The organism is Micromonospora humida, from assembly GCF_016901255.1.
GTDB lineage: Bacteria > Actinomycetota > Actinomycetes > Mycobacteriales > Micromonosporaceae > Micromonospora > Micromonospora wenchangensis.
On record NZ_JAFEUC010000006.1, the window covers coordinates 1 to 57,671 of the forward strand.

Here is a 57,671-nt window from a genome sequence, read left to right on the forward strand (position 1 = left end):
CCTTTCCGCTCGACTTGCATGTGTTAAGCACGCCGCCAGCGTTCGTCCTGAGCCAGGATCAAACTCTCCAACAAAAACCTGTTGAACAGCATCCTGACAACAAAAGTGTTGCCAAAGGAATCCGAAACCGAACAGACCAAAGCCTGCCCAGCCCGGGGTATAAAACAATTGGCACTGGCTTTACAAGCACCCTGTTGAGTTCTCAAAGAACAACCACACACCAGCCAAACCACCGCACCAACGGCAACCCGACCGGGGTATCTCGTTCGTCGCGCCCCGCGCTCTCGCGCCTGGCACTTTTACTACGTTACCTCACCGTCTTCCCCGTGTCAACCGGTGTGTCCCGGTGTGTCACGCTTCGTACGGCCTTGCTCCGCTGAGCGCACGCAGCGGCCAGCGCTGCGATTGATCATCGGATTTGGCAGAACCGGCCGCTGCGGTCTCCCGCATGCTCGCCCGGTGCTCTGCCGGTCGACAACCTTACCCGGTCGGTTCCGCCCGGCCAAATCCGCCCTGCGGCGTTCGGCTAGCCCCACCCGGACCGCGTCGTCCTGGAGACAGTGCCCCCGACGACCCGGTGCCACACATCGGATCCGAACCCGGGGCTTTTCACCCCGTTTGCCCGTTCCGCGCTGGCAGAGAGAAAGTTACGCGGCCTCAGGTTTGATCGTCAAATCCGCTGGTCATCGGCTTCCGCGCCGCCCGGCTGACTTCGGCGGGACAGGCGACGGGCCGCCCGCCACCCCCGGACGCCGAGCACGCCGGCCGTGGAGCCGATGGCCAACGAGGCGGCGATGAGCAGCGCGTGGATCCAGAGGAAGCCGGTCGGCGCGCCCATGCCGGCCGCATCTCCCGACCAGGCCCGCGTGTCGTTCCAGATGGCGAGCCCGAACCTCGGCCAGATCACCCAGGTCCACACCCCGACACCGACCAGGAACAACGACCAACCCCGCGACAACACCATGGTCGACGAGTATCCCAGCGCCCTGCCGCCTACCGGCCCACCCCCACTCCCGCCCCCGGCCGCGGTCCCCGGACCACACCGTGTTGATCAAGAGGTTTGCGTCACCCTCGGAGGGCGTCCGTGACGCAAACTTCTTGATCAACACGGTCAAGCGACGGGCCGAGCGACGGGCCGAGTGGCGGTCACCTGGCGGTCGGGGCGGGTCGGGTCCCGCCGGGCCGGATCTGATGGCCGGGTTTCCGCTGGTGGGGGTCGGGGCACCTGGCAGGGGTCGACGACGAGGTGGAGGTGGCCCGGATGCAGCCGTTCAACCCGTGGGCGTGGCGTGACCCGGCGGCGCTGGCCGGCGGATACGACCAGACCGAGCCGGGTGAGCGGCCCGACCGGGAGTCGCACGACGGACCGGACGCGCCCGGCCCGGGCACGCCGCTCGACCTGACCGGATACCGGGTGGAGGCGACCGACGGGCGGATCGGCGCGATCGACGAGGCGAGCGAGGACGCGGGTGCCCGCTGGCTGGTGGTGGACACCGGGCCGTGGATCTTCGGGCGGAAGGTCCTGCTGCCGGTCGGCACGGTCGCCCGGGTGGACCACGGGGACCGGGTGGTGCACGTCGACCGGAGCCGGGAACAGGTCAAGGACTCCCCGGCCTTCGATCCTGAGGACGGTGCCCGGCCGGACTACCGCGACCAGGTCGGCGACTACTACACGCAGAGCTACCGCCGGGGCTGACCGGCGGGGCCCCGGCGGCATCTCGGTGGGGGTCGAGACCCGCCGACGGGCACCGTGGTCGTTCCGGTGCCGGCATGCCCTGCAAAACGAGACCGATCGCCTCGCCGGCCGGGTCCGCCCGACGGGCACTCGCGGGCGGACCGGCCCAGGCCGTGACCAAGCCAGGCCAGGCCAGGCCAGGACCGGGCCAGGCCAGGACCAGCAGGGCCGACCGACCACGCCGGGACGGGACGCATCGGCAGGGCGACCGACCAGGCCGGCACGGGACGGAACGTGGCCAGCAGAGCCGACCGGCCACGCCGGGACCGGACGCGGCCGGCAGGGCCGGACCAGCCACGCCGACGTTCCGGTACGCTGCCGGCATGACCAGCGCGACCGCTCAGCACACCCGGACGTCGTACGACGTCGTGGTCGGTGCGGAGCGACGCCGGCGATCCGTCGCCCGCCCGCGCTGACCCATTCCCCTGCGACCGGCGGATCGAGCCGCCGGTCACCACCGCTGTCCTCGGTCCGTCCGCAGGCTCCCCCGTCCGGGGATCCGCCTGACTGACGGATCCGAGCAGATCGGCGTACCAATGGATCTTGAAAGGTTGCTCACCGACCGGCTGACGCCCGCGTTCGCCGCCGTGGCCGGCGAACCGGTCGCGCCCACCGTGCGGCGCTCGCCGCGGGCGGACTTCCAGTCCGACGCGGCACTGGCGCTGGCCCGGCGGCTCGGTCGGCCCCCACGCGAGATCGCCCGGGCGGTGCTGGACCACGCGGTCCTCGACGACGTCTGCGCGGTGGCGGAGGTCTCCGGCCCCGGCTTCGTCAACCTGACCCTCGCCGACGGGGCACTGGCCGGGATGGTCGCCGCGCTCGCCGGCGACGAGCGGCTCGGGGTGCCGGTGACCGGCGAGCCGGAGACCGTGGTGGTCGACTACTCGGGGCCGAACGTGGCGAAGGAGATGCACGTCGGGCACCTGCGCTCGACGGTCATCGGCGACGCGGCCGTCCGGGTGCTGGGCTGGCTCGGACACCGTGTCGTCCGGGTCAACCACCTGGGCGACTGGGGCACCCCGTTCGGGATGCTGATCGCGCACCTGGTGGACCTCGGTGAGGCGGAGGCGGCGCAGGAACTGTCCATCGGCGACCTGGACGGGTTCTACCGGGCGGCCCGGTCGAAGTTCGACGCCGACCCGGCGTTCCGGGAACGCGCCCGGCAGCGGGTGGTCGCGTTGCAGGGCGGCGACCCGGAGACCCGCCGGCTGTGGCGGCTGCTGGTCGGGCAGTCCCAGCGGTACTTCCTGACCGTGTACGAGCTGCTCGACGTCACGCTGACCGGGGAGGACTTCCGGGGCGAGAGCGCCTACAACGACCGGCTCGGAGCGGTGGTGACCGACCTCGACCGGCTCGGGTTGCTGACCGACAGCGCCGGGGCGACCTGCGTCTTCCCGCCCGGGTTCGTCGGACGCGACGGCGTCGGGTTGCCGTTGATCGTGCGCAAGGGCGACGGTGGGTACGGGTATCCGGCGACGGACCTGGCGGCGCTACGGCAGCGCGTCGACGAGCTGGGCGCGACCCGGCTGCTCTACGTGGTGGGCCTGCCGCAGCGGCAGCACTTCGCGATGGTGTTCGCGGTGGCCGGGCAGGCGGGGTGGCTGCGCCCGCCGGTCCGGGCCGAGCACCTGGGCTTCGGCTCCGTCCTCGGCCCGGACGGGCGGATGCTGCGCAGCCGGGCCGGTGGCTCGGTGAAGCTGGTCGACCTGCTGACCGAGGCGGTCACCCGGGCGACCGCGCTGGCCCGGACCCGCAACCCGGACCTGGACGAGGCGGCGGCGGCCGAGATCGGCCGGGCCGTCGGCATCGGCGCGGTCAAGTACGCCGACCTGGCCACCGACCGGACCCGCGACTACGTGCTCGACTGGGAGCGGATGCTCGCCCTCGACGGCAACACCGCCCCCTACCTCCAGTACGCGTACACCCGGACCCGGTCGGTGCTACGGCGGGCCGGTGCGGTGCCGGGGGCGGCGACCGTGGTGCTGCCCGGTACCCCGGCGGAGCGGGCGTTGGCAGTCGAGCTGCTCGGGTTCGCCGGTGTCGTCCACGAGGTGGCCCGGACGGCGCAGTTCCACCACCTCGCCGGCTACCTGCACCGGCTGGCCACCCGGTTCAGCACGTTCTACGAGCGGTGTCCGGTGCTGCGGGCAGACGGGGAGCTGCGGGCGAGCCGGCTGCTGCTGACCGACCTGACGGGACGGACCCTGCGGCAGGGACTGGACCTGCTCGGCATCCGGACGCTCGACCGGATGTGAGCGCGACGCCGGGGCCGCGCCGGGTCGACCGGATCGCGGCCCCGGCGGGCTCAGGCGGCCGGACCGCGCAGCCCCTCGTAGTACGGCTTCATCGCCGGGTAGTAGTCGTCGAACCCGGCCTTCGGGGCGTCCGTCCCGGCGGCCACCAGCAGGTCGAGGTAGTACTCCCAGCCGGGGCCGATCTCGCCGACGTGCTCCTCGCTGTCGAGGTGGTGGGTGAACCGCAGCTCGGTGCGGCCGGCCGTCTCGGTGAGCAGCAGCTCGATCCGCCAGCCGCCCGACCCGTCGGCCGCCGACACGGCCAGGTGCCGGGGCGGCTCGCAGGTCTCGATCCGCAACTCGGTCCACGGGGCGTCGTCCTCGAAGACCATCTGCAACCGGATCGTCCGGCCGGGGCCGGCGTCGCCCTCCCACGGGCCGAACCAGCGGGCGGTGCGCTCGGGTTCGGTGACGCTCGCCCAGACGTCCGCGACGGGGGCGCGGAAGGTGCGTACCAGCACCAGGTCGGTGCCGGTGGCGGTACGGAACAGCCGTCCGGTGGGGGTGCCGGTCACGCGGTTTCTCCTCTGGGTCGGTCCGCCTGGTTGTCGCGCGTGCGGCGCTCCCGGCGGGTGCGGTGGACCTCGGTCTCCAGCGCGTCGAGGTGCTGCGCCCAGCCGCGTGGGCGGCGGAACCGGGCGAGCCAGTCGGCGAGCTCGGTGAACCGGTCGGCGTCGAGCCGGTAGCGCCGTTGCCGGCCCACCAGCTCGCTGCGGACCAGGCCGCTGTCCCGCAGCACCCGCAGGTGGCGGCTGACCGCCGGCCTGCTGATCGGGAACCGGTCGGCGATCTCCCCGGCGGGAAGGTCGCCGTCGCGTAGCAGCTCGAGGATGTGGCGACGCACCGGATCGGATATCGCCGCCGCCACCTCGTCCACCGGAAAAGCGTAACCTATGGGTTACGCTTTACCGGTCGGCCCCCGCCGCTCAGCGCAGCGGGGCGGGCGTCAGGCGCACCCCGGTGATCTCTTCGGAGCGGGCCCAGAGGTCGGCGGCGAGCTGCCGGTCGGTGGCGCGACCCCGCAACGGCGCGAAGGTGGGCTCGGCGTTGCGGAAGCGTCGGCCGGGACCGATGTGCCGGCCGGTGGGCGCGGTCGGGACGGTGGCGGCGAAGAGCATCGGGGCGGCGGCCTCGTCGAGTGGGCGGCGCAGCGGGCCCGCGAGCACGGTCTCGATCCGACGGGCGAGTGGCGGCAGGTCCCGGGAGAGGTCGGTCCTGGTCATCCCGGGGTGGGTGAGCAGGCTGCGTACCGGGGAGCCGGCGGCCCGCAGCCGGCGGTCGAGTTCCAGCCCGAACAGCACGTTGGCCAGCTTCGACGTGGCGTAGGCACCGGCGGCGGAGTAACGGCGTCCGGCGGCCAGGTCGGTCAGGTCGAGCCGGCCGAGCCGGTAGAGACCGGAGGAGACGGTGACCACGACCGGGTTCCGGCCGACGGCCAGCATGGGCAGCAGCCGGACGGTGAGGGCGAAGTGCCCGAGGTGGTTGGTGGCGAACTGGCTCTCCACCCCCTGCGGGCTCAACCGTCGGGGGACGGTGCCGATCCCGGCGTTGTTGACCAGGGCGTCCACCGTGTCGACGTCGCGGTCGAGACCGTCGACGAAGGCGTGGACGGAATCCAGGTCGAGCAGGTCCAACCGGCGGACGACGAGATCGGCCCGGGGGTGGGCGTGGCGGAGTTCGGCCCGGACCCGGGCGCCCTTGGCGGTGTCCCGCACGGCCATCACCACCCGGCCGCCCCGGGCGGCCAGGTGGCGGGTGATCGCCGTGCCGAGGCCGCTGCTGGCGCCGGTGACCACGAAGGTCCGGCCGGACTGGTCGGTGAGATCGGCGGCGGTCCAACCGGGTGCGCGATGCATGGCGAGTGCCTTCCGACAGAGGAGTGGATTACCTATCCGATTCAAGCCCCGATTAAACGGATTGTCAATCCGATCGGATGGGCAATCCGCTGGGTTAGGCTGGCGCGGTGACGACGACACTGCGCGCGGACGCCGCGCGCAACCGCGACCGGGTGCTGGCCACCGCCCGCGCGCTGGTGGCGGAGGGCGACCTGTCGTTGCAGCTCAACGACATCGCCCGGCGGGCCGGGGTCGGGGTCGGCACCGTCTACCGACACTTCCCGACCCGGCGCGCACTGCTGGAGGCGCTCGCCGCCGACGCCTTCGCCGCCCTGCTCGACCAGGCACAGGCGGCGAGCCACGACGACGATCCGTGGGCGGGACTGCAACGGCTGCTGCGCAGCATCCTGCTCGGTCAGCTCACCGAGCCGACCCTCGCCGAAGTGCTCTCGACCAGCCCGGACGAGGACGCCACCGCACCGACCACGACCCGCCGGGCGGAGTTGGCCGCGCTGGCCGCGACCGTGCTGGAGCGGGCGACGCGGGCCGGTCAGCTACGTCCCGGACTCACCCTGGACGACCTGCAGCACCTGGTCTGCGGCACCGCGTTCGCCGCCCGGATCGCCGACGCGCCCGACGACCGGGTCGAGCTGTACCTGGCCGTGCTGCTCGCCGGTGTCCGCGCACCCGACCAGGGTTCACCCCCGCCCGCCTAGCCCGGCCGCACGCACGGATCGGCCACCGTGGACGACGGGCTCTGCGCGGTCCGGCCGTCGACGGCGGTCACCCGTACCGTCCAGGTCACGGCGGACGCCCGGAGCTGACCCACGGTCACCCGGGCGGACGAGCCGTCCACCGTCATCGCCCAGCTCGTCGGGACGCCCCCGGCGGGGGTGTACCGCACCTGCGCGCTGCTGAGCGCACCGCTGCCGGTGGCCCGGACGACCAGGGCGTAGGCGTCCGCGCCGCAGCGGACGTGCGCGTCGGCCGACACCGTGAAGGGCGCGGCGAGCTGCGCACCCGTCGTCGGGCGGGGAGCGGCCGGCGGCCGGGAGGGTGCCGGCGTCGGACCCGGGACGACCCCTGTCGCGGTGCCGGCCGGTGCACCGCCGGGCGCGGACGGCTCACCGGCACCGCTCGCGTCGGGCCCCGGGGTCGTCCGGGCCGAGGGAGCCACGGTGGCGGGGGCGGACGGCGTGACCGCCGCCGCACCGGTGGGGACGCCGGCCGTCACCGACACCTGTTCGGCGTCCCGCCCGGCCGCCGACACCGCCCAGGTGCCGGCCACCACCAGGAGCAGCAACAGCCCGGCGGTCACGGCCATCCGCCGCCGACGCCGCCGGTCGCGGTCCCGGGCCGCGACGCCCGCCGTCCGGGTCGCGGTGGATGTCGCCGCCGCGCCGGCCGGGGCCGCCGCGACGCCGGCCGGATCCGACCCGCCCCGCCCGGCGGCATCCGACCGACCGGCGACACCGGAGGACCCTTCCGTCGACATCGGACCGGCCGGGGGCGTCGGATCATCGGGCGACGACGGACCGGCGGCCGACGACGGATCGGGACCGGCCGGAGGGGTCGGCCCGGCGGGGCCGTGGGCTGCGGTGACGTCGGTGGCGTCGCTCCCGACGGTGGGTCCGGACGGGTCGACGGCGGACGGACCGCTGCCGGCCGGCAGCTCGGCGGTGGCCTGCACGGCGGTGGAGCCCGCCTCGGCGAGACGCGACCACACCGTCTCGGCCACCACCAGGAACCCCGGCGCGGTGTACGCGGTCAGCAGCGCCGCCGGGTTGCACTGTTCGCGCCGGAGCAGCCCGCACCGTGCGCAGTCGTCGATGTGCCGGGCGAGCCGCTTGCGCAGGACCGGGGTGAGCCGGCCCTGCCAGTCGCCGAGCAGCTCGGCCAGGGCCGGGCAGTCCCGTGCCCCGCTGCGGGCGACGAGCAGCGTGCCGAGCGCCCGTTCGAGCTGCGACCGGGCCCGGGACAGCCGGGCATGCGCGTGGTTCGTGGGCACCCCCAGGGCCGTACCGATGTCGGCGGAGGAGAGGTCGTGGCGGATCGCCAGGTGCACCACCTCACGGTCGCCGGGGTTGAGCGCGTCGACCGCCAGGTGCACCAGGGCGCGTACCTGGTCGGCGTTGACCCCGGCAGCCGGGTCACCGGTGTCGGCCACCGGCTCGGCCGCCTCCGAGAGCGGCGCGGACCGGGCCCGTTCCCGCAACTGCCGCAGGCATTCGCTGCGCACGATCGCGTACAGCCAGGAGCGCAGCCGGTCCGGGTCGCGGAGCTGGTCGATGCGCTGGCCGACGGTGAGGAACGCGTCGTGGACGGCGTCCGCGGCGGCTTCCGGCTCGTGCAGCATCGTCCGGGCGTACGTGTAGAGCCGGTCGGCGTAGCGCCGGTAGATGCCCTCCAGGCCGATCCGGTCACCTCGCCGGAGCGCCTCGACGAGCGCCCGGTCGTCCTGCGCCATCACGTTCATCCGTGCCCCCACCGCTCGTCGACCGGTTCCAGTACAGCGAAGAAAAAAATCCCCGGGAAGTTTCTGTTGGCATGCCGACCCCGGCGCGCTCCTACCGGTGTCATCGCACCGCCGACACCGGGAGACACCCATGACAACGACACGCTCCGCGACCCGCCGGACCCGCGTCCGCCGGTACCTGACCACCGTAGTGGCGGCGACGCTCGCCGCCGGACTCGTCGCGACCACGGACGCCGGCGCCGCACCCACACCGGGTGGCCCGACCGGGCCGACCGACGCCACCAGTGCCGAGCCGCTGGCCTTCCGGGTCGACCCGGGCCTGGTCGCGCCCCGGCTGCGGCTCGACCCGGTCGGTCGGACCGGCACCGACCGGGAGATCGGCGTGGTGGCCGGGCCGGACGGCAGGCCCGCCGGCCTGGTCCTCGACGAGGTGATGGTGCGGACCGCCGGCCAGGCCGAGTTGGACGCCTTCCTGGCCCGCTGGGGCGGCCAGGTGCTCGACTCGTTCGCACCCGACGCCGAGGGGCAGGACCACCTGGTCCGGGTGGACGTCGCCAAGGCCGACCCGGCCGGGCTGGTCGCCGACCTGCTCGCCGCCGAACCGCGCCAGTCCGGCGGGTTCCGGGTCGGCGACGAGCGGGCGTTGCGCCTGCTCGCGCTGGCCGCCGCCGAGTGGCGGACGGGCACCGAAGTGGTCCTCGACTGGCTGGTGGAGCCGTCCGGTATCGCCGACGGCCAGGTCTTCGAGGCCCCGGACATCGGCAAGAACGTCTTCGACTGGTCGTTCATGCGGGCCGGTGGCGCGCTGGACGTCGGGGTCGCGCCGGCCTGGCAGCTGCTGGAGAGCAAGAGCAGGCTGACCAAGCAGGTGAAGTACCTGGTGCAGGACGGCGGGTTCCAGTTCAACTCCGACTTCCCGAGCAAGGTCTCTCTGCACAAGGTGGAGTGGGGCGAGACCAACACCAACGACTGCACCGGCGGCACGCCCTGCCCGTGGCACGCCACCGACGTGGTGCTCGCCGCGATGGGGCGGGTCGACAACGACTACGGCACCGCCGGACCGGCCGGGCCGGTGGTGCAGGAACTGGTCGCCGTCCGCAACGGCATCGACTACTGGACGGTCCTGCGGCGGCTGGAGAAGGCCGCCGAGTCGACCCACCCGGACGTGGTCAACCTCAGCTTCACCCGGGACGTGAACCTCGGCGTCAGCCATGCCCGCACCTGGACCGACCGGCGGATGAAGCACGTCCGGGACACCGGCGCACTGATCGTCGCCGCCGCCGGGAACAACGGCACCAACGTCGACGGCGACACCCTCTGGGTGCCCTGCGAGAGCACCCACGTGATGTGCGTGGGTGGGATGAACACGAACGCGACCGTGGCCGGCGGGTCGAACTGGGGCACCAAGGACCTCACCACGTCGGTGGAGATCTACGGTCCGATGTGTGTGCCGGGGTTGACCGACCCGGGTACGCCGGCCGTCAACACCACGAAGACCACCTGCGGCACCAGTGTCGCCTCGCCGTTCGTGGGCGGGGTGGCCGCCCTGGTGATGGCCGCCGACCCGACGCTCACCTCCGAGCAGGTCCGGCAGATCCTCAACGACACCGCGCACGTCGGCGGGCTGGGCGGCAAGGTGACCGGCAGTCAGCGCCGGGTCGACGCGCTGGCCGCCGTCGCCGAGGCGCTGGGCGTGACCGTCGGCAAGCCGGCGGTGAGCATCAGCACCCCGAAGACCAAGCAGAAGTTCGCGGTGGGCCAGTCGGTCGACCTGTGGGGCACCGCGACCGACTTCCTGGGCAAGGAGATCCCGCTCACCTGGACCAGCAGCATCGACGGTGAGCTGGCGACCGGGTCGCAGACGTTCGTGCCGTCGCTGTCGGCCGGCACCCACGTCGTCACCGCCAGCGCCACCGACAGTCTGGGGCGTACCGGCTCGGCGTCGGTGACCGTCACGGTGGTGGACAGCCCGACGAAGGTGGCCATCATCTCGCCGCCGGCAGGGCTGACCCTCGTCGCGGGGCAGTCGGTCGGGCTGCTCGGCACCTCGAACGACCCGGACGAGTTCGGGCCGGTCCCCGACGCCCAGGTGACCTGGACGGTGCGCCGGGGCAACACGGTGGTCCTGGAGAAGACCGGCCACCAGGCGGTCCTGCCGGCGAACGCGGTCACGCCGGGGGCGTACACGGTGACGTTCGCGACGGCCGGGTCCAGCGTGCAGCGCGCCTTCTCGGTCACCTCGGCCCCGGCCGGGCAGTCCCGGCCGACCGCCACGATCACCAAGCCGGCCACGGCGCTGGACCTGACCACGGTGGAGGCCGGGCCGAAGTCGGTCGCGTTCGCCGGGACCGGCACCGACGCCGAGGACGGCACGGTCGCGGGGACCCGCTTCCGGTGGACCGCGTACGGCGACGGTGGCGTCAAGCAGGTGCTGTGCCAGGGCGGCGGGGTGCCCACCGGCGAGCCGGTCGACGACAAGGGCACGCCGAAGAACTGTGCCTCGTTCACCGCGGCGCTGGCCCAGTTGACCAGCGGGACCGCCACCACCACCTGGTCGGTGTGGCTGGAGGTCTTCGACGCGACGGGGTTGGTCGGCACGGATTCCGTGCCGGTCCGCATCCAGCACCTCGTCGGCTGACCGACCCGTACCGGCGGGGGCCGGGCACCGCCCGGCTCCCGCCCCGATCCGACCCTGACCGGGGACCGGCCGGTTCCCGGACCGTACGTACTCAAGGAGAGAACACCATGCGTGGACAAACGTGGACGCGGCGGACGGTCGCCCTGGGGGGTGCCCTGCTGAGCGCGGTCGTGCTCGGGCAGGTCGCGCTCAGCGGGCCGGTGGCGGCGGTGCCCGGCCTGCAGTTCCGCACGACGGTCGGGCCGAGCAACAGCGTCGCCAAGTCGCAGAACGCGGTCTGCCCGACCGGCACCTCGGTCATCGGCGGTGGCGGCGCGATCAGCGGGTCGGGTCTCGGCCAGGTGGGCATGGACATCGTGCAGCCGCTGGCCAACGCCGGGCTCTACTCGGTGACCGGCCGGGAGGACCCCAACGGTGTCGCCGGGAACTGGTCGCTCACCGCGAGTGCGATCTGCGCCCCGGCGCCGTCGGGGCTGGAGGTGGTGACCGGCCACTCGGCGGTCAATTCGGTCAACCCGAAGTTCCTGGAGTTGTTCTGCCCGGTGGGCAAGCGGGCGATCGGCGGCGGGGGCGCGGCCGTCGGCTCGGGGGCGAGTGACGTACTCCTGGAGGACCTGCGGATCGGTCAGAACAGCGTGACGGTGGCGGGGGTCGAGGCCGGCAACGCCTTCGCGGGCAACTGGTCGGTGGACGCCTCGGTGATCTGTGTCGACCCGCTCCCCGGCGAGCAGCGGGTGATCGTGGACAGTTCCGACAACTCCACGGCCAGCCGTGCGGTCACCGCCACCTGCCCGGCCGGGAAGAGCCTGCACGGGGTCGGCGGTGAGATCGTCGGTGGCGAGGGCCAGGTGCGGCTGACCGAGATGCGGCCCACCTCGTCGACCACGGCGACCGTCCGCGCCGCCGAGGACGAGAACGGTTTCAGCGGCAACTGGAAGGTGCGCGCGTACGCCGTCTGCGCGACCTGAGCCGTCGACCGTCGCCAGGCCCTGTCACCGGCTCCGCGACCCGTGCCGCCCGTCGGCGCGGGACCGCGGGGCCGGTGGCGTCGCCGGCCGTCGGATGGCCGAGGGTTGTGTCGACCCTGGTCGGTGAGTAACGTCACGAATCGATGTGACTACTCAGCGTCATGGCAGGAGATGTTCCACATGACCCAGTCCACGCAGACCGAACTGCCCCCCTGGCCGCCGACCACCTCCCCGAACAGCCCGTTCACCCTCCTCGACGACACCGAACGACAGCGGTACCCCGGCCCGGTGACCCGGGTGCTGCTGCCCACCGGCGCCACCGCCTGGCTGGTCAGCCGGCACACCGAGGTACGCCAACTGCTGCGCCACCCGGCGTTCAGTTCCGACCTGAACCGTCCCGGCTTCCCGCTGCTGCGCCCGCTGCCCCCCGAGACGGTGCGGAACTCCCGGGGCGCGTTCCTCCAGATGGACGGCGCGGCGCACACCCGCCTGCGGCGGATGCTGACCGCCGAATTCATGATCAAGAACGTCCGGCGGATCGAACCGCTGATCCACCGGACCGCCGACGAGGCCCTGGCCGACCTGGCCGCCGCCGGCCCGCCGGCCGACCTCGTGTCGACCGTCGCCCTGCCCCTGCCGTCCAAGGTGATCTGCCACCTGCTCGGCGTCCCCTACGCCGACCACGACTTCTTCCAGTCGCGCAGCCGTCTGCTGCTCGACCGCCGGGTGCCGCCGGAGCAGCTCCAGCACGCCGCCCAGGAGCTACGGGCGTTCCTCCGTTCGCTCGTCGACGCCAAGCGGGCCCGACCCGACGGCGGGGAGGACCTGCTGGGCCGGTTGGTCCGGGACCGGGTCGAGCCGGGTGAACTTGAGGTCGACGAGCTGGTCGGGATGGCCCTGCTGCTGCTCGTCGCCGGGCACGAGACCACCGCCAACATGCTCGGCCTGAGCGTCCTGCTGCTGACCCGCGACCCCGGGCGGTGGGCGCTCCTGCGCGACCGGCCGGAACTCGCGCCGGGGATGGTGGACGAGTTGCTGCGCTACCTCAGCATCGTCCGGACCGGCTTGTTCCGGGTCGCCACCGAGGACGTCGAGATCGGCGGCCAGACGATCCGGGCCGGCGACGGGGTGATCGCCCTGATCGCCCTGGCCAACCGGGACACCGAGGTCTTCGACGACCCCGACGAGTTCGACCCGTACCGGGAGGCCCACCAGCACGTCGCCTTCGGGTTCGGGGTGCACCAGTGCATCGGGCAACCCCTCGCCCGCGCCGAACTGCGCATCACGCTGGTGGAGCTGGCCCGCCGCTTCCCCGGCCTGCGGGTCACGGCGGACCCGCAGGAGCTGACCACCCGCAACGACTCCATCGTGTTCGGCCTCGACACCCTCCCGGTGACCTGGTGACGCCCGCCCCACGACAGCTACCGGCGGAGACGACGCCGCGGGTGGCCGTCGACCGGGAGCGGTGCTGCGGGGCGGGCAACTGCGTCCTGACCGCCCCGGAGGTCTTCGACCAGGACGACACCGACGGCCTGGTGCTGCTGCGCGACCCCGCACCGCGGGCCGCGTTGCGCGACCGCGTCCAGCGGGCCGTCGACCTCTGCCCGGCGGGGGCGATCCGGATCGGCTGACGGTACGGGGTGGGCGTCCGCCACCTCCATTCACGCCGCGCCGGTCGGGTGCCCGGCCCCGTGACCCGGGCACCCGACCGGCGGCCGCTCACGGGAGGAGTTCGACGTACCCGTCGGTGCCGTGCACGCGGATCCGCTGCCCGTCCGGGATCAGCCGGGTGGCGTCCACCACCCCGACGACGGCCGGCAGGCCGTACTCCCGGGCGATCACCGCGCCGTGGGTCATCAGGCCACCGACCTCGGTCACCAGCCCGGCGACGGTGACGAACAGCGGCGTCCAGCTGGGATCGGTGTACGGCGTGACGAGGATGTCCCCCGGTTCGAGATCGGCCTGTGCCACGTCCCGTACGACGCGCGCCCGACCCTCGACGGTCCCGGCGGAGACCGCCAGGCCGACCAGCGCCCCGACCGGCACGTCGTCCCGCCGGTACGTCCCGGCGACGATCTCGCCCTCCGAGGTGAGCACCCGGGGCGGGGTGAGCGCCCGGTACGACCGGTGGTCCGCCATCCGTCGGCGGATGAGCCCGTCGTCGACCCGGCGGGTGCGGACGACCTCGTCGAGTTCGGGGAACGTCAGGTACCAGATGTCCTCCCGGTCCCGCAGCACACCGTCGGCCACCAGGCGGTCGGCCTCGGCCAGCAGCGCCTGCTTGTACGCGAAGGTGCGGGTGACCATGCCGTACTTCGGGTACTCCCGGTAGCCGACGAACGTCCGGGCCCGGTCGATCATCCGTTTGGTCCGGTCGGCCTTGTCCGCGCCGCCGTCGGGCAGGGCCCGCAGCCGCTCCAGCACCTCCCGCTCCTTGTCCCGCGCCGTCCGCAGGCCCTGCTCGAAGTGCCGCCCGCCGGCCCCCGGTGCGAAGTTCCTGATGTTGCCCAGGATCAGCGGCACCAGCATGGCGGGACGTTCCCGCCAGCGGGGCCGGGTGATGTCGATCTCGCCGACCCCCCGCATGCCGTACCGGTCGAGCCAGGACACGATGGCCACCCGGGCCTCCCGGCCACCGGCGAGCTGGTCCAGCCCGGCCAGCAGGTCGTCCGGGCCACCGGGGCCGTCGTGCTCCCGGTCGGGCCCGCCGTCGTCCGCCACCCGGCTCAGGAAGGCCACGACCTCCGGGTACGGCCGGATCGCATCCGCGACGTCCAGCAGGGCCAGCCCCATCTCCGAGGTGACGTTGTGCGGGACGGACTGGGTGAGCAGGTCGGCGGCGTTGCGCTCACCGAGCCACTCCTGCAGGTGCTCGTTGAGCCACCAGACCGCCTCCATCCCGGCCATGATGACCGGGATGCTCCTCGGGTCGATCATCATCCGGGTCAGCCGGGGGAAGTCGGTCCGGATGACATCGAGCAGCGCCGGCCCGGACTTCGTCCGGATCTCGCGGCGCAGGGCGGCGTTGGCGTCGTCGATCCGGGTGATCAGCTCGGTGACCAGCTCGGGGTCGGTCTCGACGGGCGGTGCCGCCGGCCCGGGTGGCGGCCCGGCGGGCTTCTCGTCCGGCACCTCCCGGACGAAGTCACCGCGCTCCACGACGGTCCGCAACGCGTCCCCGATCAGCGGGTCGGATCTGCCCAGGGCCGCCAGCAGGCCGGCGCGGCGGGTCGGCGACGCCAGCTCGGGCGTCACGTCGGCGAACAACCGGCCGGCGGCCTCGTACATGGGCCGGGCGGCGATCAGCTGGTACATCGAGTACCCGAGGGGCTTCATCGGGTCGGTCATCATCTGCTGGTGGCCCACGGAGACGTAGACGTGGTTGTCGGTGTCGTCGGCCACCGGGACGGGGAACAGCGTGGTGACCGGTCGGGTCTGGACGATCTGGAAGTCGTCGTCGACCAGGCACCACTCCACGTCCTGCGGCTGGCCGAAGTGCGCCTCGATCCGCCGACCCAGCCGCGCCAGCCGGACGACCTGCGGGTCGGTCAGCGCCGGCTGGTCCTGCCGCTGCGGGTCGATCGCCACCACCCGCGTCCCGCCGGTCGTCGTGGTGCGCAGGGCGTGGCGTTTGGCGGCGATCGTCCGGGCGACGACGCGGTCGTCGCGGACCCGGAACACGTCCGCGTCGACCAGCCCGGAGATCAGGGCCTCGCCGAGGCCGAGCCCGGCCTCCACGAAGGAGACCCGCCGGTTGCCGGTGACGGGATCGGCGGTGAACAGGATGCCCGCCGCCCCGGCGGGGACCATCCGCTGGACGACCACCGCCATCGCGACCCGGCGGTGGTCGATGCCGTTGCGCTGGCGGTAGGTGACGGCCCGTGCGGTGAACAGCGAACCCCAGCACCGGCTGATCTGCCGCAGGACCGCGGCCGGGCCGACCACGTTGAGGTAGCTGTCCTGCTGTCCCGCGAAGGAGGCGGTCGGCAGGTCCTCCGCCGTCGCGCTGGACCGCACGGCGTACCCGCCGTGCCCGCCGAGCGTTTCGAGGGCACGGGTGACCTCCGTCGCGACGTCGTCGGGCACGGTGACGCCCTCGATGGTCCGGCGGAGCTGCGCGCTGAGGACGCCGATCGCCGCCCGGTCGGTGGGTGCCAGCCGGGCCAGTCGATCGAGTTGCCCGTCGAGTCCCGACGCCAGCGCGGTGACCCGCCGGAAGGCGTCCGTCGTCACGCAGAAGCCCGCCGGCACCCGGACCCCGTCGAGCCGGGTCAGCCCACCGAGGTGGGCGCCCTTGCCGCCGACCAGTTCCCGCTGCGTCGGGTCGACCTCACGCAGCCCCCGTACGTACCGCCCGCTCACCTGGAGGACCCCGGGACGGTCGGGCCCGGCCGCGGGACGGCGGCCGGGTGGTTCAGCGGCCCCGAATATGTCGTCGGGTACGTGGACATCATTTCGCCTTCCGCTGGTGATGAGGTCGCCGGCGCACCGTCGTGATGCATTTCCGCTGGTGGCGACCACGGCTGACGATTCTGCGGGGTGACCCGGGTCTTGCGGCAAGTCCCCCCGTGCGCTATATGTTGGGAGAGCAGGAAATGGTGGGCGCGAGAGAATGGTGAACGCGCCCGGCGAAAACGTTTTCACCTGGTCGCCTGTCGATATCGGGACCGGGGCGCGCTGCGGCTCGACACGCCGGTGACCGGCGAGCGCCGACCTCAGCGGATCAGTGCGTCGACGTCCAGCCCTGCGCGCGCAGCCGTTCGATGCCGTCCAGGAGCAGGTCCAGCGCGAACTCGAACTCGAACTGGTCGTCGCAGCCCGCCCCGACGACGGAGCCGGTGTCGTGCGCGGCGGCGGTGGCGACCTCCGCGACGTGCGGGAACCGGGCCGCGACCTCCGGCGGCAGGGGCGCGGGGGGTGTCGGGGCGGTCGGTCCGGTCCGGCCGGCCTGCCGGGACGCGTCGAACAGCTCCTGACTGAAGCCCAGGATGCGGCTGCCCAGGGCGTGCATGACGTGGTGGGTGAGGTCGGCGGAGAGCCCGCCGGCCCGCAACGCACCGATCATCGAGTCGAGGTAGCCGAGGACGGCCGGCGTCGCGGTGCTCCGCGACTCGATGGCCAGCGACGCCCAGGGGTGCCGGCGCAGCGCCTGCCGGGCCGAGAGGACCCGGCGACGGATCGCGGGTTGCCAGCCGACGCCCGGTGTGAGCGGCTCGATCTCGCCGACCACCACGTCGATCATGCCGTCGAGCAGTTCGTCCTTGTTGGCCACGTGCTTGTAGAGGGCCATCGGCACGACGCCCAGCTCCTGGGCGAGGTTGCGCATGCTGAGCGACTCGATGCCGGCCCCGTCGGCGAGCGTGACGGCGGCGCGCAGGATGCGGTCCCTGCTCAGCGGCGTCCGGCGCAGCGTCTCAGCCTGCTCGGCCATCTCGGTTCCCGTCCTCGGTCGGCGAGGGAAACCATAACCGCATTGACAGGTGTACGGCGTACACCTACCGTGGGGACACGGCGGTGTACGCCGTACACTCCTGAGGAGGAACCGTGAAGGCGATCGTGCAGGACCGGTACGGCCCGCCGGAGACGTTGACCCTCGCCGACGTCGACGTGCCGGTGCCCGCCGCCGACGAGGTGCTCGTCCGGGTCGAGGCCGCCGCGCTCAACGCGTACGACTGGCACGTGATGCGGGGCGATCCCCGGATGGCGCGGCTGGCCCTGGGCCCGACGCGGCCCCGGGCCCGGATCCGGGGGCGTGACTTCGCCGGCCGGGTCGAGGCCGTCGGCGTCGACGTGCGGGACCGGCGTCCGGGCGACGCCGTCTTCGGCGACCTCGGCGACGCCAACGGCGCGTTCGCCGAGTACGTGTGCGCGCCCGCGACCCTGGTCGCGTCGAGGCCGGCGAACCTGACCGCGCCGCAGGCGGCGGCCCTGCCGCTGGCCGGGGTCACCGCGTTGCAGGGGCTGCGCGACGCGGCCCGGGTCGGGCCCGGCCAGCGGGTGCTGGTCAACGGCGCCTCCGGCGGCGTCGGCACCCTGGCCGTCCAGCTCGCCCGGGCGCTCGGGGCGACGGTGACCGGGGTGTGCAGCACCCGCAACGTCGAGTTGGTCCGCTCCCTCGGCTGCGACCACGTCGTCGACCACACCCGCGCGGACTTCACCCGGGGCGGCCGGCACGACGTGGTGTTCGACCTGGTCGGCAACCGTTCGCTCACCGCGCTGCGGCGGGCCCTGACCCCGACCGGGACGCTGGTGCTCTCCGGCGGCGGCGTGTACCGGGGTGGCAGCCTGCTCGGGCCGGTCCGGCTCCTGGCCCGGGGGCGGCTACTCGCCCCCTTCGTCGGGCAGCGCATCGTCGTCCTGACGGCGACCCCCGGCCGGGAACACCTCGACGCGCTCCGCGCGTACACCGAGGCCGGCCGGCTCACCCCGGTCATCGACCGGACCTGCCCGTTGTCCGAGGTGCCCCGCGCCATCGCCCGTCTCGAAGGCGGGCACGCCCGGGCGAAGACGGTCGTCACCATCTGAGCGCTGACGCCGCAACCGATGCGGTCGGGTCCCCGATTCCCCGGTCAAGTGCGTTCGGCTCAGAGTTTCGTCAGGGTCACCTGTCAATCAGCTGGCAATGGTGAAAGCGCTTCGATTTCCCGCTCCAGCACTGTCGGTGAGTGCTGAATCTCATTTACCATCGTCGATGCCAAGCCTCGTTCATCCGCCGTTCACCTTGCCGACGGCCGGCCGTCGAGGCGTCCGCACCGCGCCCGGGCCCAGCGCACCCCCTCCGCCCGTACCCGAGGAACAGGACCCCCATGACAGCCACCGCACGCCGTACCGCCGTCCTGGCCGGCCTCACCGCCACCCTGCTGGCCGGCCCGCTCGCCGTCGCCGCCGTCGCCGCCGCGACCGCCACGATCACCCTCAACGGCTCCAGCGCGAGCGTCACCGGCAGCAACGTCACCGTGGCCGGCAGCGCCGTCACCATCACCGCGCCCGGCTCCTACGAGATCAGGGGCACGCTGAACAACGGCTACGTCAAGGTCGACACCGCCGTCACCGGCACCGTGGAACTCGTCCTCGCCGGCGCCTCGATCACCAACACCACCTCCTCGCCGCTGTACGTGACGAACGCCAGCGCGGTCACCCTCACGCTGGCCGCCGGCACCAGCAACAACCTCACCGACGCGGCGACGTACACCAACACCGGCGAGCCGGACGCCGCCCTGTTCAGCGCCGCCGACCTGACCATCGGCGGCACCGGCGCGCTGACCGTGCGCGCCAACCACGCCGACGGCATCGTCAGCAAGGACGACCTGGTCATCCAGTCCGGCACCATCACCGTCAACGCGGTGGACGACGCGATCCGGGGCAAGGACTCGCTCACCGTCAACGGCGGCACGATCGCCGTGACCTCGTCCGGCGGCGACGGGCTCAAGTCCAACGACACCGAGGCCGGCAAGGGCGTGCTCACCATCACCAACGGCACCATCACGGCCTCGGTCGCCGACGACGCCATCAAGGGTGAGAACGTCCTGAACATCTCCGGCGGCACCATCAACGTCACCAGGTCCTACGAGGCGCTGGAAGGGCTCCGGACCACCATCAGCGGCGGCACCATCACGGTCGTGGCCAGCGACGACGCGGTCAACGCCGCCGAGGAGGGCCTCGGCCACATGGAACCGTCCGCGATCGCGTTCATCAAGGTCACCGGTGGCACGGTGGTGGCCACCGGCGGCACGGACGGCTTCGACTCCAACGGGTCGCTCACCTTCGCCGGTGGCACCGTGGTGGCCCGGGGCTCCAGCACCCGGGGCGGCGGCGAGGGCGCGATCGACGCCGACGGTCCCATCGCCTTCACCGGCGGCACCGTGGTGGGCGCGGCGCTGACCTCGCTGGCCGTCTTCCAGGCGGTGCCGAACACCGGCCAGGGCTGGGTGGCCCCCCGGTTCAACGCCAACCTGGCCGCCAACACCATCGTGCACGTCGTGTCCGGCAGCACGGTGCTGGGCTCGTACCGGACCTCGGCCACCGTGCGGGAGGTCGTCTTCTCGTCCAACCGGATCACCAACGGCCAGCGGTACGACATCTACACCGGCGGCAGCGTGACCGGCACCAACGTCGGCGGTCTCTACACCGGCGGCAGCATCACCGGGGCCACCCGGGTGCTGACCGGCGTCACCGCCGGCCGGTACGGGCGGTTCTGAGCCCGGGCCCTGCGGTTCGGGCCCGACCGGGCCCGAACCGCGCCACCGGCCCGCCGGTGCACCACTGCCAGATCCGATGCCCCACCGCCCGACGCCGTACGTGGGAAACGGCCGGCGGACACCCCAAGGAGCAAACATGTCCCGCTTGGTCCTGGCCGGAATGGACCTGGTCGCCGTGGTCCTGCTCGTCTTCGCGCTGTACTTCCCGCGCCACCGACGGCGGGACCTGGTGGTCGCCTACCTCGGCGTCAACGTCGGCGTCTTCGCGGTGGCCAGCTCACTGAGCAGCAGCACCGTCGGCGCCGGACTCGGGCTGGGCCTCTTCGGAGTACTGTCGATCATCCGGCTCCGCTCCACGGAACTCGACCAGCACGAGGTGGCGTACTACTTCTCGGCACTCGCGCTCGGCATCCTCGGCCCGCTCGCCGGCACCTCGGTCTGGACGGTCGGCGCGCTGACGGCGCTGATCCTCGCCGTGATGTTCGTCGGGGACCACCCCCGGCTGCTGCGCCGGTACCGGCGGCACGTCATCGTGCTGGACAGCGCGGTCACCGACTCGGTCGCCCTCACCGCGCACCTGGAGCAGCTGCTCGGCGCCCGGGTGCACAACGTCAACGTCGAGCGGGTCGACCTGGTCAACGACACCACGATCGTGGACGTCCGCTACTCGCGGCCCAGGGTCACCGCCACCGGCGGGCGGCGGCCGGTCGACGCGGGTGCCGTACGGTGACCGCCGTCGACCCGCCCGTCACGGCGCTGGCCCAGCTCACGCCGATCGGCCTCGCGGAACTGACCGAGCGCGCCGCGCTACAGACCCGGTTCGACCGCAAGTACCTCCTGCCGCTCGCCGAGCTGCCGCGCCTGCTCGCCGGGCTCGACCACACCGACCAGGTGCTGGAGATCGACGGCAGGCGCGCGTTCCGCTACGAGTCGATCTACTTCGACACCGCCGACCTCGTCAGCTTCCGGCTCACCGCCCGTCGACGCCGCCGCCGCTTCAAGATCAGGACACGGACCTACCTGGACTCCGGCCTGTGCTGGCTGGAGGTGAAGACGGAGGGCACCCGGGGCGGTACGGTCAAGGAGCGGCTGCCCTACCGCCCCGACGACAGTGGCAACCTCGGCCCCGGCCGGTCGTTCGTCGACGGGGTGCTCGCCGCACTGAGCACCGGTCCCGACCTGACCTTCTCGCCGACCCTCACCACCAGCTACCTGCGCAGCACGCTCTACCTGCCGGCGACCGCCAGCCGGGCGACGATCGACGTCGCGCTGCGCTGGGAGGACCACCGCGGCCGTCGGCTCGCCCTGCCCGACCTGGCCGTCATCGAGACCAAGACCGGCTCCACCGCGTCCCACGTCGACCGGCTGCTCTGGCGGCAGGGTCACCGCCCGGTGGCCATCTCCAAGTACGCGACCGGGCTGGCCGCGCTCGACCCCGAACTACCCGCCGGACGCTGGCGACGCACCCTGCGCCGGCACTTCCATCCCGCACCCGCCGGGCAGGGGAAACCTCATTGTGGAGGAGCCGTCGCCGCCGGACCCGGTGGCAGCCGCAACGCGTATCCGACCCCCCGGACGGTGTGAATCAGGGGCGGGTCCCAACGGTCGATCTTCCGGCGCAGGCAGTGGACGTACGACTCGACGATCCGGCCGTCGCCGCCGAAGCGGTAGTGCCACACCCCGTCGAGGATCTGCGCCTTGCTGACCACCCGGCCCGCGTTGACGAGCAGGAACCGCAGCAGGTTGAACTCGGTGGGCGACAACCGCACCGGGTGCCCGCCCCGGCGTACCTCGTGGGCCGCCTCGTCCAGTTCCAGGTCGGCGAAGCACAGCAGACCGTCGTCGCGCACCTGTCCGTCGGCCCCGCACCGCCGCAGGACCGCCCGCACCCGGAGCACCAGCTCCTCCAGGCTGAACGGCTTGGTGACGTAGTCGTCGGCCCCGGCGGCCAGCCCGGCGATGCGGTCGGCCAGCTCGTCGCGGGCGGTGAGGAACAGCACCGGCACCCCGGGACCCGGCCCCGCCCACAGGCTGCGGGCGACCTGGAGACCGTCCACGTCCGGCAGCATCACGTCGAGCACCACCAGGTGCGGGTCGAAGTCCGCCGCCACGACCAGCGCCTCCCGGCCGTCGGCGGCCACCCGGACCTCGAACTCGTGTCTGCCCAACGTCGCCGAGAGCAGCATCCGCAGGTTCGGATCGTCGTCCACGACGAGCACCCTGGACATCGGGGTAATCACGCACTGTTCGTACGGGACATGGTGGGGAACGGCCTCGCAGTCGGCTGTGGATCAGCTGTGAACAACCTGCCACCGGCGCCCGGACGGTCGCCCGGGGCCGCCCACCCGACCGCGCGTCGGGTGGGCGGCGGCGGCGCTCAGGGGCTGGTGCAGGTCGGCGACGGGCTGTTCGGCGTGCCGGTGCCGAGGAAGCCGAAGGTCGTCGAGGTGCCGGGGGCGAGGGTGCCGTTGTAGTCGGCGTTGCGCACGGTCACGGTCGTACCGCTGGTGCTCAGCGTGCCGTTCCAGACCTGGCTGATGCCCTGTCCGCTGGCCAACTGCCAACGGGCGGTCCAGCCGTCGACGGCGGCGCTACCGGCGGTCACCGTGACCTCGCCCTGGAAGCCACCCGACCACGAGCCGATCGTCCGGTACGTCGCGGTGCAGGCGGTGCCGGGCGGCGGCGTCGTCGGCGGCGGCGTGGTGGGCGGGGGCGTGGTGGGCGGGGTGGTGGGGGGCGGGGTGGTGGGGGGCGGGGTCGTCGTGGGCGGGACCGTCGGCCCGCCCGGCGGCACCAACGGGCAGGTGGAGCTGTAGCGGGAGACGCCGGTGCTGTTCGACAGCGGGCAGAGGAACTGGGTGTAGCGGGTGTCGTAGTCCAGGAAGATCTTGAGCCAGGGGATCAGCAGCCGCATCTCGGTCGGGTTCGACCGGGTGAACGACAGGTGGTCGTTGCCGGCCAGCTCCGCCCAGGCGTGCTCCACCCCGGCGGGCAGCGTGTTGTAGATGCCCTGCACGTAGGACGGGGTGACGGTGCCGTCGTTCTGCCCCGACAGGAGCAGGGTGGGGACCTGGGTGGTGGACATGTTCAGGTTGTTGCCGGGCGTACCGGGGGCGAGGCCGACCGCGGTCCGCAGCGACGGCCGCCGCAGCGCGGCCAGCAGGGTGCCGGCTCCACCTGCGGAGTGGCCCATCACGCTGAGCCGGTTGGGGTCCACCCGGCTGCGCACCGGGCTGGTCCGGGTGAGGTAGTCCAGCCCTGCGAGCAGCTGGGTGGCCCGGGCGTCGGCGCCGTCGGTCCGGCTGTTGGTCTCGATCCCGAGCACCACGAACCCGAAGGACGCCAGCCAGGGGCCCATCCAGGCCTCCTCGTTGGCGAACAGGGCGGAGTACCCGGGCACGATCGCCACCGCGCCCCAGGTGCCCAGGCTGGTGTCGGTCGGGTAGTAGACGAATCCGCCGTTGAAGCCGTTGCCCGCCGGCACGGTCGCCTGCGTGGTGGCGAACGGCCCCCGGGTGGCGGCCACACTGGCCGGGGTCGGGTCCGGGCCACGCTGGTAGGGGTTGTCCGCCGCCGCCACCGCGGCGTGCGGCGCGGTCGCGGTCACCACGAGGCCGAGGAGCACCGCGAGGCCGGCCGAGAGCCAGCTCACGGACCGGGCCACGGAGGTCCGGCGGCCGGCCGGGGGTGGGGTCGGGGGTCGATCTGTCGGTAGCGTCACTTCAGGCATCTCCTTCGTTGGACGGGGCTGCGGGCTACCGCCGGCTCCACTGCTGGTTGGCCTGGCCGTTGCAGGTCCACAGGACGAGCTTCGTGCCGTTGGCGGTGGCCCCGCCGTTGGCGTCGAGGCAGAGGCCGGACTGCACGCCGGTGATGGTGCCGTTGGCGTTGACGTTCCACTGCTGGTTGGTGCCGCCGTGGCAGTCGTACGTGGTGACCAGGGTGCCCGGGGTGGTGCCGTAGCCGGCGGCGTCCAGACACTTGGTGCCGAGCACGGTCAACGCCCGGCCGGAGGTGTACGTCCACTGCTGGTTGGTGCCGCCGTGGCAGTCCCAGAGCTGTAGCTGGAGCCCGTTGGTGGTGGCGGATCCGGGCACGTCGACGCACCGGCCCGACGGGGTGCCCACGATGGTGGTGGTCTGTCCGCCGCTGTTGCCCGGGTTGCCGATGCTGCCGGGCACCGACTGCAGGGCGCTGTACCAGCGGGCGGCCATCTTGTCGTAGCCGCCGGAGGTGGGGTGGATGCCGTCGATCAGGTCGGCGGTGGTCAGGGCGCTCTGCATGTCGACCAGGTGCACCCGCTTGCCGGCGTTCACCTTGCTCTGCACGATGCCGGGGATCGCCGCGTTGAAGGTACGCGCGGCCGCCGCCTGGTTGCCGTTGGAGAGCGTGATGATCTGCGCGACGAACACCTCCGCGGTGGGTGCGGTGGTGGTGATCTTGTCGATCAGGGTGGAGAGCCGGTTCGGCGCGGTGCCCACGTTGTAGTTCTGCAGGATGTCGTTGGTGCCGATGTGCAGCAGCACGGTCTGCGGCCGTTGGTTGTTCAGCCAGCCGACGATGTTCGCGTCGATCTGGTCGATGCGCCAGCCGGGGTGCCCCTCGTGGTCGTGGTCACCGAGGCTGCCCGGCCCGTTGAACTGCGATCCGGTGAAGTCGATCGTGTACCGGCCGGCGGCCAGGCGCTGCCAGAGCCCGATCCGGTAGCCGCCGGGCACCTGGGTGCCCTCGGTGATGGAGTCGCCGAGCGGCATGACCCGTACCCCGCCGTTGGATTCGGCGTGGGCGGGGCCGGTCGGTGTCACCACCCCGGCGGTCATGACGCCGAGTACGGCGAGCGCCGCGAGCCATCGTGCCCTCGTTCGCATGGACTTCTCCCCTGGATCGGTGGAGCTGGCCGAGGGCGTGGGCCGGTCGGACGGCCGCCGTGGTGAGGGGCGGCACGCCGGTGACGCGGATCGGCCGGACCGGACGGCCGACAGCCGCCGGGTCCCGCCGGGCACACGCCGATCGCCGCCCCGACAGGACGGGGCGGCCTCGGCACCGGGACGGGTGTGAGCGTTAACAACGACCATTGTAAATACTTGTCGCTGACCTGGTCCAGTTCCGGCCCACCGCCGGCTCCGGAGTCAGCGCGACCGGGCCTGACGGGCCGAGGTATTCCCGCACCTCCGCGCCGAGGTCGTCACACGACAGACGGACGGGGCGGCCCGCCACACCGGCGAGCCGCCCCGTCCGTTTCGTCACCCGCCTCTCAGGGCTGCGGCAGCGCCGCGTCGATGATCGCCGCCTGCTCTACCTCGTGCTGCTTGGCGGAGCCGACCGCCGGGGCGGCGGCAGCCGGGCGGGAGATACGGCGCAGCCGCACCCCGCCCAGGTGCTCCACCAGGTTGAGCGCCACGAACGACCAGGCGCCCTGGTTGGCCGGCTCCTCCTGCACCCAGGCGACGTCCTCCGCCTGGGGGTACCGGTCGAGCACCGCCCGGAGTTCCTCGACCGGCAGCGGGTAGAGCTGCTCCAGCCGGACGATGGCGGTGTCGCCGATGCCGCGGTCGGCGCGGGCCTGCACCAGGTCGTAGTAGACCTTGCCGGAGCAGAGCAGCACCCGCCTGACCGTCCCGGCGGACGGCGACTCGACACCCGGTCCGCCGTCGTCCAGCACCGGTTGGAAGCCGCCGGTGGTGAAGTCCGCCACGTCCGAGACGCAGAGCCGGTGCCGCAGCAGCGACTTCGGCGAGAAGACCACCAGCGGCTTGCGCTTGGCCGACAGGGCCTGCCGGCGCAGCAGATGGAAGTAGTTGGCCGGGGTGCTGGGGATGGCGACCCGCATGTTGTCCTGCGCGCACAGTTGCAGGAAGCGCTCCGGCCGCCCGGACGAGTGGTCCGGCCCCTGTCCCTCCTGCCCGTGCGGCAGCAGCAGCACCAGCGACGACCGCTGACCCCACTTCAGCTCGCCGGAGCCCAGGAACTCGTCGATGATCGACTGCGCACCGTTGGCGAAGTCACCGAACTGCGCCTCCCAGAGCACCAGCGCCTCGGGGTTCTCCACGGAGTAGCCGTACTCGAAGCCCATGGCGGCGTACTCGCTCAGCAGCGAGTCGTGCACGAAGAACCGGGCGTCGCCGGTGACCAGGCGGGACAGCGGCAGGTACGACTCACCGGTCGGCGCGTCGACGACGGCGGCGTGCCGCGAGGTGAACGTGCCGCGCCGCGAGTCCTGACCGGCCAATCGGACGGTGACACCCTGGCTCAACAGCGAGCCGAAGGCGATCAGCTCGCCGAAGCCCCAGTCGATACCGCCCTCCACCGCCATCCGCGCCCGCCGCTGCAACACCTGCTGGACCCGCTTGTGCGCGGTGAACCCGTCCGGCAGGTGCAGGTGTGCCTCGCCGACCGCACGGACGGCCGCCGCGTCGACGGCGGTGTCGACCTGCGGTTCGGGCTCCGCGGACCAGGCCGGGCGGGCCCGCGACGGCGCGCCGGCCGCGTCCCGGCTGGCCTTGAAGACCCGCTCCAGCTCGGCCTGGTACTCGCGCAGCTGCTGCTGTGCGGTCTCGACGGTGATGTCGCCCCGGCCGATCAGCTCCTCGGTGTAGATCTTCCGGACGCTGCGCTTGGCATCGATGATCTCGTACATCCGGGGGTTGGTCATCGACGGGTCGTCGCCCTCGTTGTGCCCACGGCGGCGGTAGCAGACCAGGTCGATGACGACATCCTTGTTGAACGCCTGGCGGTACTCGAAGGCCAGCCGGGCGACCCGGATCACCGCCTCCGGGTCGTCGCCGTTGACGTGGAAGATCGGCGCCTGGATCATCCGGGCCACGTCGGTGCAGTAGAGCGACGAACGGCTGTACTCGGGGGCGGTGGTGAAGCCGACCTGGTTGTTGACCACCACGTGCACGGTGCCGCCGGTGCGGTAACCACGCAGCTGGGACAGGTTGAGCGTCTCGGCGACGACCCCCTGCCCGGCGAACGCGGCGTCACCGTGGACCAGCACCGGCAGCACGGTGTAGCCCTCCAGGCCCAGGTCGAGCCGGTCCTGCTTGGCCCGGACGATCCCCTCCAGCACCGGATCGACGGCCTCCAGGTGCGACGGGTTGGCCACCACGCTGACGGTGGTGCGGTGCCGGCCGTCGGGCGTGGTGTACCTGCCGGTCTGCCCGAGGTGGTACTTCACGTCGCCGGAGCCGTGCGCCGAGTCCGGGTCCATCTGGCCCTCGAACTCGTTGAAGATCTTCTCGTACGGCTTGCCGACGATGTTGGCGAGCACGTTGAGCCGGCCCCGGTGGGCCATGCCGATGACCAGCTCGTGGAAGCCACCCTCGGCGCAGGCCTGGAGCACCTCGTCGAGCAGCGGGATCAGCGACTCGCCGCCCTCCAGCGAGAAGCGGCGCTGACCGACGTACTTGGTCTGCAGGAAGGTCTCGAACGCCTCGGCGGCGTTGAGCCGGTTGAGCAGGTGCTGCTGTTCGTCCGGGTCCGGCTTGGTGTACCTGATCTCGATGCGCTCCTGGATCCAGCGACGCTCCTCCGGTTCCTGGATGTGCATGTACTCGATGCCGACCCGGCGGCAGTAGGTGTCCCGCAGGACGCCGAGCACGTCGCGCAGCCGCATCTTCTGCCGGCCGGCGAAGCCACCGACCGGGAAGGTCCGGTCGAGGTCCCACAGGGTCAGGCCGTGTTGCAGGACGTCCAGGTCGGGGTGCCGGCGGATCGTGAACTCGAGCGGGTCGGTGTCGGCCATCAGGTGCCCGCGCACCCGGTAGGCGTGGATCAGCTCGATCACCCGGGCGGCCTTGTCGATCTGCCCCTCGGAGGTCCGGGCGACGTCCCGCATCCAGCGCACCGGCTCGTACGGGATGCGCAGCGAGGTGAAGATGTCGTCGTACAGGCCGTGCCCGCCGAGCAGCAGTTCGTGCACCGTCTTGAGGAACTCGCCGGACTGCGCGCCCTGGATCACCCGGTGGTCGTAGGTGCTGGTCAACGTGGTGACCTTGCTGATGCCGTGGTCGGCCAGGGTCTCGTCGGACATGCCCTGGTACGGCGCCGGGTACTCCATCGCGCCGACGCCGATGATCGCGCTCTGGCCGGGCATCAGCCGGGGCACCGAGTGCACGGTGCCGATGCCGCCCGGGTTGGTCAGCGAGATCGTCGTGCCCGAGTGGTCCTCCATGGTCAGCTCGCCGCGCCGGGCCCGCCGGACCAGGTCCTCGTAGGCCTGCCAGAACTGCCGGAAGTCCATGCTTTCGCACTTCTTGATCGACGGTACGACCAGGGTGCGGGTGCCGTCCGGCCGGGCCAGGTCGATGGCGATGCCGAGGTTGACGTGCTCCGGCTGCACCAGCGCCGGCTTGCCGTCCACCTCGGCGTAGGAGTTGTTCATCTCGGGATGCGCAACGACCGCACGCACCAGCGCCCAGCCGATCAGGTGGGTGAAGCTGACCTTGCCGCCCCGGCCCCGGGCGAGATGATTGTTGATCACGATGCGGTTGTCCACCAGCAGCTTGGCCGGCACGGCGCGGACACTGGTGGCGGTCGGCACGTGCAGCGAGCTGTTCATGTTCTGCACGATGCGGGCCGCGACCCCGCGCAGCGGGACCGTGCTCGCGGCGGTGGCCGGGTCACCCGCCGCGCCACCGCCGGACGTCGCCCCACCGGCCGCCCGGATTCCGCCGGCCCGGTCACCGGACGACCCGGCCCGCTCACCAGGCGACCCGGCCCGCTCACCGGACGCGGGAGCCTTCCCGGCCCGGGCGGTCCGCGGAGACGGTGCGCTCGCCCCGGTCGCCGCCCCGGCAGGGGTGTCCGCGGCCGGGGTGTCCGCGGCCGGCACCGGATCCGGAGCGGTCGCCTCCCGAGGCGGGACGGTCGCGCCCGCACCCGGTCGGTAGTCGGCGAAGAAGTCGTGCCAGGCATGGTCGACGCTCGCCGGATCAGCCAGATAACGCTGGTACATCTCGTCGACGATCCACTCGTTGGGACCGAAATCCGCGAGCGGATTGTCCTGCGAGGTCTGCTGGGTCGACACAGCCGGGTTCGCCTCTTTCACCACAGATTGACGGCACGCGACGATCTCGTCACGGCGGACGGAAACCACGTCCGATTCAGGCTACGCCGACACGTGCCTGCATTGTGGACACGGCCTACCGTCAGATCCGGCTCCGCCGGAGGTCCGGTCCCGGGGCGGTGCGGTCGCCGACCGGGGTGGTCGGCGACCGCACCGCAGGTGGTGGGCCGGTCCCGGCCGGACGGTGTGCCGTCGCGGCGGCCGGTACGCCTAGCGGGCCCGGCTACCTGCCCAGGGTCACCTTGAGGATCCGCTCGTTGCTGTTGTTGGGGATGCTGTCCTTGTCACCGCCGGTGCTCGTGGTCAGCCACAGGTTCCCGTCGAGGGTCGGCTCGACGGTCCGCAGCCGGCTGTACGTGCCGACGAAGTACTGCTGCACGTCGGTGAGGGTGTTCCCGCTGATCACCGCCCGGTACATCCGGTTGCCCCGCAGGCAGCCGAGGTAGAGCACGTCCCGGACGATGGCCAGGCCGCTGCACGACGCCTCGGCCACCGGGTAGGTGCGGATCGGGGCGATGAAGTTCGGGTTGGCGCAGCTGCCCGTGGTGCCCTCGCAGGCCGGCCACCCGTAGTTGCCGCCCCGGACGATGATGTTGGTCTCGTCCATGACGTTGTTGCCGAACTCCTGCTCGAAGAGCCGGCCCCGGGAGTCGAACGCCAGCCCCTGCGGGTTGCGGTGCCCGTAGCTCCAGACCGCGTTGCCGAACGGGTTGTCCGACGGCACGGTGCCGTCGGGGCGGATCCGCAGCACCTTGCCGCCCAGGTCGTTGACGTCCTGGGCACGGTCCGGGCTCTGCCCGTCGCCGGTGGCGGCGTAGAGCATCCCGTCCGGGCCGAACCGCAGCCGCCCGCCGTTGTGGTACTTGTTGCGCGGGATACCGGTCAGCAGCACCTGCACCGTGCCGGTCTGCAACGTCCCGTCGTAGCGGATGCGGACGATCCGGTTGTCGGTCGTGGTGGTGTGGTAGATGTACAGCCACCTGTCGGTGGTGAAGCTCGACGACACGGCCAGCCCGAGCACCCCGCCCTCGCCGTTGGTACCGGCCACGTTGGGCACCGTGCCGATGCTGCGCTTGTTGCTGCCGTCCGGGTTCATCGCGACCACGTCGAACAGGTCGCGCCGGCCGTAGAGCACCGTGCCGTCGGGCAGTTGCACCAGCCCCCACGGCAGGTCCCGCTCGGTGGTGACCACCGTCGTGCCGCAGACCGCGCTGGTGCAGGCCGACCCGGTACGCACGGTCACCGCGCTGCTCGCCGTGGAGGTGTTGCCCTGCGCGTCCCGGGCGACGACCGTGTAGCGGTACTCGGTGTCGGCGGCCAGCCCGGTGTCGGTGAACGAGGTCGCCGGCGGGTTGCCGGCCGTGCCGGTGACCGAGCCGACCGTCACCCCGCCGCGCAGGATGTCGTACCGGGTGACCGCCACGTTGTCGGTGGACGCCGTCCAGGTCAGGGTCACGTCGGTGCCGTTGGCGGTGGCGGCGAGGTTGGTCGGGGTGGTGGGCCGCTGGGTGTCCGACTGGCAGAACGGCGGCGTAACGGAGAGCGTGGCACTGGCCTGCGACACGTTGCCGGCGGCGTCCCGGGCGTTGACGTACCACCCCCAGGTGACGCCCTGCGCCACGGTGAGGGTGGCGGTGAGCGTGTTGCCGGCGACCGAGGTGACCAGTTGGCCGTCGTGGTAGATGTCGTAGTACGCGACCCCGACGTCGTCCCGGGACGCCGACCAGGCGAGCGTGACCGACTGACAGGTCAGCCGGGTGCTGCGCAGGTAGCCCGGCGCGGTGGGCGGCCGGGTGTCGGCGGCGGCCCGGACGAGGGTCGTCCCACCCGGCGTGGCCGGTGGGCCGGCGGTGACGGGTGCGCCGGCCAGGACGGTGCAGGCGCTGGTCAGCAGCGCGAGGCCGACGAGGCGACGGGGATGGCGAAGACTGGATCGCACGCGATAGGTCCCTTCCTGGAAGCCCGGTCGTGGTCAGTACGGGTAGCCGGGCACGTTGAGCCGCACGCTGTAGAGGCCGGAGTCGTTCGTCCGGCCCGAGGTGACGAAGAGGGTGCGCCGGTCGGACCCGCCGAACGCCACGTTGGTGGTGCCGCTTACGCCGGAGCGGATCGTGCCGAGCTGGCTGCCCGTGGGCGAGTAGACGTGCACCAGCCCGTCGCCGCCGGAGGTCCAGTAGACGTTGCCGGCGCAGTCGATCGTGCCGCCGTCGGGGCCGCCGACGTAGTTGACGAAAACGCTGCGGGGGCCGGTGCTGCCGTCGGGCTGGACGGCGTACTTGTAGATCTTGTTCTCGCCGTAGGCGCCGACGTAGAGGGTGCTGCCGTCCGGGGAGAGCGCGATGCCGTTGGGCTGGCGCAGCGCGTCGTCGACCAGCGACACCTGGCCGCCGGAGACGCGGAAGACGCTGGTCCGCCCGCTCATCTGGTCGGGGCGGTTGCCCCGCTGGAAGTTGGGGTCGGTGAAGTAGACGACACCGTCCGAGCGGACCGCCACGTCGTTGGGCGAGTTGAACGCCCGGCCCTGGTAGTTGCCGGCGACGACCCCCCGGGCCAGGTTGTCGAGCCGGTACGTCGAGACGCTGCGCTGGTCGTGCGTGGCGGCGACGAGCTGCTGCCCGTCGGGGGTGAGCGCGAGCCCGTTGCTGCCGGCGTTGCCGAGGAACGTGTCGAAGGTGGCCGGCGGGGTGAACCGCCGGATCGTCGACGGCTGGACGTTCTCCGACCCGGTCGGCGCGGCCATGTCGGAGAAGAGCAGGTAGCCCCGGTCGGCGATCCAGACGGGCCCCTCCAGGAACGCGAACCCGCCCCGGATCTTCGTGGCCGTGACCGAGGTCGACGGCAGCGGCGGGCCGTAGCCGGTGCCGGCCGGGCAGACACCGGGCGGTGCGCCGGGTGGGCCGGCCAGGGTGGCGGACTGCCCGGTCGACAGGGCGGCCCGCAGGGACGGTGCGGGCGCGGTGCCGGGGCCCGCCGGGACGGCGGCGGGCAGGGCGAGCAGGAGGCTGGCCAGCGCGGTGGCGGCCGGTTGCAGGACCATCGGGAACTCCGATCGGCGAACGGACCCGCCGTCGTCGGCGGTCGCGGGGTGGTGGCACCGGGATCGATCTACCGGCATCGATGCATCATGGGGAGCATAAATTAGGAACCACCGCACCGCATGGGTGACGATCCGCCGATCCCGGCCGGGATCCGGATTTCTCACTAAGATGCTGGTCAATGTGGCTCGATTGTCCGCCGCCCCCGGACGCCGACCGTCGACGGAGTCCACATGCTGATCGGGACCGGTCGATGGAGTCCCCCGGGGGCCGTCCGGCCGTTCCGGGAAGACCTGTCGCCGCCCCCGGTACGACGTTCCGTCAGCGACCATCGTGGAGGGGTCGACTGTGGACCCCGATCGGCCCACGGGGCGCGACGACGGTTCCGATTCGTGCCCACCTGCCGCGTTACCGACAGAGGCGGAATCGACGTTGGGAGCGCGCTCATCTACCCTCAGGGCAGATCCGACCCACGTCGTGGGCCGGCACCGGTTCGGCAGCCATGGGTGTCGTGGTCTCCCCGCCAGTATTCACCGACCATGGCCCTGTTCGGAGGGATCGAAGCGTTGACGAGCGACAAGGCGGCGCCGCCGGGCGTCGACACGACCCGACCCAGCATCGCCCGGGTGTACGACTACTACCTCGGCGGCAAGGACAACTTCGCGGTCGACCGGGAAGCCGCCCAGATGGCGATGCAGGTCACCCCGGACGGTCCGGAGGCCGGGCGGGCCTGCCGGGCCTTCCTACGCCGGTCGGTCCGCTACCTGGCCGCCGAAGCCGGCATCCGCCAGTTCCTCGACCTCGGCTCCGGCCTGCCCACCCGGGGCAACGTGCACGAGATCGCCCACCAGGTCGACCCGGACGCCCGGGTGGTCTACGTGGACAACGACCCGATGGCCCTCGCCCACGGGCGCGCCCTGCTCGCCGACGCCCGGACCACCACCGTGGTCGGGGCCGACGTCCGGCAGCCGGACGAACTGCTGGCGGAGATGCGCGACCGCAAGCTGATCGACTTCGACCAGCCGGTCGGGCTGCTGCTCCTGGCGATCCTGCACCACCTGCACGACGACGACGACCCCGCCGGGGTGGCCCGCCGGCTGATCGATGCCCTCCCCTCCGGCAGCTACCTGGCCATCTCGCACTTCTACGACCCGGGTGCGGCCCAGCCGGAGGTCTCGGCGAAGGCGCGGGCGGTGGAGAAGGTCTTCAACGAGACGCTGGGCACCGGCCGGTGGCGTACCCGGGACGATATCCTCGGCTTCTTCGGCGACCTGGAGCTGGTCCCGCCCGGGCTGGTCCCGCTGGCCGAGTGGCATCCGGACGGCGAGGAGGACACCAGGCAGACCGCCACCTACCACACGATCGTCGGTGGGGTGGCCCGCAAGGCCTGAGCACGGGCGCTGCCGCCGGCGACGTGACCGGCCCCCACCCGGGGGGCCAGCCCGGCCGGCGGCACCCCCTCGGGCACGCCACCGGCCACGGCCGGCGTCAGTAGCAGGTGTTCATCGCCGCCCGTACCTCGGCCAGGGTGGCGTCGGCCACCGCCCGCGCCCGCTCGTTGCCCTCGCTCAGGACGGCCCGCAGGTGGGCCCGGTCCTGCCCGTACTCGGCCCGACGGGCGCGGATCGGGGCCAGGTACTCGTTGACCGACTCGGTGACGACCTTCTTGAGCGCCGCCGCCCCCGCCGACCCGATGTCGGCGGCCACCTGCTCCGGGCTGCGCCCCTGGCACAGGGCCGCCAGCAGCAGCAGCGACGACACCTCCGGGCGGGTGGCCGGGTCGTAGCTGATGTGCCGCTCCGAGTCCGTCTTCGCCCCCTTGACCAGCCGGGCGGTCTCGTCGACGGTGGCGGCGAGCGTGATGGCGTTGTTCCGGCTCTTGCTCATCTTGGTGCCATCCGTGCCGAGCAGCAGCGGGGCGCTCGACAACAACGCGTCGGGCTGGGGGAACACCGCCGAACCGGCGCCGTACCGGTCGTTGAAACGACGGGCGATCGTCCGGGTGAGTTCGAGGTGTGGAAGTTGGTCCTGGCCGACCGGAACCAGATTAGCCTTGCAGAACAGGATGTCGGCGGCCTGGTGGACGGGATAGGTGAACATTAACCCGCTGACGGCGGACTGCCGCGAGTGCGCGATCTCGTCCTTGACGGTGGGATTGCGGTTGAGTTCCGACACCGAGACCAGACTGAGAAACGGCAGCATCAACTGGTTGAGTGCCGGCACCGCCCCGTGCGTGAAGATCGTGCTGCGGGCCGGGTCCACGCCGATGGCCAGGTAGTCCAGCACCAGTTCCTCGACGTGCTGGAGCAGATTGTCCGCCACGTCGCGGTCGGTGAGGACCTGGTAGTCCGCGATGACCACGAACAACTCCACCCCGAGTTCCTGGAGCCGGACCCGGTTGTGCAGCGTGCCGAAGAAGTGACCGAGGTGCAGGCGGCCCGTGGGGCGGTCACCGGTGAGCACCCGGAACCGCCCCGGGTCCGTACGGATCAACTCCTCCAGCGCGGCGCTGCGGGCCTGCGCGGCGGACGTCCCGAGCGCGTCGGTCGGCCCGGCGCAGGCAGCGGCACCGGCGTCTTCGGTCTGGGGTACGGCGGTATTCACAGGATCTCCTGAAGGGTCGGTCTCGACGCCATGATTGCACGGCGAGCGCATCGGGGAACGGCAAAGGGACCCCGATCCGAAACGGCGTCACGCTCCTGCGGGCGGACACCACCGAACTGACCTCGGCCGTTGGCCCGGACCCGACGGACGGCCCGCCCTCACTTCTGCCCGACGGTCCGGGATATGCGCGTGGCGAGCAGTTCGTGCAGCATCTCGTGCAGCGGCGCCGGCCGTCCGGCCCGCCCGGCCAGTCGAACGACGGCACCCGTCCAGGCATCGAACTCCGACAGTCTCCCGGCGAGGATGTCCCTTTGCAGCGAGGTGGTGCTGTCCGCCGGTTGCCGGTCCATCAGCGCCACCGCCGTATCCGGCGCGTCCGGCGGCAGCGCGATTCCGAGCGCAATTCCGGTCTCGTATATCTCGCGCATGCCCGTGACCAGCATCCGGCGGGTGCCGGGGCGGGAACGGAGTTCGCCGACCGTCGCCCCGCCAGTGGCCGCGCCGAGGCTGCCGACCGGCACCACCAGCAGGAACTTCGCCCACAGCGCGGCCCAGATGTCGGCCGGTTCCAGCACGTCCACCCCCGCCCCGCGCAGCAGCCCGCGCAGGCGGAACACCCGGTCGGACGCGCCGCCGTCCCACTCCGCGAAGCCCAACGCGCCCGGCGGACCGTGGTAGCGCACCTCGCCCGGCGCGACGGGGGTGGCGACCACCCGGGCCAGGCCGGGCAGCACCCGGGCACGGCCGAGCCGGGCCGCCACCTGCTCCGGCGCCTCGACCCCGTTCTGCACGGTGACCACCGCGGTGTCCGTGCCGACCAGTGGGTCCAGCGCGTCCAGGGCCGGGGGCAGGTGCGGGGTCTTGACACAGAGCAGCACGTAGTCGACGGGACCGAGGTCGTGCGGGTCGTCCGACGCGCGCAGCGCCGGAGCGACCCAGTCCCCCGCGTCGCCGGTGACCCGCAGCCCCGTGCGACGCAGCGCGGCGAGGGTCGTACCCCGGGCGAGGAACCGGACGTCGTGCCCGGCGGCGGCGAGGCGGCCACCGAGGTGCCCGCCCACGCCGCCGGCCCCGACCACGGCGATGCTCGCGCCCACCGGCGGGCCGTCCCCGCCCGCCGGCCCGGCGTCGATGCGACCCGCACCGGCGTCCACCCGCGACCGGGCCGTCATCGGGGCAGCCGCCTGCCGACCCGCAGGGGGAGCGCCTCCAGGCCCCGGCTCAGCGAGCTGTCCGCCACCCAGACGACCTTCTCGGAGGGCACCGCGAGGGCGAGTTCCGGCAGGCGGCGCAGCAGGGTGGCGAAGGCGATCTCGCCCTGGAGCCGGGCCAGCGGGGCCCCGATGCAGAAGTGCGTGCCGTGGCCGAAGGACAGGTGCCGGTTCGGCGACCGGGTGACGTCGAACCGTTCCGGGTCGTCGTACACCTCGGGATCGTGGCCGGCGGCGGAGAGCGACAGGTGCACGAAGCTGCCCCGGGCGATGTCCACCCCGCCGAGGCACATGTCCTGCGTGGCGACCCGCAGCGAGGCCCAGCCCGCCGACCCCTCGTAGCGCAGGATCTCCTCGATCGCCCCGGGGATCAGGTCGGGGTCGGCGCGCAGCATCGCGAGCTGGTCGGGGTGCCGCAGCAGCAGCAGGGTGCCGTTGCCGACCATGTTCGCGACCGTCTTGTGCCCGGCGATGATCAGCAGCAGGATCGTCGACAGCAGCTCCCGGTCGGTGAGCGCGTCCTCGTCCCGGGCCCGGACGAGTTCGCTCAGCAGGTCGGTGCCGAGGTTCGCCCGCCGCTGCGCCACCAGGGCGGTGAAGTAGTCGGAGAACTCGTCGCTCGCCGCCTTCAGCTCGCTCTCCGCGTGCTGCAACGGGTCCTGGCTGAGCACGTAGCTCCACCGCTGGAACAGCGGCCGGTCCTGCACCGGGATGCCCAGGTACTCGCAGATGACGATGAGCGGCAACGGCAGTGCGAACGCGGTCACCAGGTCGATCTCGCCGCCGTCGGGGAACGCGTCGATGAGGTCGTCCACGACGGCCTGGATGCGCGGCCGGAGCCGGGCGACCACGGCGGGCAGGAACGCGCGGCTGATCGGCTTCTTGAGCCGGGTGTGCTTCGGCGGGTCGGCGAAGCCCAGGTTGCCGACGACCAGCAGGCTGTTGGTCGCCGCCTTGTCCCGGTACCGGGCGGGCAGGTTCTCGATCTGCTTGGACAGGCGTGGGTCGCCGAACGCCTCCTCGACGACCCGGTTCGCGAGGACGGCGTACGCCTCGGCGCCGGGCGGGACGTCCATCCGGTGCACCGGGCACCGGGAGCGCAGCTCCGTCGTCGCCGCGTGGGGCGAGTCCCCCGGATCGGTGAAGTACGTCGTGGGCAGCACCTCCGTCATCGTGACCCCCGACCTCCCGGCTCGCCGCTGCCACCGGCCACCGCCGGGATGATCCAGACCAGGTCGTCCCGGCCGACCTTCGTCTCCAGGCCGTCCAGGCCCCTGATGTCGTCGTCGTTGAGGTAGACGTTGACGTAGCGCTTGACCCGCTGGTCCCCGTCCACGATCTTGTCGAGCAGCCCCGGGGCGGCGCGGTCGAGCCGGACGAGCACCTCGCGGATGCTCTCGCCCTCGACGGAGAACAGCCGCCGACCGCCGGTCAACGCGTGGAAGGCCGCCGGGACCTTGACGGTCACGACGGGCGCCGGCGACGGTGTGCCGGTGCCGTGGGCAGATTCGGACATGACTGGGTTACCTCCTGGGCAGGTTTCCTGACGTCACCGGCGCGGTCGCGGCGCGGTGGTCAGGGTGGGAACTCGATCTCGATCTCGGTACGCAGCTCCGCCGGCAGGCGTACGTCCAGCGGCTCGCACCCCTGCGGTCCGGGCCGCCAGCCCGCCACCCGGTGGATCAGCCGGTCACCGCTGGCCCGGACGTACCAGATCACGTTCACCGGCCAGCCGGACTGGCGGAACAGGTACTCGTCCATGCCGGTGGGCTGCTCGCTGAGCCGTTGCCGACGTTCGTGCGGTGGACCGATCTCGTGCCAGTTCGGGTGGGAGTGCACCGAGCCGAGCAGTTCCCGACCGTGCACGGAGTGCTGTTTGATGGCCTGCAGCACCCCCTCGTCGGCGCACCAGAACCCGCGTTCGGTGTCCCGGTAGACCTCGCCGAAGCGGGGGGCGATCCGCTCCTCGAACTCGGCGATGACGCTCTCGTCCCGCCCCCGGACGTTCGGCACGAACTCGATGTCGGTGACGGTGATCGCGGCGTCGTCCACCTGCCCGAACAGCAGCGCCGACGCGCGGGGCGGGTGGTGGGGCACCCCGTCGGCGTCCCGGCTGTCCAGACACCGCCGGTACTCCCGTACGGCGTCGGCGACGAAGCGGCGGGCGGCGGCGGGAGCGAACCGGACCGCCCGGGGCAGGTCGCCCGGCCCGCCCGGGGCGGGGTCCGCGTCGGTCGGGTCGGACGCGTCGTCGCGCTTCTTCCCGGCCGAGGCCAGGGTGCCACCCAGCAGGGCCGCGCCCAGCGGCCACGAACGCATGTGCACCGGCAGGGTCACGCAGTGGTCGCCGAGGCGCAGCAGCAGCCCATCGTCCACCAGCCGGTGGGCGGCGTCGGCCTCGGCCGGCCCGGCGGTCAGCTCGGCCCACGGGCAGCCCGGCAACGCCCGGAGGAAGACGTCGATCCGGGTGGGGTCGTCCAGGACCAGCCGGCGCACGGGCCGGTGACGCTGGTCGACGACGGCCAGGAACCCCGGGCCCCGACGGAAGTGGAGCAGGCCGAACGTCCGGGTGGAGCGCCACCCGTCGACCGCCGTGGTCCCGCTGCCGCGCACCGTCGCCCGCACGGGGGCGGGCAGGTGGTCGAGGTGCCGCACGAGGTGCCGCCGCTGCGCGTCCAGGACCAGCGACCAGGTGACCGGTACGCCGATCGAGGAGCACTCGCGCAGCAACGCGACGATCCGCGCGGCGGTCCGGTCGGGCAGTGTGGACAGGTCGACGGGTTCGGCCAGCCGTACCCCGCCGACGGGGACCCGGGTCAGCAGCTCCACGAACTCCCCGCTGGTGGGCAGCTCCGCCGGGTCGAGGGTGAGCGTGGCCGGCCGGCCGCCCGCCGGGACGGGTGTGCCGGGGGCCCGCAGGTCGTCGATCGTCAGTGACGTGCTCATCGGGACGCCACCACCTCCCTGCCGTCGATCAGCTTCCGCCGGTACGGGTCGACGTCGAGTGCGACGGCGACGTACCGTTCCTCGTCCTCGAAGGCCAGGCCCCGGTCGACGAACCAGCGGAGCATCCGGTCGAGTCCGTCGGCGGTGACCTGGTGCCCGCTGTCGGCGAGCCGTCGGGCGATGCCCGCCCGGCCGGCGACCTGGAACATGCCGAGGTAGACGTTGCTGTGGACGTCGTCCAGCTCGATCGTCTCCTCGGGCCAGCTCGCCCGGCGGTCCTCGATGGTCACCCGGCCCCGGTCGTCGACCCGGTAGGACAGGTCACCGCCCCGGTACGCCTGCGCCCAGCGTTCGACGCCCTGCTTCAGCTCGTCCTCGATCGGGCCGACGATGCCCTGGTCGCGGGTGTCGAAGAGATAGACCAGGTCGTACAACTCGTCGCGCGGGACCTGGTAGATGAAGTCGTATATCTCGGCCGGCCGGCGATACATGAACCCCTGGGTCGGGTCCTCGAAGTAGGGGCTGAAGCGTTCCAGCGCTATCCGCCAGGCCCCGGTCGGCGGTTGGAGGTGTTCCAGGGTGGCGAACTTGCCCAGCAGCCGCCGGTAGTCGTCCTCGGTCTCACCGGGGAAGCCGTAGAGGATGTTCCAGGTGACGTTGAGGCCGAGGTCGTGACCGTCGCGCAGCATCCGGACGTTGTGCGCGGCGCTGACGCCCTTGTCCATCAGGCGCAGCACGTGGCTGCTGAGGCTCTCGATGCCGGGCTGTACGTAGGTGACGTTCGCCTGTTTCAGGCTGCGCAGCTGGTCCCGGGTCATGTTGGACTTGATCTCGTAGTGCACCCGCAGGTCGCAGTCGAGGGCGGCCATCGCCGGAATGGCCGTGTTCAGGTACTTCATGTCGAGGATGTTGTCGACCATGATCAGGTCCAGGACCCGGTACCGCTGCGCCAGTTCCACCACCTCACCGGCGATGCGGTCGGGGGCCTTGCTGCGGAAGTCGATGTTCGACCCGTTCAGCCCGCAGAAGGTGCACTGGTGGACCTCGCCCCACCAGCAGCCCCGCGAGGTCTCCAGGACCACCATCGGCCGGACCTGGGGCGCGAACGGCGTCTCCGCCAGGGCCCGGAAGTAGCTGTCGTAGTTGGGCGCGGGCACCATCGCGAACGGCAGCGCGCCGCGTGCCGGCGGATTCACCACCGTCCGCCCCTCGTGCCGCCAGCTCAGCCCCGGCACGTCCGCGAGGTCGGCGCCCGAGGCGATCTGGTCGAGCAGCATGGGCAGCGAACGTTCGCCCTCGCCGCTGAGCACGAAGTCGAGTTGCGGGAAGTTGCGGTGCAACGCCGGGCCCTGGAGCCCGTCGCAGTTGCTGCCGCCCATCGCCGTACGGATGCCCGGCACGAGTCGCTTCAACTCCCGCGCCAATGCCAGGGAGGGCACGTTCTGCATGAAGGTGCTGGTGAAGCCGACCAGGTCAGGAGGGTCGGCGGCGATCTGTTCGGCGAGCCGTCGGACGAACCCGCGGGCGTACCGCTGCATCGCGACGGGGGCGTCCGGATCCACGCCGCGCTGCCGGAGGAACTCGGCGAACTCGGGGACCCGGTAGCTGTCGACGTCGTACAGCGCCGGGGTGAAGACCCAGTCGCCGACGCCGTGGAACACCTGGTCCGCCACGTTGCCGTAGTCGGTCGGGGTGAGGGTGCCGCCGCTCTCGACGAGCAGGTGCTCGGCCCACCGGAGGTTGGCGTACAGTTCGTCGATCTCCCAGTTGGCGGCGTGCCTGCGGACACACTGCCCCAGGATTCCCAGCGCGCTGGACGGGGTGTCGAGACCCTGCCAGGGCATGGCGACCATCAGGAGCTTCACGGTTTTCCACCAGCTTCTTCCGTCGCGGTCGATAATGTGCGGTGCTTTCGCGGGACGCGCGTCACCGCAATTCGGGGACCGCTGCCCGATCTTTTCCGCGGTGGTTCGCCGACAATGTGCCGGTGCTCTACCGCAGCATGCCGGCCCGCGCTGCGAGGGGGCACGGGGAGGCGTCCAGAGCAATTTTCGGTGGCTGTCGGCCGGCTTGCTGCGCCGTCCCGGGCGGGGCGGCCGACGCCCACCACCGGGCCTGTCGCACTGCCGGACTGCCATCACGTCAGGCCCGCCGTACGACCTCCAGCCTTAACACACGTTAACGCCGGAATTGATGACGGTCAAGTGAAGTTGCCATCCGGCAAGGACCCGTGGGATTCTCGCCTCCAACATTCTCGATAACGGCGAATGCGGGCACGCAGCACACTGCGGCAATTTCTGCCAGGGCAGATGTTGAATGGTCAACCGCCACCGGAATAATTGATCGGAAATGGCGGCACCGGCGCGGCGGACCGCCCGCGCGGGAGGGCGGCGGTGATCACCCCCCGGCCGACGGCTGATGGTCTAGCCTCCGAGAGACAGATACACCCCCGACGATCCAGCGGAGGACACGATGACCATTCGGCGACATCTGCTGCGTACGCTCGCGACCGCCGTGGCGGCGACGACCCTGACGGCCCTGGCACCTGCCGGAGCGGCGCAGGCGGCCTGCACGACGAGCAGCTTCACCGTCGTCTGGGACTACGCGGGCATGTACACCGCGCCCAACGAGTCGACGCTGTACGGCACCCGCCGCTACGGGCAGGTCGTCACCGGCCCGACCGGCAACACCGGCAACGGCTGGACGCTGACCTACGACTACTGGAACGGCCTGCCGCTCTGGGCGTACATGAAGGACGCCGCGTTGCAGTACCGCGGCTGCGCCTGACCCGCCCGGCCGCCGCGGGCACCGATCCGGCTGCGGGCCCGCGCCGGTCCACCGTCGGACCGGCGCGGGCCCGGTGCTCAGCGGCGGGCCAGCCAGACCGTCCGCTCGGTACGGACGCCGAGGTCGTCGCGGCCCGGCAGTTCCGCCACGGCCGCGTCGAGGGCGGCGAGGTCGGCCGGGGAGAGCCGGTCCGCCAGCCCGTGCCGCATCCGGCCCAGCGAGACCTGCGCGTAACGGACGGCGGCGGCGGGCAGCGGGGGGCGCAGGTCGATGTCGAAGCGCCGCTCGGTCACCGACCGGAAGCCGGCCTGCGTCATCCGCTCCCCCCAGTTCTCGTGCATGTGCAGGCCCGCCTCGTGCCGGCGCTTCGCCGCCTCGTCGTGCACCCGCCGCTCCACCTGCTCGCCCGGCGTGCCGGTGAGGAAGCGGGGGAACGCGTCCACCTCGGCGACCACCAGCAGCCCGTCCGGCCGCAGCGCGCCGAACGCCGAGGCGAGCGCGGTCGCCGGATCGGCCAGGTGGTGCAGGGACGCGGCGGCCCAGATCACCCCGGCCGGCCCGAGGTCGGGCCAGGGGCGGTCGAGGTCGGCCTGCACGGTCCGGATCCGGTCGCCCAGCCCGGCGGCGTCGGCCCGGGAACGCAGGTGGGCCAGCATCTCCGGGGAGAGGTCGACCGCGGTGACGGTGGCACCGGGCAGCTCCCGGGCGAGGGCGAGGGAGGCCGTGCCGCTGCCGGCCCCCAGGTCGACCACGTGGGGCTGCCCGACGGCCTCCCGGCCGACCCAGCCGATCACGTCGCGGAAGTAGTCGTGCAGGACCTCGGCGTCCAGGTCGAGCAGCTCGATCAGGTGGTCGTGTGCCATGCGGCGACGGTAGCCGGGCCATGCCCCTACGGCATAGCATCTTGCGTATGAAGCAAGACAGGGATCTGGAGGACCTGGTCCGCCAGCGCGTACGCAGCCTGCGGCTGGCGCGCGGCTGGTCGCTGGAGGAACTGGCCCGACGCTGCCTGATCAGCCCCTCCACGCTCAGCCGGATCGAGACCGGGCACCGCCGCATCGCCCTGGACCAGGTCGCCACCATCGCCCGGGTGCTGGGTATCACGCTCGACCGGCTGGTCGAGTCCGACGCCGACGACGACGTCGTGATCCGCCCGCACTGCGACGAGAACCGGGGCGTCACCACCTGGTTGCTGTCCCGGGACAGCAACCAGACGGTCGCCAAGCTGCGGATCACCCGGGACGTCCCGACCGACCTGCGGGTGCACCCGGGGCGGGACTGGTTCACCGTGCTGTCCGGCACGATCGTCCTGCGCCTCGGCGAGCGGACGATCCTCGTCGGCACCAACGAGGCCGCCGAGTTCTCCACCCTGGTCCCGCACGCGTTCGGCGCACACGACGGCCCGGCCGAGATCCTCTGCATCCTCGACCACGAGGGCGAGCGCAGTCACCTGGGCCCGCACCACCACCCGCCGCCGGTCAGCCGGTGATCACCGGCCAGGCGTAGGCCAGCAGGGCGCACGCCGCCCCGAGCAGGGCGAGCGAGACGCCCCGGCTGGGGATGGGCAGCGCGGCGAGCACGATCAGGATGACCGCGACGACATAGAGGAACGCCTGTACCGACATGACACTCTCCTCGACGGTGGACTGACGGACGGTGCCGTCTCTACCCCCACCGACCCGGTCGGGAAACCCGTGTCCGGCCCGGAGTCGAACCCCGGGCCCTCCGGATCGGACGGTGACGGCCGGGGACCGCTCGGCCCCCGGCCGGTCCGCCCGTCGGCGGTCGCCGCAGCCGGGTGTCAGCAGCCGAGCCGCTTGGTGGACAGCGCGATGTCGTCGATCCAGAGGTTGAACTCGCCAGGCGTCGTGCCGCCCTGGTAGAGCTGCCAGCCGATCTTCACGGTGTCCACCGCCGGCAGGACGAACGGGACGTCGTTGCCGCCGTGGTCGGTGGTGGAGGCGGTCAGCTCCGGGTTCGCCACCCCGTCGATCCACACCGCGACCCGGTTGTCCGTCGGGTCGAGCTTCCACTCGAAGCACTGCCAGGTGTCCTCGACGACCGGGGCCGACTCCCGCCAGTTGGTCCAGTCGCCGGTCGGGCCACCGTCCGCGCCCACCCCCCAGAAGGTGCCGGGGACGGTGGGCGCGTACTGGCCGCCGATCGGGCGGACGACCTCCGAGCTGCCGCTGCCGGTCGCCTCCACCAGCGTGAAGTGTGCCCAGTCCGGGGCGGTGGGGAAGGCGTCGACGCGTAGCCGCATCCGCCCGTAGAAGCGGTTGCCCGGCGCGGCGAAGTCGTCGACGCGCAGGAAGGCCCGGCCGTTGTCGACGGTCCGGACGTGCAACACCTGGTTGCCGTGCTTGGCGCGCTCCACCGTGAGCGTGCCGTGGCGGGTGTCGACGCCCCACTTCAGCGTGCTGGGGCCCCCGGGGGGCAGGCGCTCGAAGTCCTCGCAGAACAACAGGTCGCGGTGGCACGTGCGCGGGGCGGCGTCCGAGACACCGGCCGGGACGCTGCCGGCGGTGACGCCGAGGATCAGGGCCGCGGTGAGTACCGCGAGGGAACTGCGCATGGTCGTCCTCCATGAGGGGGTGATCGCTGCCGGATGGGCGGGCCGGTGGAACTGCCGGCCGGCGGGTCGACTGCCCGTCGTCGTGGCGGTGGCCCGGCGTACGGCACGTGCCGGTCGAGGCGACGTGCGGCCGGCACCGCGCTGCTCCCGCGTACACCGGTTCCCCAGCGCGGTTGCCCCCGTGCTGCGGTGCTGTGAGCCATTCCAGCACGGCCGTCCCGCCCTAGCAATATCGACAACCATCAGCACAGCTCACCCCGGCGAGGCGACCGGCCGGGCTGACCGGCGACACGGGTGAGGGCCCCGCCGGTCAGACCGGCGGGGCCCTCGGGTGCTCATCCGCTGCGGCGTCCCACCGCAGCCGGGCCCGTCAGTTGCAGGTGGTGCCGTTGAGCGTGAACGGCGCCGGGACGGTGGGGGACCCGCTGGCGGTGAAGCCGAAGCTGACCGCCCCGTTGGTCGGGATGCTGGCGTTGTGGCTCTCGTTGCCCACCGTGACCGCCGCGCCGGTCTGCTGGAAGACACCGTTCCAGTGCCCCTGGACCAGCTGGCTGCCGGGGAAGGTCCAGCCGAGCGACCAGCCGTTGACGGCCGGGCCGTCGTTGTAGACGGTGACGCTGACGTTGAAGCCGGTGTTCCAGGAGTTGGTCACCACGTACGACACCCGGCAGGTGCTCGCCAGGATGGTGGCCGGCCGGATGTCGCCGTAGTCGTCCCGGGCGGTGGCGAAGTCCTGGAAGCCGAAGCCGGGACCGGCCGACCGGGTGGTGGTGCCCGCCGCGAGGACGGTGCCGTTGGCGTTGACCGAGTAGACCGGCCCTCCGCTGTCGCCGCCCCGGGCCGACTCGTCGCCGTCGAGCTGGGTGGCCTCGACCAGGTCCTCGATGTCGTCGTAGTGGAAGTCGACCCGCAGGTTGCAGACCGGCCCGCCGATCTCACCGGCCGAGGTGTACCCCGACTGGCAGAGCAGCTGCCCGGGGAAGACCTCGGTCCAGCCGGTCACCTGGGCGCGCACCTCGTCGTTCTGCCCGCCGACGTAGATGTGGCTGCCCGGCGAGGAGGTGGAGACCAGCATGGTGTCGTGGTCGTCGTTGCTGGCGACGGAGTAGCCGATCAGCGTGCCGCTGTTGGTGTTCGTGTTCCAACCGACGTGCCAGGGCTGACCGATGGGACCGCAGTGCTCCGCGGTGAGCAGGTAGCCCACGTTGGTGGTGTGGTTGCGGACGCCGAAGCCGGCGGTGCAGGCGTAGGTGGTCAGCCCGATGCCGATGCCGCCGTCGTACGGCGCGGAGTCGTTGTACCGGGACCGTTCGACCATCCGCTCGCGGACGACGGTGCGCGTGCTGACCCCGGTCGCCGGCAGCTTCGGCTGCTTGGCGCTGAACTTCGGGTCGACGGCGACCTCGATCCCGGAGCCGTCGGTCCGCAGCCGGACGGCGTGCGTGGCGTCCTTCGGGTCGGCGTCGACGACGGGGGTGAGCTTCGCCGCCGCCTTCTTCAGCTCGGTGCGGGAGTAGGTGGCCCCGACGACCTCCACCGGGGCGGTACGGCGTGCGGTCGCCACCGCCGCCGCGACGTCACCGGGCAGGGTGCCCTTCCACCAGAGGGTGACGTGGTCGTCCACCAGGCCGATGCCGGCGTAGCCACGCGGCGCGTCGGCCTCGACGGCGGTACGCACGACGTTGGCCGCGTCGACCAGCGGGGCCTGGGCGAGCATCCGGTCCCGGGTCTGCGCCGGGATCAGGTCGAGGATGGAGCGGTCGTTCTCGGCCGTCGGCGCGGTCGCCGACGTGCCGAACGGCTGGCTGGGGGCGGCATTCGAGGGTGCCGTCAGCGGACCGACCACCACCGTGGCGCCGAGCAGTACGCCGGCGACCACCGAGCGGCGGGTCGCGTTCCAGGTTTGCGTCATGACCATGAGTCAAGTGACTCCGCCGCCCTGGGAACAGGCAGAAGCATCGGCAAGAATCGACCGACGGCGCGACGCCGACCGTGGCCCGGAGCGGACGCTCCGGGCCCGGCCGGCGTCGGGACGCCCCTGCCGTCAGGAGCTGGTGCAGGAGAGGTTGCCGGGTGCGGTGCTGCTGTTGCCGTTGACCAGGAAACCGATGGTGGTCGAGGCGTTCGGGCTGATGGAGCCGTTGTAGGCGGCGTTGCGGATGCTGACCGTGCCGCTGGTGCCGGTGTTGCTGCCGTTCCAGACGTTGGCGATGGTCTGCCCGCCGGCCAGCGTCAGCTGCACCGTCCAGCCGGTGATGGCGGTGGAGCCGGTGTTGGCCACGACGACCTCACCCTGGAAACCGCCGGTCCAGCTGCTGACCGTGCGGTACGTCGCGGTGCAGCCGCCCGGCTGCCCGGTCGGCGGCGGCGTGGTCGGCGGAGCGCTGGTCGGTGGGGTGGTCGGCGGCGTGGTGGGCGGGGTGGTCGGTGGCGTCGTCGGCGGCGTGGTGGGCGGCGGGGTCGAGGTCCCCGGCACCGTGGTGGAGGCCGCGTTGAGCGCGTTGAGGACGGAGGTGTACGCCGGCTTCGGGTTGCTGTTGCGGTCGAACAGCAGCGGGTTCTCGTTGCCCCGCCAGGAGTCGCTGTCCCGGATGCCCCAGGTGGTGATGCCGACGCAGCGCGGAACGTTCATGCACGCCTGGGTCAGGCCCTGGTACTGGCTGGTCGAGGCGTTGGTGACGTCGGCCTCGGTCAGCGCCACGTCCACCCCGAGGGCGGCGAAGCTGGACAGCGTCTGCTGGAAGTTGCCCGGCAGCGAACTGCCCCCGGTGAAGTGGGTCTGCAGACCGACGCAGTCGATCGGGACGCCGCGCGCCTTGAAGTCCTTGATCATGTTGTAGACGCCCTGCGTCTTGGCGTACGTCCAGTTCTCGATGTTGTAGTCGTTGTAGCAGAGCTGGACCGACGGGTCGGCGGCCCGCGCGGTGCGGAAGGCCACCTCGATCCAGTCGTTGCCGGTGGACTGGAGGTTCGACGAGCGGCGGGTGCCGTTCTCGGCGTACGCCTCGTTCACCACGTCCCAGGCGTACAGCTTGCCCTTGTAGTGGGCCATCACGCCGTTGATGTGGCTGATCATCGCCTGCCGCAGCGCGCTGCCGCTCAGGCTGCCCCAGAACCTCGGCTGCTGGGCGTGCCAGGCCAGGGTGTGGCCCCGGAACCGCATGCCGCGCTGGGTGGCCCAGTTGTAGATCGCGTCACCCCGGCTGAAGTCGAACTGGCCGGGGTTGGGCTCGGTCGCGTCGGGCTTCATCTCGTTGACGGCCGTCATCATGTCGAACTCGCGGCTGGCGATGTTCAGGAAGCCGGAGTCGCTGAGCCGGTCCGACCCCATCGCGGCCCCGAAGTACCGGCCGCTGCGTTCGGCGGCGGCCTTCAGCGTGGTCCCGGGCGGTCCGCTGAGGTCGGCGTGGGCCAGGGTCGCCACGGCCATCGACGACACGGTGATCGCCAGGGCGCAGGCGCCGCCCAGCAGCAGCCGGCTGGCCCTCCTGGTACGGCGTTGCGGTCGAGCGGGTACGTCGTTCATCTGTGCGTTTCCTCCTCGGTGTTCCGTCCGGTCACCGCCGGACGGGCACGCGACCGGTCGACCGCTCGTGGGATCGACGACCGGGACACCGCGCCTGCGGCGGGACCAGCACGTCACAGGGGACGTCGAGCCGGTGTCGACCCGGCCGCGCCCTCGTCGGTGACCACCGGTCGGCTGCCCGGTCCGCCCGGTGGATGGCGAACACTCCGCGTCCTACGCCCGTGCGGGGTGACGCTGCCCTGCCCTGATGCTATATCGAATGGATTCGATCTGCGACAGGTGTCCGGCCCGGTCCGGCGGGGTTTGACCCTGCGCGACGGCCCGACCACGGACCGGCGGCACGCTCAGCGGGTACGCGTCCGCCGGGCCGCCAACTCCGTACGGTTACGGACGCCGAGCTTGCGGAAGATGTTGCCCAGGTGGAACTCGATCGTCTTCACCGAGACGAAGAGCCGCTGCGCCGCCTCCCGGTTGCTGAGCCCGTTGGCGATCGCGGTGGCGACCCGGGCCTCGGCCTCGGTCAGCGTCGACTCCCCGGCCGGCACCGGGAACGGCGGATCGGCGACCAGCGGACCACCGGCACCCGTCGCGGGCGTGCCGAGGGACCGCAGATCCCGCATCACCAGCGTGAGCATCCCGGCGGCACCGGTCCGGGCGTACCCCGCGCACGCCTGCTCCAGCAGCCGGGCCGCCTCGCCCCGCCGGCCGGCCCGCCCGTGGTGCACACCCAGCAGCCAGGCCACCCGGGCGGCGAGCAACCGCTCGACCGGGCGGGTCAGCAGGTCCACCGCAGCCGTGAGGGCCGCCGTGGTGGCCGTGCCCGGGTCGAGGATCCAGGCCCGCCACGCCGGCAGCACCGACCCGCCCGGCCAGGAGGCCGGCGGGTCGTCGACCCCGGCGAGCAGGTCGCCCGCCAGCCGGGACCGGCCGGCGAGGGCGTGGTGGGTGGCCAGCTCCCAACGGTGCTCGTACTGGAGGCCGGCGGTCGCCCCGACGTCCCTGGCCACCACGAGTTCGAGCAGCCCGGCCCAGGTCTCCCGGTCACCCCGGGCAAACGCCAGCGCGGCCGTGCACTCGGGCAGATGGCGGGCCACCCAGGCCGAACCGACCTGCGCCGCCAGCTCGCGGGCCTGGTCCAGGTGGACGGCGGCGTCGTCCAGGTCACCGCGCAGCGCGTCGCACTTGGCCAGCCAGGAGGTCGCCTCGGCCTGCACGTCGGGGGTGCCGCACTGCGCGGCCAGCCGGGCCGCCTCCCGCAACTCGGCCTGACCCCGGACCAGGTTGCCCGCCCAGCAGTCACCGACCCCGACCAGGGCGAGCAGCCGGGCCCGGTCGGCCGGCGGCAGGTCCAGGCCGGCGAGCAGCGGGGCGAACCGGCGCGCCTCGTGCGGACGCATCAGCGTCATCACGGCGGTCAACGCGCACTCCACCAGTACCGGGTCGTCGCCGAAGGCGTGCTCGTCGAAGATGCGTACGGCGGCGTCGAGGTGCTCCGGGCCCTCGGCCAGGCCGGCCCGGGTGGCCGCCGTCCCCGCCAGGGTGCGGTAGATCAGTGCGGTCCGCGCCGAGCCGCTCGCCTCGTGGGCCTCCCGCACCCGGGTCAGCAGCGGGAGCAACTGGTCGCTGTCGGCGGTCCGGGACAGCGTGAGGAAGGCCCGGAACAGCAGCCGCGCGGCCTCGTCCGGTTCGGCACGGTCGGCCGCCGACAGCAGGCGCTCGGCCGTGATCTCGGTGGACACCGGCTGAGCGTAGAACCCGGGGCCAACCCTGGGGATTTCCCCGGTGCCCAGGTCACCCCGGGCCGCCCAGACTGCATGCACCTGCCGGTCCAGCCGGCCGGTGGGCGTTCGCGAACGGATAGAGGTAGCACCATGAAGCGTAGGACCGTACAGATCGACACCATTCCCACCGACGGGATGGAGCTGGCCGACGACCAGCTCGCCCGGATGCTCGGTGGGCTGCCGCGCAACGGGGCGGGCTCGTCGAAGACCATCGACGACATCCCCGGTGGGGGTCGGCCGGACACCGACACCGACTTCGACTGATCCGTCACCGTCGACGATCCGGCCCACCGAGGTGGCCGGGCCGTCGGCGGGCCCCCGCCCGGAGTACCCATGATCCTCATCCTGACCGCCCCCGACGACGTGCACGCCGACGCGGCAGAGGTGGAGCTGGGCCGGCGCGGCGTCCGCTGGGTCCGCTTCGACCCGGCCGACGTGCCGTCCCGCGCGTCACTGTCGGTGACCATCCGGAACGGCCGGCTGACCCGTACCCTGGTCCGGCACGCCGACCCGGGCGGGACCGTCGACCTCGACGCGGTGACCGCCGTCTGGTTCCGCCGCCCCGGTGTCCCGGTCGCCCCGCCCCACCTGGGCGACCCCCACGCCGGCTTCGTGGTCGAGGAGAGCCGGCAGTTCGTCGGCGACGTCTGGGAGACCCTCGACGTGCCGGCGCTGCCCGCACCCCGGCCGGTGGTGCTGCGGGCCCAGCAGAAGGTCCGCCAGCTCCAGCTCGCCCTGCGCCTCGGCTTCGACGTGCCGGCCACCGCCGTCGGCAACGACCCCGGGGCCGTGCTCGACCTGTTCGACCACACCGGCGGCCAGATGATCACCAAACAGGTCGGGCTGACCAGCCTGCGCGACGAGCTGATGCGCTTCACCGAACCGGTCACCCACCGCGACGTCGGCCACGTCGACGGGGTACGTCACTGTCCCCTCATCGCGCAGGAACGGGTGCCCAAGCGGGTCGAGCTGCGGGTCACCGTCGTCGGCGACCGGGTGTTCACCGCCGCCATCGACTCCCAGCGGTCCAACCACGCCCGGCACGACTGGCGTCGCCAGGACGACCGGAACACCCCACTGAGCCGCTACGACCTGCCCGCCGACGTCGCCGCCCGGTGCAAGGCGCTGACCCGCGCGCTCGGCCTGCGCTACAGCGCCCTCGACCTGATCGTCACCCCCGACGACCGGTACGTCTACATCGAGATCAACCCCACCGGCCAGTACCTGTGGGTGGAGGAGGAGACCGGGCTGCCCATCACCGCCGCCGTGGTCGACCTGCTCACCACGCCCGCCCCCACCCCCGGAGCCACCACGTGACCACCCTGGACCCGGCACTGCTCGACGCCGCCGTCACCCTCGTACGGGAGCTGACCGCCGACCGCGCCAGCCTGCCCGAGGCCCGCCGACGCCTCACCCCGCTGCGGGAACGCTGGCCCGGTGCCGATCCGGCGGTCGTGCGCGACGAGGAGGTGGCCGACGGGTCGGTCGCCTTCGACGTGCTGCTGCGCGAACCGGCCGGCACGGTCTCCGTGGCGTACAGTCCGACGCCGGCCCTGCCGTGGCCGCTGCGCGGGGCGGTCCGGCACTCCGACCACCACCTCGCCCGGGTCGGCACCCGGACGCTGCGGGTGGGCGAGGCGCTCACCGCCCTCGACTTCCTCTGGTACGACCACGACGTGCTCGCCCGGCTGGTCGACACCGGCCTGGTCGCCGAGGAGCTGGAGCAGCACCCGGTCGCGGTCGACGACGACGAACTCCAGGCGGCGGCCGACGCGTACCGCCGGGCCAAGGGCCTGCTCGACGCCGAGTCGACCGCCAGGTGGCTCGCCGAGCGGGGGCTCACCGCCGAGGACTTCGCCGACCTGATCGCCCACACCGTGGCGGTCGCCCGGCTCCGCGCCCGGGTGGTGGGTGACCGACTGCCGGAGTGGTTCGCCGCGCACCGGTCCACGTTCGACCGGCTCCTGATCGTCTGGGCCGCCGAGGGGACGCCCCCCACCGACCGCGCGACAGCGCTCGCGACGGTGGCCGCCGCCGTCCGCGCCGGGCGGGCCGCCGGCACCCTGCGGACGGTGGCGGTCGCGGCCCCGCCGGAGCTGCGCGACGCCGCCGGACCGGTGCCGACCACCATCGCCGGCACGGCGGTGACGGCCGTGGTGGTCGACCGCGAGCCGGCCGTCCTCGACGACGGCACCCGGGCGCTGGTCGAGCGGGCCATGTTCGACGAGTGGCTGGCGCAGCGGCGGGCCGGCACCGACATCGAGTGGTTCTGGCTGCCCCGGGACCGGACGACCCGGGTCCGGTGACCGGCCGGCGACGGGTGCCGGTGGTGCTCCAGGTCGCCGCCACCGACTGCGGGCCCAGCGCGCTCGCCATGCTGCTCGCCGCCCACGGCCGGGCGATTCCCGTGTCGTACCTGCGGGCCCGGCTCGACGTCGGCCGGGACGGCCTGAGCCTGCGCGACCTGCGCGACGAGGCGCAGGAGCACGGGCTGCGCTGCCGGGCGATCGCCCTGCCGGCGCTGCGCCGGGACGCCACCCGGTTGCGGGAGCTGCCGTTGCCGCTGCTGGCCCACTGGAACGGCGACCACTACCTGGTGGTGGAGCGGATCGGCCGCCGTGGCGTCGACGTGGTCGACCCGGCGGTGGGCCGCCGACGGCTCTCCCCCGCCCAGTTCTGCGCCGGCACCACCGGGGTGGTGCTGCTGGCCGCACCCGACGGTCCCGCTCCGCCGGTGCCTCCGGCACCGTCACCGGTACGTGACCTGCTGGTGCCGGTGCTGCGCCGGCACACCGGGCTGCTCGCGCTGCTGGCGGCGACCTCGGTGCTGCTCACCGCGACCGGCCTGGCCGTGCCGTGGGCGACCGCCGCGCTCATCGACGCCGCCGCTCCCCCGGCGGCGACCTGGCTCGCGGCCGTCGCCGCGCTGGCCCTGCTCACCGGGGCGTTGTCCCTGGTCCGGGGGCTGACCGTGACCGGCCTGCAACGGCGCATCGGCAGCCGGCTCGGCACCGAGACGGTGCACCGGCTGTTCGAGGTGGTCTACCGGTACTTCCACCGCCGGTCGGCCGGTGACCTGGTCGACCGGGTCCGGGCGGTGGCCGGTGTCCGGGACCTGCTGGCGTCGGCGCTGGTCGCCACCGCCCTGGACGGGCTGCTGGTGGTCGGCTACCTGACCGTGGTGACCGTGCTGGCCCCGGTGCTGGGGCTGGTGGCCGCCGCCGTGATCGCGGTGCAGGCGGGCACGGCGCTGTGGGTCGGCCGCCGCTCCGGCGCGCTGCAACGGGAGGAACTGCTCGCCTCCGGTGAGGAGGCGGCCCGGCTCTCCGAGGCGGTGCAGGGCATGGCGGCGATCCGGGTCGCCGGGGCCCAGCAGCGGGTACGGGAGCGCTGGCAGGAGTCGTTCGACAGGGGTGTGTCGGCGGCGCACCGGCTGGCCCGGCTGACGGCGGTCGCGGACGCGCTGCTCGCCGCCTGGTCGATGGCGTGCCCGGTGCTGATGCTGCTGGTCGCGGTCCGGCAGGCCGACTCACCGGGACGGGCCGCCGGCCTGGCCGCGCTCGCGGTGGCCGCGATCACCCCGGCGGTCGCGCTGGCCCAGCGGCTGCCGTCGTTCACCCTGCTCGCCCCCACCATGGACCGGCTGGCCGACATCGTGGACGCACCGGTCGAGCAGCCCACCCCTGGTATGCCGGCGCCCAGGCTCACCGGGCTGGTCACCCTCACCGGCGTGGGTTTCCGGTACGACCGGAGGTCGCCCTGGGCGCTGCGCGACGTCACCGCCGTGATCCGGCCCGGCAGCAAGGTGGCGGTGGTGGGCGGCTCCGGCAGCGGCAAGAGCACCCTGGTCGGCCTGCTGACCGGCCTGTACGCCCCGACCGAGGGCCGCATCCACGTCGACGGCCACGACCTCGCCACGCTGGACCTGTCCTCGGTGCGCCGGCAGATCGGGGTGGTCCTGCAGGAGACCTACCTCGGCGCGGGCACCCTGCGCGAGGCGTTGACGTTGTCCCGCCAGGACGCCTGCGACGCGGCCGTCGACCGGGCGGTCCGGCTGGCCGCGCTGCACGACGACGTGGCGGCCCTGCCGATGGGGCTGCACACCCACCTCGGCGACGGCGGCGTCGGCCTGTCCGGCGGGCAGCGGCAGCGGGTCGCGCTCGCCCGCGCGCTACTGGCCGACCCGGCCCTGCTCATCCTGGACGAGGCGACCAGCGCGCTGGACACGGTGACCGAGGCGGCCGTCGAGGCGAACCTGCGGATGCTGCCGGTGACCCGGCTGGTGATCGCGCACCGGCTGTCGACGGTCGCGGACGCCGACCTGGTGCTGGTGCTCGACCGGGGGCGGCTGGTGGAGAGCGGACCACCGGGGGTGCTGCTGGCCGCCGGTGGACCCTTCGCCCGGCTGGCCGGGGTGCCCGGTGCCGTCCGGTCGTGGCCCGACCCGGTTAGCTGAGCCGGTCACGGCGCGTGCGGGACGGCGGCGAACTCCACCAGGTCGAGGCGGCCGTGGGTGGACGCATAGCGGGTGAGTGAGGTGTTGGCGACCGGGGTGGTGGCGAGGATCGCGTCGAGGTCGGCGAACGGCAGTCCCTCCAGGACGTGCCGGGCGGCGACGACCACGGCGTCGTGGGCCACCACCCACACCCGGCGGCCGGCGTGCCGGCGGTGCAGGTCGGCCAGGGCGGCGCGGACGCGGGCGGCGACGTCGTCGAACGTCTCGCCGCCGGGTGGCCGGTAGGCGTAGAGGCCGTCGGCGGCGAGCCGGGCCGCCTCGGCGGGGAACCGTTCGGCGATCATCAGCGGGGTCAGGAGTTCCAGCTCACCCATGAGCCGGTCGACCAGCCGCCCGTCGAGGTCGACCGGGACCGGGGCGACGCCGAGGGCGGCGGCGGTGTCCGCCACCCGCGCCCAGGTCTGCCGGGCCCGCCGGTACGGGGAGCAGACGACGTGGTCGGGACGCCGGTCGGCGGGTTGCGCCGCGAGCCAGCGGCCGAGCCGGGTGGCCTGTCGCCGGCCCAGCGGTGACAGCGGGACGTCGGCGTCGCGCCCGGTGAGCCCGTGGGTGGCGACGCCCCGCGTGTGGGCCTCGGCGAACGCGACGTTGGCGACGCTCTGCCCGTGCCGGACGATGGTCAACTCCGCGACGGTGTCCACCGTTCCACTGTCCGGCAGCAGCCGGTGCGGGGCGACCCCGGGCGGCGGGACGCTGCCGGAACGACGGCGGTACCCGGCAGCTCGCCGGCCTCGACACCCCCGACCGAACACGTTTCCGAAAGTTTCCGAAAGTCGTTGACGCGTTCGAAATGCCGCTGCAATACTCCGATTCACAGCGACATCAACGCATCTCGATAGAACCCCGCATCCCCAGGCAGCACCGCCCCCAGGAGGACCTGCGCATGATCTCCAGCACCGGTGGCTCCGGTCACCCGTCCCGCTCCCGAGCCTCCCGCCTGACCGTCCGGCTGGCGGTGCTCGCCACCACCGTGGCGCTGGGCGCCGTCGGCGTCGCGGTCTCCGCCACCCCGTCCAGCGCCGCCGCCTGCAACGGCTACGTCGGTCTCACCTTCGACGACGGACCGACCGGCAGCACCGGCGCGCTGCTGAACGTGCTGCGCGCCAACAACGTCCGGGCGACCATGTTCAACGTCGGGCAGAACGTGCAGGGCAACCCGTCCGCCGCCCGGGCCCAGGTCGACGCCGGCATGTGGATCGGCAACCACAGCTGGAACCACGCGCACATGACCTCGATGGGTCAGAGCCAGATGCAGTCCGACCTCTCCCAGACCAACTCGGCGATCCAGTCGGCGACCGGCGTACGGCCGCAGCTGTTCCGCCCGCCCTACGGCGAGACCAACTCGACTCTCCAGTCGGTCGCCTCGTCGCTCGGCATGCGCCAGGTGATCTGGGACGTCGACTCCCAGGACTGGAACGGCGCGAGCGTCAGCCAGATCGTCTCCAACGCCGGCCGGCTCCAGAACGGCCAGGTGATCCTGATGCACGACGGCATCCAGAACACCCGCGACGCGATTGGGCAGATCATGGCCAACCTGAACAGCCGTGGCCTCTGCCCGGGCATGATCTCGCCGAGCACCGGCCGGGCGGTGGCCCCGGACGGCACCCCGCCGACCAACCCCCCGACCACCCCGCCCACCGGCACGCCGACCACCCCGCCGGCCGGTGGGACGTGCACCGCGACGGCGACGTACCCGAACGTGTGGGGCGACCGGTACAACACCTCGGTGACGGTCCAGGGCGGCAGCAACTGGACGGTGGTGGTGGCGCTGACCGCGCCACAGAAGGTCAACACCACCTGGAACGGCACGCCCAGCTGGGACAGCTCCGGTTACGTGATGACGATGCGGTCCAACGGCAGCGGCAACACCTTCGGCTTCACCACGATGATGAACGGCAACAGCGGCGCCCGGCCGCAGATCCGGTCGTGCACCACCGGCTGACCGGCGGGCGGCACCCGACCCGGGGCCCGCAGGCCCCTCCCCGACCACAGGCCCTCCCCGGACGTCACGGCGTCCGGGGAGGGCCGCCGCACGACCGCCCGTCGAGGCGGACCCGAAACTTTTCAGTCACCTGCTCGAAACTACCGGTTGAAAACCCCGGGATTACCTGCCAACCTGAAATCCATCGATGAACGTGAACGTTAACAGCACGCCACGGGCCACCCACCACCACCAGGAGGTACCGACAGTGCGAGGACACGCACCGCACTCCCCGCCCCCGGCACAGCCCCACCCGGCCCGGGTCTCCCCCCGTCGACGGGGCCGGCTGGTCACGCTCGCCGCGGCCGGGATCGCCGCCGCCCTCGTCGGGTTGTTCACCATGACGGTGACGACCGGCACGGCCTCGGCCGCCGACAACCCGTACCAGCGGGGCCCCGACCCGACCCGGAGCAGCGTCGCGTCCGTGAACGGTCCGTTCGCCAACACCTCGGTCGCCGTCCCGACCGGGTACGGCTTCAACGGCGGACGGATCTACTACCCGACCGACACCAGTCAGGGCACCTTCGGGGCGGTCGCCATCTCGCCCGGCTACACCGCGCTGTTCTCCGTCGAGCTGGCCTGGATGGGGCCGTGGCTGGCTTCGCACGGCTTCGTCGTGATCGGCATCGAGACCAACAGCCGCAACGACTTCGACACCGCCCGGGGCACCCAGTTGCTCGCCGCACTGGATTACCTGGTGCAGCAGAGCCCGGTCCGGGACCGGATCGACCCCACCCGGCTGGCCGTCTCCGGTCACTCGATGGGCGGCGGCGGGGCGCTCAGCGCGGCCCTTCGCCGCCCGGCGTTGAAGGCGGCGGTCGGTATCGCGCCGTACTCGCCGTCGTCGAACCTGGCCAACGACCGGGTGCCCACGATGGTCTTCGCCGGGCAGGCGGACACGGTGGTCACCCCGTCCTACGCCTCCGGCCTGTACAACAGCATCCCGGCCACGACCGAGAGCGCCTACCTGGAGGTCGCGGGGGCCGACCACGGGTTCATGGTCGGCCGGTCGAACCCGGTGCTGATCCGGACCATGCTGCCGTTCCTCAAGATGTTCGTCGACAACGACGCCCGGTACAGCCAGTTCCTCTGCCCGCTGGCGGACAACAGCGGCGTGGTCAGCTACCGCAGCACCTGCCCGCTGCTGCCGCCGACCGCGACCACCCCGCCGCCGATCCCGTCGGACACCCCGCCGCCGATCCCGACCACCCCGCCGCCGACCACGCCGCCGCCGAGCAACCCGCCCGGCGCCGCCAGCCTGATCGTCGGCGCGCAGTCCAACCGGTGCCTCGACGTGCCCAACGCCTCCCGCGCCAACGGCACCCGGGTGCAGCTCTGGGACTGCAACCGCGGGACCAACCAGTCGTGGACGTACACCACGAACAAACAACTCCGGGTGTACGGCGACATGTGCCTGGACGCGGCCGGCTCCGGCAACGGTGCGGCGGTCCAGATCTACGGCTGCCACAGCCAGACCAACCAGCAGTGGAACGTCAAC

46 protein-coding genes and 1 rRNA gene (1 of these 47 running past the window's edge) are annotated in these 57,671 nt (G+C 72.6%); 20 read left to right on the top strand and 27 right to left on the bottom strand.

Going from position 1 to position 57,671, the window contains the following annotated elements; translation table 11 throughout:
- Positions 1 to 74 (bottom strand): 16S ribosomal RNA (locus JQX11_RS13420); the annotation flags it as partial.
- A 596-nt stretch (positions 75 to 670) separates the two neighbouring features.
- On the bottom strand, positions 671 to 964 hold the full coding sequence (locus tag JQX11_RS13425) for an SCO4848 family membrane protein (protein ID WP_204925315.1): 294 nt from the start codon (positions 962 to 964) through the stop codon (positions 671 to 673).
- A gap of 297 nt (positions 965 to 1,261) precedes the next feature.
- Here JQX11_RS13425 and JQX11_RS13430 point away from each other — a divergent pair, with 297 nt between their 5' ends.
- On the top strand, positions 1,262 to 1,696 hold the full coding sequence (locus JQX11_RS13430) for a PRC-barrel domain-containing protein (RefSeq protein WP_204925316.1): 435 nt from the start codon (positions 1,262 to 1,264) through the stop codon (positions 1,694 to 1,696).
- Between the two features lie 575 nt (positions 1,697 to 2,271).
- Positions 2,272 to 3,990, top strand: a complete 1,719-nt coding sequence (argS, locus tag JQX11_RS13435) for an arginine--tRNA ligase (protein ID WP_204925317.1) — start codon at positions 2,272 to 2,274, stop codon at positions 3,988 to 3,990.
- Between the two features lie 50 nt (positions 3,991 to 4,040).
- Here the strand turns inward: argS and JQX11_RS13440 are convergent, their stop codons facing one another.
- The 3 genes from JQX11_RS13440 to JQX11_RS13450 are packed head-to-tail and all read right to left on the bottom strand — an operon-like array spanning position 4,041 to position 5,885.
- The gene (locus tag JQX11_RS13440; RefSeq protein ID WP_204925318.1) at positions 4,041 to 4,544 is read right to left on the bottom strand and encodes an SRPBCC family protein; all 504 of its coding nucleotides are present in this window, start codon (positions 4,542 to 4,544) and stop codon (positions 4,041 to 4,043) included.
- On the bottom strand, positions 4,541 to 4,906 hold the full coding sequence (locus tag JQX11_RS13445; protein WP_204925319.1) for a metalloregulator ArsR/SmtB family transcription factor: 366 nt from the start codon (positions 4,904 to 4,906) through the stop codon (positions 4,541 to 4,543). The genes JQX11_RS13440 and JQX11_RS13445 overlap by 4 nt, the downstream gene beginning before the upstream one ends.
- 49 nt (positions 4,907 to 4,955) lie before the next feature.
- On the bottom strand, positions 4,956 to 5,885 hold the full coding sequence (locus JQX11_RS13450; RefSeq protein ID WP_204925320.1) for an SDR family NAD(P)-dependent oxidoreductase: 930 nt from the start codon (positions 5,883 to 5,885) through the stop codon (positions 4,956 to 4,958).
- 107 nt (positions 5,886 to 5,992) lie between these two features.
- Here JQX11_RS13450 and JQX11_RS13455 point away from each other — a divergent pair, with 107 nt between their 5' ends.
- On the top strand, positions 5,993 to 6,580 hold the full coding sequence (locus JQX11_RS13455) for a TetR/AcrR family transcriptional regulator (protein WP_204925321.1): 588 nt from the start codon (positions 5,993 to 5,995) through the stop codon (positions 6,578 to 6,580).
- Here the strand turns inward: JQX11_RS13455 and JQX11_RS13460 are convergent.
- On the bottom strand, positions 6,577 to 8,331 hold the full coding sequence (locus tag JQX11_RS13460) for an RNA polymerase sigma factor (protein WP_204925322.1): 1,755 nt from the start codon (positions 8,329 to 8,331) through the stop codon (positions 6,577 to 6,579). The two genes, JQX11_RS13455 and JQX11_RS13460, sit on opposite strands and share 4 nt — an antisense overlap.
- 139 nt (positions 8,332 to 8,470) lie before the next feature.
- Here JQX11_RS13460 and JQX11_RS13465 point away from each other — a divergent pair, with 139 nt between their 5' ends.
- The 4 genes from JQX11_RS13465 (at position 8,471) to JQX11_RS33055 (ending at position 13,577) form a co-directional block, all read left to right on the top strand.
- Entirely contained in the window at positions 8,471 to 10,978 is a 2,508-nt protein-coding gene (locus JQX11_RS13465) for a S8/S53 family peptidase (RefSeq protein WP_204925323.1), read from the top strand.
- Between the two features lie 107 nt (positions 10,979 to 11,085).
- Complete coding sequence (locus tag JQX11_RS13470) at positions 11,086 to 11,946, top strand: hypothetical protein (protein ID WP_204925324.1); 861 nt, start codon at positions 11,086 to 11,088, stop codon at positions 11,944 to 11,946.
- Between the two features lie 180 nt (positions 11,947 to 12,126).
- Entirely contained in the window at positions 12,127 to 13,350 is a 1,224-nt protein-coding gene (locus JQX11_RS13475) for a cytochrome P450 (protein WP_204925325.1), read from the top strand.
- The gene (locus tag JQX11_RS33055) at positions 13,347 to 13,577 is read left to right on the top strand and encodes a ferredoxin (protein ID WP_307826173.1); all 231 of its coding nucleotides are present in this window, start codon (positions 13,347 to 13,349) and stop codon (positions 13,575 to 13,577) included. Before JQX11_RS13475 ends, JQX11_RS33055 begins: the two co-directional genes overlap by 4 nt.
- Positions 13,578 to 13,665: 88 nt before the next feature.
- On the opposite strand, the gene rph is transcribed toward JQX11_RS33055, so the two are convergent.
- The gene (gene rph / locus JQX11_RS13485) at positions 13,666 to 16,308 is read right to left on the bottom strand and encodes a rifamycin-inactivating phosphotransferase (RefSeq protein ID WP_204925326.1); all 2,643 of its coding nucleotides are present in this window, start codon (positions 16,306 to 16,308) and stop codon (positions 13,666 to 13,668) included.
- Between the two features lie 361 nt (positions 16,309 to 16,669).
- Positions 16,670 to 17,377: a TetR/AcrR family transcriptional regulator gene (locus tag JQX11_RS13490; RefSeq protein ID WP_204925327.1), complete on the bottom strand. Its 708-nt coding sequence runs from the start codon at positions 17,375 to 17,377 to the stop codon at positions 16,670 to 16,672.
- Positions 17,378 to 17,490: 113 nt separating this feature from the next.
- Here JQX11_RS13490 and JQX11_RS13495 point away from each other — a divergent pair, with 113 nt between their 5' ends.
- The 4 genes from JQX11_RS13495 (at position 17,491) to JQX11_RS13510 (ending at position 21,728) form a co-directional block, all read left to right on the top strand.
- Complete coding sequence (locus JQX11_RS13495; RefSeq protein ID WP_204925328.1) at positions 17,491 to 18,471, top strand: NAD(P)-dependent alcohol dehydrogenase; 981 nt, start codon at positions 17,491 to 17,493, stop codon at positions 18,469 to 18,471.
- A gap of 281 nt (positions 18,472 to 18,752) precedes the next feature.
- A complete protein-coding gene (locus JQX11_RS13500; protein WP_204925329.1) occupies positions 18,753 to 20,144 on the top strand; it encodes a carbohydrate-binding domain-containing protein in 1,392 nt (463 codons plus the stop codon).
- A gap of 136 nt (positions 20,145 to 20,280) precedes the next feature.
- Positions 20,281 to 20,874 (top strand): DUF4956 domain-containing protein, encoded by a 594-nt coding sequence (locus tag JQX11_RS13505; RefSeq protein ID WP_204925330.1) that lies wholly within the window; start codon positions 20,281 to 20,283, stop codon positions 20,872 to 20,874.
- On the top strand, positions 20,871 to 21,728 hold the full coding sequence (locus tag JQX11_RS13510) for a polyphosphate polymerase domain-containing protein (RefSeq protein WP_307826174.1): 858 nt from the start codon (positions 20,871 to 20,873) through the stop codon (positions 21,726 to 21,728). The genes JQX11_RS13505 and JQX11_RS13510 overlap by 4 nt, the downstream gene beginning before the upstream one ends.
- Here JQX11_RS13510 and JQX11_RS13515 read toward each other — a convergent pair.
- The 6 genes from JQX11_RS13515 to JQX11_RS13540 all read right to left on the bottom strand — a co-directional run bounded on the left by JQX11_RS13515 (position 21,656) and on the right by JQX11_RS13540 (position 32,248).
- Positions 21,656 to 22,372: a response regulator transcription factor gene (locus JQX11_RS13515; RefSeq protein WP_204925623.1), complete on the bottom strand. Its 717-nt coding sequence runs from the start codon at positions 22,370 to 22,372 to the stop codon at positions 21,656 to 21,658. The genes JQX11_RS13510 and JQX11_RS13515 overlap by 73 nt on opposite strands.
- Before the next feature lie 149 nt (positions 22,373 to 22,521).
- A complete protein-coding gene (locus tag JQX11_RS13520) occupies positions 22,522 to 23,796 on the bottom strand; it encodes a poly(ethylene terephthalate) hydrolase family protein (RefSeq protein WP_307826175.1) in 1,275 nt (424 codons plus the stop codon).
- Between the two features lie 103 nt (positions 23,797 to 23,899).
- On the bottom strand, positions 23,900 to 25,012 hold the full coding sequence (locus tag JQX11_RS13525) for an SGNH/GDSL hydrolase family protein (protein WP_204925332.1): 1,113 nt from the start codon (positions 25,010 to 25,012) through the stop codon (positions 23,900 to 23,902).
- Between the two features lie 386 nt (positions 25,013 to 25,398).
- Positions 25,399 to 29,241, bottom strand: a complete 3,843-nt coding sequence (locus tag JQX11_RS13530) for a multifunctional oxoglutarate decarboxylase/oxoglutarate dehydrogenase thiamine pyrophosphate-binding subunit/dihydrolipoyllysine-residue succinyltransferase subunit (protein ID WP_372444585.1) — start codon at positions 29,239 to 29,241, stop codon at positions 25,399 to 25,401.
- 193 nt (positions 29,242 to 29,434) lie between these two features.
- Entirely contained in the window at positions 29,435 to 31,150 is a 1,716-nt protein-coding gene (locus JQX11_RS33060; protein WP_204925333.1) for a PQQ-dependent sugar dehydrogenase, read from the bottom strand.
- 33 nt (positions 31,151 to 31,183) lie between these two features.
- Positions 31,184 to 32,248 (bottom strand): SMP-30/gluconolactonase/LRE family protein, encoded by a 1,065-nt coding sequence (locus tag JQX11_RS13540; protein WP_204925334.1) that lies wholly within the window; start codon positions 32,246 to 32,248, stop codon positions 31,184 to 31,186.
- A gap of 537 nt (positions 32,249 to 32,785) precedes the next feature.
- On the opposite strand from JQX11_RS13540, the gene JQX11_RS13545 reads away from it, so the two are divergent.
- Positions 32,786 to 33,637, top strand: a complete 852-nt coding sequence (locus JQX11_RS13545) for an SAM-dependent methyltransferase (protein ID WP_232377847.1) — start codon at positions 32,786 to 32,788, stop codon at positions 33,635 to 33,637.
- A 97-nt stretch (positions 33,638 to 33,734) separates the two neighbouring features.
- Here JQX11_RS13545 and trpS read toward each other — a convergent pair whose 3' ends face one another.
- The 6 genes from trpS to JQX11_RS13575 all read right to left on the bottom strand — a co-directional run bounded on the left by trpS (position 33,735) and on the right by JQX11_RS13575 (position 40,872).
- Positions 33,735 to 34,850 (bottom strand): tryptophan--tRNA ligase, encoded by a 1,116-nt coding sequence (gene trpS, locus JQX11_RS13550; RefSeq protein WP_372444586.1) that lies wholly within the window; start codon positions 34,848 to 34,850, stop codon positions 33,735 to 33,737.
- Between the two features lie 158 nt (positions 34,851 to 35,008).
- The gene (locus JQX11_RS13555) at positions 35,009 to 36,022 is read right to left on the bottom strand and encodes a 2-dehydropantoate 2-reductase (RefSeq protein WP_204925336.1); all 1,014 of its coding nucleotides are present in this window, start codon (positions 36,020 to 36,022) and stop codon (positions 35,009 to 35,011) included.
- Entirely contained in the window at positions 36,019 to 37,233 is a 1,215-nt protein-coding gene (locus tag JQX11_RS13560; RefSeq protein WP_204925337.1) for a cytochrome P450 family protein, read from the bottom strand. The genes JQX11_RS13555 and JQX11_RS13560 overlap by 4 nt, the downstream gene beginning before the upstream one ends.
- A complete protein-coding gene (locus tag JQX11_RS13565; protein WP_204925338.1) occupies positions 37,230 to 37,577 on the bottom strand; it encodes a MoaD/ThiS family protein in 348 nt (115 codons plus the stop codon). The genes JQX11_RS13560 and JQX11_RS13565 overlap by 4 nt, the downstream gene beginning before the upstream one ends.
- A 59-nt stretch (positions 37,578 to 37,636) precedes the next feature.
- Positions 37,637 to 39,007: a DUF5825 family protein gene (locus JQX11_RS13570; protein WP_204925339.1), complete on the bottom strand. Its 1,371-nt coding sequence runs from the start codon at positions 39,005 to 39,007 to the stop codon at positions 37,637 to 37,639.
- Positions 39,004 to 40,872, bottom strand: coding sequence for a RiPP maturation radical SAM C-methyltransferase (locus JQX11_RS13575; protein ID WP_204925340.1), 1,869 nt, complete (start codon positions 40,870 to 40,872; stop codon positions 39,004 to 39,006). Before JQX11_RS13575 ends, JQX11_RS13570 begins: the two co-directional genes overlap by 4 nt.
- A gap of 607 nt (positions 40,873 to 41,479) precedes the next feature.
- Between JQX11_RS13575 and JQX11_RS13580 the strand changes: the two genes are divergently transcribed.
- Positions 41,480 to 41,794 (top strand): hypothetical protein, encoded by a 315-nt coding sequence (locus tag JQX11_RS13580; protein ID WP_204925341.1) that lies wholly within the window; start codon positions 41,480 to 41,482, stop codon positions 41,792 to 41,794.
- Between the two features lie 77 nt (positions 41,795 to 41,871).
- Here the strand turns inward: JQX11_RS13580 and JQX11_RS13585 are convergent, their stop codons facing one another.
- The gene (locus JQX11_RS13585) at positions 41,872 to 42,657 is read right to left on the bottom strand and encodes a class I SAM-dependent methyltransferase (RefSeq protein WP_204925342.1); all 786 of its coding nucleotides are present in this window, start codon (positions 42,655 to 42,657) and stop codon (positions 41,872 to 41,874) included.
- 47 nt (positions 42,658 to 42,704) lie between these two features.
- On the opposite strand from JQX11_RS13585, the gene JQX11_RS13590 reads away from it, so the two are divergent.
- The gene (locus JQX11_RS13590; protein WP_088642285.1) at positions 42,705 to 43,283 is read left to right on the top strand and encodes a helix-turn-helix transcriptional regulator; all 579 of its coding nucleotides are present in this window, start codon (positions 42,705 to 42,707) and stop codon (positions 43,281 to 43,283) included.
- Here the strand turns inward: JQX11_RS13590 and JQX11_RS13595 are convergent.
- From JQX11_RS13595 to JQX11_RS33410, 5 genes are all read right to left on the bottom strand, one after another.
- Positions 43,273 to 43,419, bottom strand: coding sequence for a hypothetical protein (locus JQX11_RS13595; protein ID WP_204925343.1), 147 nt, complete (start codon positions 43,417 to 43,419; stop codon positions 43,273 to 43,275). The genes JQX11_RS13590 and JQX11_RS13595 overlap by 11 nt on opposite strands.
- Positions 43,420 to 43,595: 176 nt before the next feature.
- Positions 43,596 to 44,369 carry a hypothetical protein gene (locus tag JQX11_RS13600; protein ID WP_204925344.1) on the bottom strand — a complete coding sequence of 258 codons (774 nt, stop codon included), beginning with the start codon at positions 44,367 to 44,369 and terminating at the stop codon, positions 43,596 to 43,598.
- Positions 44,370 to 44,739: 370 nt separating this feature from the next.
- A complete protein-coding gene (locus tag JQX11_RS13605) occupies positions 44,740 to 46,281 on the bottom strand; it encodes a cellulose binding domain-containing protein (protein ID WP_204925345.1) in 1,542 nt (513 codons plus the stop codon).
- Positions 46,282 to 46,413: 132 nt separating this feature from the next.
- Positions 46,414 to 47,895, bottom strand: coding sequence for an endo-1,4-beta-xylanase (locus tag JQX11_RS13610; protein WP_204925346.1), 1,482 nt, complete (start codon positions 47,893 to 47,895; stop codon positions 46,414 to 46,416).
- A 344-nt stretch (positions 47,896 to 48,239) separates the two neighbouring features.
- Positions 48,240 to 49,634: a LuxR family transcriptional regulator gene (locus JQX11_RS33410; RefSeq protein ID WP_204925347.1), complete on the bottom strand. Its 1,395-nt coding sequence runs from the start codon at positions 49,632 to 49,634 to the stop codon at positions 48,240 to 48,242.
- Positions 49,635 to 49,766: 132 nt separating this feature from the next.
- On the opposite strand from JQX11_RS33410, the gene JQX11_RS13620 reads away from it, so the two are divergent.
- From JQX11_RS13620 to JQX11_RS13635, 4 genes are all read left to right on the top strand, one after another.
- On the top strand, positions 49,767 to 49,940 hold the full coding sequence (locus tag JQX11_RS13620; RefSeq protein ID WP_204925348.1) for a putative ATP-grasp target RiPP: 174 nt from the start codon (positions 49,767 to 49,769) through the stop codon (positions 49,938 to 49,940).
- A gap of 69 nt (positions 49,941 to 50,009) precedes the next feature.
- A complete protein-coding gene (locus JQX11_RS13625; protein WP_204925349.1) occupies positions 50,010 to 50,993 on the top strand; it encodes an MvdC/MvdD family ATP grasp protein in 984 nt (327 codons plus the stop codon).
- Positions 50,990 to 51,982, top strand: coding sequence for a TIGR04500 family putative peptide maturation system protein (locus JQX11_RS13630; protein WP_204925350.1), 993 nt, complete (start codon positions 50,990 to 50,992; stop codon positions 51,980 to 51,982). The genes JQX11_RS13625 and JQX11_RS13630 overlap by 4 nt, the downstream gene beginning before the upstream one ends.
- Positions 51,979 to 54,132, top strand: coding sequence for a peptidase domain-containing ABC transporter (locus tag JQX11_RS13635; protein ID WP_204925351.1), 2,154 nt, complete (start codon positions 51,979 to 51,981; stop codon positions 54,130 to 54,132). The genes JQX11_RS13630 and JQX11_RS13635 overlap by 4 nt, the downstream gene beginning before the upstream one ends.
- 5 nt (positions 54,133 to 54,137) lie before the next feature.
- On the opposite strand, the gene JQX11_RS13640 is transcribed toward JQX11_RS13635, so the two are convergent.
- Positions 54,138 to 54,833, bottom strand: a complete 696-nt coding sequence (locus JQX11_RS13640; RefSeq protein WP_204925352.1) for a histidine phosphatase family protein — start codon at positions 54,831 to 54,833, stop codon at positions 54,138 to 54,140.
- A gap of 242 nt (positions 54,834 to 55,075) precedes the next feature.
- On the opposite strand from JQX11_RS13640, the gene JQX11_RS13645 reads away from it, so the two are divergent.
- Together JQX11_RS13645 and JQX11_RS13650 are read left to right on the top strand one after the other, a co-directional pair.
- Positions 55,076 to 56,134 (top strand): polysaccharide deacetylase family protein, encoded by a 1,059-nt coding sequence (locus tag JQX11_RS13645; protein ID WP_204925353.1) that lies wholly within the window; start codon positions 55,076 to 55,078, stop codon positions 56,132 to 56,134.
- Between the two features lie 187 nt (positions 56,135 to 56,321).
- Positions 56,322 to 57,671 carry the 5' portion of a poly(ethylene terephthalate) hydrolase family protein gene (locus tag JQX11_RS13650; RefSeq protein WP_204925354.1) on the top strand. It continues 135 nt past the right edge of the window, so the window shows 1,350 of its 1,485 coding nt (coding positions 1–1,350); it begins with the start codon at positions 56,322 to 56,324; its stop codon lies beyond the right edge, outside the window.

Coding starts and splice junctions, on each gene's coding strand:
- JQX11_RS13595 (WP_204925343.1), bottom strand. CDS start 43,419: ATGTCGGTACAGGCGTTCCTCTATGTCGTCGCGGTCATCCTGATCGTG.
- JQX11_RS13585 (WP_204925342.1), bottom strand. CDS start 42,657: ATGGCACACGACCACCTGATCGAGCTGCTCGACCTGGACGCCGAGGTC.
- JQX11_RS13540 (WP_204925334.1), bottom strand. CDS start 32,248: ATGGTCCTGCAACCGGCCGCCACCGCGCTGGCCAGCCTCCTGCTCGCC.
- JQX11_RS13490 (WP_204925327.1), bottom strand. CDS start 17,377: ATGGCCGAGCAGGCTGAGACGCTGCGCCGGACGCCGCTGAGCAGGGAC.
- JQX11_RS13465 (WP_204925323.1), top strand. CDS start 8,471: ATGACAACGACACGCTCCGCGACCCGCCGGACCCGCGTCCGCCGGTAC.
- JQX11_RS13625 (WP_204925349.1), top strand. CDS start 50,010: ATGATCCTCATCCTGACCGCCCCCGACGACGTGCACGCCGACGCGGCA.
- JQX11_RS13505 (WP_204925330.1), top strand. CDS start 20,281: ATGTCCCGCTTGGTCCTGGCCGGAATGGACCTGGTCGCCGTGGTCCTG.
- JQX11_RS13515 (WP_204925623.1), bottom strand. CDS start 22,372: ATGTCCAGGGTGCTCGTCGTGGACGACGATCCGAACCTGCGGATGCTG.
- JQX11_RS13475 (WP_204925325.1), top strand. CDS start 12,127: ATGACCCAGTCCACGCAGACCGAACTGCCCCCCTGGCCGCCGACCACC.
- JQX11_RS13430 (WP_204925316.1), top strand. CDS start 1,262: ATGCAGCCGTTCAACCCGTGGGCGTGGCGTGACCCGGCGGCGCTGGCC.
- JQX11_RS13545 (WP_232377847.1), top strand. CDS start 32,786: ATGGCCCTGTTCGGAGGGATCGAAGCGTTGACGAGCGACAAGGCGGCG.
- JQX11_RS13470 (WP_204925324.1), top strand. CDS start 11,086: ATGCGTGGACAAACGTGGACGCGGCGGACGGTCGCCCTGGGGGGTGCC.
- JQX11_RS13565 (WP_204925338.1), bottom strand. CDS start 37,577: ATGTCCGAATCTGCCCACGGCACCGGCACACCGTCGCCGGCGCCCGTC.
- JQX11_RS13590 (WP_088642285.1), top strand. CDS start 42,705: ATGAAGCAAGACAGGGATCTGGAGGACCTGGTCCGCCAGCGCGTACGC.
- JQX11_RS13605 (WP_204925345.1), bottom strand. CDS start 46,281: ATGACGCAAACCTGGAACGCGACCCGCCGCTCGGTGGTCGCCGGCGTA.
- JQX11_RS13450 (WP_204925320.1), bottom strand. CDS start 5,885: ATGCATCGCGCACCCGGTTGGACCGCCGCCGATCTCACCGACCAGTCC.
- JQX11_RS13525 (WP_204925332.1), bottom strand. CDS start 25,012: ATGCGAACGAGGGCACGATGGCTCGCGGCGCTCGCCGTACTCGGCGTC.
- JQX11_RS13645 (WP_204925353.1), top strand. CDS start 55,076: ATGATCTCCAGCACCGGTGGCTCCGGTCACCCGTCCCGCTCCCGAGCC.
- JQX11_RS13500 (WP_204925329.1), top strand. CDS start 18,753: ATGACAGCCACCGCACGCCGTACCGCCGTCCTGGCCGGCCTCACCGCC.
- JQX11_RS13610 (WP_204925346.1), bottom strand. CDS start 47,895: ATGAACGACGTACCCGCTCGACCGCAACGCCGTACCAGGAGGGCCAGC.
- JQX11_RS13460 (WP_204925322.1), bottom strand. CDS start 8,331: ATGGCGCAGGACGACCGGGCGCTCGTCGAGGCGCTCCGGCGAGGTGAC.
- JQX11_RS13425 (WP_204925315.1), bottom strand. CDS start 964: ATGGTGTTGTCGCGGGGTTGGTCGTTGTTCCTGGTCGGTGTCGGGGTG.
- JQX11_RS13555 (WP_204925336.1), bottom strand. CDS start 36,022: ATGACGGCCCGGTCGCGGGTGGACGCCGGTGCGGGTCGCATCGACGCC.
- JQX11_RS13600 (WP_204925344.1), bottom strand. CDS start 44,369: ATGCGCAGTTCCCTCGCGGTACTCACCGCGGCCCTGATCCTCGGCGTC.
- JQX11_RS13580 (WP_204925341.1), top strand. CDS start 41,480: ATGACCATTCGGCGACATCTGCTGCGTACGCTCGCGACCGCCGTGGCG.
- JQX11_RS13560 (WP_204925337.1), bottom strand. CDS start 37,233: ATGACGGAGGTGCTGCCCACGACGTACTTCACCGATCCGGGGGACTCG.
- argS (WP_204925317.1), top strand. CDS start 2,272: ATGGATCTTGAAAGGTTGCTCACCGACCGGCTGACGCCCGCGTTCGCC.
- JQX11_RS13570 (WP_204925339.1), bottom strand. CDS start 39,007: ATGAGCACGTCACTGACGATCGACGACCTGCGGGCCCCCGGCACACCC.
- JQX11_RS13620 (WP_204925348.1), top strand. CDS start 49,767: ATGAAGCGTAGGACCGTACAGATCGACACCATTCCCACCGACGGGATG.